This window comes from Paraburkholderia caffeinilytica, assembly GCF_003368325.1.
GTDB lineage: Bacteria > Pseudomonadota > Gammaproteobacteria > Burkholderiales > Burkholderiaceae > Paraburkholderia > Paraburkholderia caffeinilytica.
In genome coordinates this window covers 1,031,386-1,089,056 of the sequence record NZ_CP031466.1, presented here as the reverse complement: position 1 = coordinate 1,089,056, position 57,671 = coordinate 1,031,386, and the positions used below count along the sequence as shown (strand labels likewise).

General features: G+C 60.5%; 50 protein-coding genes and 4 pseudogenes (1 of these 54 running past the window's edge). 20 read left to right on the top strand and 34 right to left on the bottom strand.

Annotated elements, in window-relative coordinates:
- A protein-coding gene (locus DSC91_RS04925; RefSeq protein ID WP_115777093.1) for a porin crosses the window boundary here: on the bottom strand, positions 1-279 show its 5' portion. Its footprint begins 816 nt before the window's first position; only the first 279 of its 1,095 coding nucleotides appear in the window; it begins with the start codon at positions 277-279; the stop codon falls past the left edge of the window.
- A 466-nt stretch (positions 280-745) separates the two neighbouring features.
- On the opposite strand from DSC91_RS04925, the gene DSC91_RS04920 reads away from it, so the two are divergent.
- Positions 746-2,170: a spinster family MFS transporter gene (locus tag DSC91_RS04920; protein WP_115777092.1), complete on the top strand. Its 1,425-nt coding sequence runs from the start codon at positions 746-748 to the stop codon at positions 2,168-2,170.
- Between the two features lie 137 nt (positions 2,171-2,307).
- Here the strand turns inward: DSC91_RS04920 and DSC91_RS04915 are convergent, their stop codons facing one another.
- From DSC91_RS04915 to DSC91_RS04875, 8 genes are all read right to left on the bottom strand, one after another.
- Positions 2,308-2,781 carry a hypothetical protein gene (locus DSC91_RS04915; RefSeq protein ID WP_115777091.1) on the bottom strand — a complete coding sequence of 158 codons (474 nt, stop codon included), beginning with the start codon at positions 2,779-2,781 and terminating at the stop codon, positions 2,308-2,310.
- Positions 2,782-3,507: 726 nt separating this feature from the next.
- Positions 3,508-4,122, bottom strand: coding sequence for a hypothetical protein (locus DSC91_RS04910; RefSeq protein ID WP_115777090.1), 615 nt, complete (start codon positions 4,120-4,122; stop codon positions 3,508-3,510).
- Positions 4,119-5,276 (bottom strand): AAA family ATPase, encoded by a 1,158-nt coding sequence (locus tag DSC91_RS04905; protein ID WP_115777089.1) that lies wholly within the window; start codon positions 5,274-5,276, stop codon positions 4,119-4,121. The genes DSC91_RS04910 and DSC91_RS04905 overlap by 4 nt, the downstream gene beginning before the upstream one ends.
- 393 nt (positions 5,277-5,669) lie before the next feature.
- Complete coding sequence (locus DSC91_RS04900) at positions 5,670-6,347, bottom strand: hypothetical protein (RefSeq protein WP_115777088.1); 678 nt, start codon at positions 6,345-6,347, stop codon at positions 5,670-5,672.
- Positions 6,348-6,376: 29 nt separating this feature from the next.
- The gene (locus DSC91_RS04895) at positions 6,377-6,706 is read right to left on the bottom strand and encodes a hypothetical protein (protein ID WP_115777087.1); all 330 of its coding nucleotides are present in this window, start codon (positions 6,704-6,706) and stop codon (positions 6,377-6,379) included.
- Positions 6,707-7,155: 449 nt separating this feature from the next.
- Positions 7,156-8,283, bottom strand: coding sequence for an aminotransferase class V-fold PLP-dependent enzyme (locus DSC91_RS04885; protein WP_115777085.1), 1,128 nt, complete (start codon positions 8,281-8,283; stop codon positions 7,156-7,158).
- Between the two features lie 119 nt (positions 8,284-8,402).
- Entirely contained in the window at positions 8,403-9,629 is a 1,227-nt protein-coding gene (locus tag DSC91_RS04880; protein ID WP_115777084.1) for a hypothetical protein, read from the bottom strand.
- A gap of 210 nt (positions 9,630-9,839) precedes the next feature.
- Positions 9,840-10,724, bottom strand: a complete 885-nt coding sequence (locus DSC91_RS04875) for a LysR family transcriptional regulator (protein ID WP_115777083.1) — start codon at positions 10,722-10,724, stop codon at positions 9,840-9,842.
- Positions 10,725-10,851: 127 nt separating this feature from the next.
- Between DSC91_RS04875 and argC the strand changes: the two genes are divergently transcribed.
- Positions 10,852-11,781 carry an N-acetyl-gamma-glutamyl-phosphate reductase gene (gene argC / locus DSC91_RS04870; protein WP_115777082.1) on the top strand — a complete coding sequence of 310 codons (930 nt, stop codon included), beginning with the start codon at positions 10,852-10,854 and terminating at the stop codon, positions 11,779-11,781.
- A gap of 343 nt (positions 11,782-12,124) precedes the next feature.
- Entirely contained in the window at positions 12,125-12,781 is a 657-nt protein-coding gene (locus DSC91_RS04865) for an aspartate/glutamate racemase family protein (RefSeq protein ID WP_115777081.1), read from the top strand.
- Positions 12,782-13,034: 253 nt separating this feature from the next.
- On the opposite strand, the gene DSC91_RS37360 is transcribed toward DSC91_RS04865, so the two are convergent.
- Together DSC91_RS37360 and DSC91_RS04855 are read right to left on the bottom strand one after the other, a co-directional pair.
- Positions 13,035-13,364, bottom strand: a complete 330-nt coding sequence (locus DSC91_RS37360) for a hypothetical protein (RefSeq protein ID WP_162831339.1) — start codon at positions 13,362-13,364, stop codon at positions 13,035-13,037.
- Between the two features lie 455 nt (positions 13,365-13,819).
- Positions 13,820-14,740: a proline dehydrogenase family protein gene (locus DSC91_RS04855; protein WP_115777079.1), complete on the bottom strand. Its 921-nt coding sequence runs from the start codon at positions 14,738-14,740 to the stop codon at positions 13,820-13,822.
- A gap of 333 nt (positions 14,741-15,073) precedes the next feature.
- On the opposite strand from DSC91_RS04855, the pseudogene DSC91_RS04850 reads away from it, so the two are divergent.
- A pseudogene (locus DSC91_RS04850) lies at positions 15,074-15,598 on the top strand (LysE family translocator); the annotation flags it as partial.
- On the opposite strand, the gene DSC91_RS37355 reads toward DSC91_RS04850, so the two are convergent.
- Positions 15,532-15,954: a hypothetical protein gene (locus DSC91_RS37355; RefSeq protein ID WP_162831338.1), complete on the bottom strand. Its 423-nt coding sequence runs from the start codon at positions 15,952-15,954 to the stop codon at positions 15,532-15,534. The pseudogene DSC91_RS04850 and the gene DSC91_RS37355 overlap by 67 nt on opposite strands.
- A gap of 18 nt (positions 15,955-15,972) precedes the next feature.
- Here DSC91_RS37355 and DSC91_RS04845 point away from each other — a divergent pair, with 18 nt between their 5' ends.
- The 4 genes and pseudogenes from DSC91_RS04845 (at position 15,973) to DSC91_RS04825 (ending at position 21,809) form a co-directional block, all read left to right on the top strand.
- A complete protein-coding gene (locus DSC91_RS04845) occupies positions 15,973-18,483 on the top strand; it encodes an autotransporter outer membrane beta-barrel domain-containing protein (protein WP_229758239.1) in 2,511 nt (836 codons plus the stop codon).
- Positions 18,484-18,595: 112 nt separating this feature from the next.
- Positions 18,596-18,964, top strand: a pseudogene (locus tag DSC91_RS04840) (LysE family translocator); the annotation flags it as partial.
- A gap of 2,173 nt (positions 18,965-21,137) precedes the next feature.
- Positions 21,138-21,500: a type II toxin-antitoxin system RelE/ParE family toxin gene (locus DSC91_RS04830; protein WP_115777076.1), complete on the top strand. Its 363-nt coding sequence runs from the start codon at positions 21,138-21,140 to the stop codon at positions 21,498-21,500.
- Positions 21,501-21,521: 21 nt separating this feature from the next.
- Positions 21,522-21,809 (top strand): XRE family transcriptional regulator, encoded by a 288-nt coding sequence (locus tag DSC91_RS04825; RefSeq protein ID WP_115777075.1) that lies wholly within the window; start codon positions 21,522-21,524, stop codon positions 21,807-21,809.
- 298 nt (positions 21,810-22,107) lie between these two features.
- Here the strand turns inward: DSC91_RS04825 and DSC91_RS04820 are convergent, their stop codons facing one another.
- Both DSC91_RS04820 and DSC91_RS04815 read right to left on the bottom strand, forming a co-directional pair.
- Positions 22,108-23,799 carry a CPBP family intramembrane glutamic endopeptidase gene (locus DSC91_RS04820; protein WP_244218021.1) on the bottom strand — a complete coding sequence of 564 codons (1,692 nt, stop codon included), beginning with the start codon at positions 23,797-23,799 and terminating at the stop codon, positions 22,108-22,110.
- Between the two features lie 347 nt (positions 23,800-24,146).
- Positions 24,147-24,560, bottom strand: a complete 414-nt coding sequence (locus tag DSC91_RS04815; protein WP_175171828.1) for a hypothetical protein — start codon at positions 24,558-24,560, stop codon at positions 24,147-24,149.
- A gap of 625 nt (positions 24,561-25,185) precedes the next feature.
- Between DSC91_RS04815 and DSC91_RS04810 the strand changes: the two genes are divergently transcribed.
- Entirely contained in the window at positions 25,186-25,479 is a 294-nt protein-coding gene (locus tag DSC91_RS04810; protein ID WP_229758241.1) for a methyltransferase family protein, read from the top strand.
- A gap of 223 nt (positions 25,480-25,702) precedes the next feature.
- Here DSC91_RS04810 and DSC91_RS38485 read toward each other — a convergent pair whose 3' ends face one another.
- Genes DSC91_RS38485 through DSC91_RS04800 form a run of 3 tightly spaced genes read right to left on the bottom strand, consistent with a single transcriptional unit; the run spans position 25,703 to position 26,696 of the window.
- The gene (locus tag DSC91_RS38485) at positions 25,703-25,912 is read right to left on the bottom strand and encodes a lipocalin-like domain-containing protein (protein ID WP_254597360.1); all 210 of its coding nucleotides are present in this window, start codon (positions 25,910-25,912) and stop codon (positions 25,703-25,705) included.
- 28 nt (positions 25,913-25,940) lie between these two features.
- A complete protein-coding gene (locus tag DSC91_RS38480; RefSeq protein ID WP_254597359.1) occupies positions 25,941-26,132 on the bottom strand; it encodes a lipocalin-like domain-containing protein in 192 nt (63 codons plus the stop codon).
- A gap of 30 nt (positions 26,133-26,162) precedes the next feature.
- Entirely contained in the window at positions 26,163-26,696 is a 534-nt protein-coding gene (locus tag DSC91_RS04800; protein ID WP_229758251.1) for a DUF2867 domain-containing protein, read from the bottom strand.
- A 392-nt stretch (positions 26,697-27,088) separates the two neighbouring features.
- On the opposite strand from DSC91_RS04800, the gene DSC91_RS04795 reads away from it, so the two are divergent.
- Positions 27,089-27,529, top strand: a complete 441-nt coding sequence (locus DSC91_RS04795) for a hypothetical protein (protein WP_115777072.1) — start codon at positions 27,089-27,091, stop codon at positions 27,527-27,529.
- Between the two features lie 185 nt (positions 27,530-27,714).
- On the opposite strand, the gene DSC91_RS04790 is transcribed toward DSC91_RS04795, so the two are convergent.
- Complete coding sequence (locus DSC91_RS04790; RefSeq protein ID WP_115779694.1) at positions 27,715-28,671, bottom strand: LysR family transcriptional regulator; 957 nt, start codon at positions 28,669-28,671, stop codon at positions 27,715-27,717.
- A 169-nt stretch (positions 28,672-28,840) separates the two neighbouring features.
- On the opposite strand from DSC91_RS04790, the gene DSC91_RS04785 reads away from it, so the two are divergent.
- The 3 genes from DSC91_RS04785 to DSC91_RS04775 all read left to right on the top strand — a co-directional run bounded on the left by DSC91_RS04785 (position 28,841) and on the right by DSC91_RS04775 (position 30,645).
- The gene (locus tag DSC91_RS04785; RefSeq protein WP_115777071.1) at positions 28,841-29,395 is read left to right on the top strand and encodes a flavodoxin family protein; all 555 of its coding nucleotides are present in this window, start codon (positions 28,841-28,843) and stop codon (positions 29,393-29,395) included.
- 111 nt (positions 29,396-29,506) lie between these two features.
- Positions 29,507-29,806: a superoxide dismutase gene (locus DSC91_RS04780; protein WP_115777070.1), complete on the top strand. Its 300-nt coding sequence runs from the start codon at positions 29,507-29,509 to the stop codon at positions 29,804-29,806.
- A 290-nt stretch (positions 29,807-30,096) separates the two neighbouring features.
- Positions 30,097-30,645: a hypothetical protein gene (locus DSC91_RS04775; RefSeq protein WP_373291864.1), complete on the top strand. Its 549-nt coding sequence runs from the start codon at positions 30,097-30,099 to the stop codon at positions 30,643-30,645.
- A gap of 67 nt (positions 30,646-30,712) precedes the next feature.
- On the opposite strand, the gene DSC91_RS04770 is transcribed toward DSC91_RS04775, so the two are convergent.
- A complete protein-coding gene (locus tag DSC91_RS04770) occupies positions 30,713-31,423 on the bottom strand; it encodes an SH3 domain-containing protein (protein WP_229758242.1) in 711 nt (236 codons plus the stop codon).
- Between the two features lie 750 nt (positions 31,424-32,173).
- Here DSC91_RS04770 and DSC91_RS04765 point away from each other — a divergent pair.
- The 4 genes from DSC91_RS04765 to pstS all read left to right on the top strand — a co-directional run bounded on the left by DSC91_RS04765 (position 32,174) and on the right by pstS (position 36,510).
- On the top strand, positions 32,174-33,844 hold the full coding sequence (locus DSC91_RS04765; RefSeq protein ID WP_115777068.1) for an MASE1 domain-containing protein: 1,671 nt from the start codon (positions 32,174-32,176) through the stop codon (positions 33,842-33,844).
- On the top strand, positions 33,825-34,490 hold the full coding sequence (locus DSC91_RS04760) for a response regulator (RefSeq protein WP_115777067.1): 666 nt from the start codon (positions 33,825-33,827) through the stop codon (positions 34,488-34,490). Before DSC91_RS04765 ends, DSC91_RS04760 begins: the two co-directional genes overlap by 20 nt.
- Before the next feature lie 225 nt (positions 34,491-34,715).
- Entirely contained in the window at positions 34,716-35,408 is a 693-nt protein-coding gene (locus tag DSC91_RS04755; RefSeq protein ID WP_115777066.1) for a CBS domain-containing protein, read from the top strand.
- A 64-nt stretch (positions 35,409-35,472) separates the two neighbouring features.
- Positions 35,473-36,510, top strand: coding sequence for a phosphate ABC transporter substrate-binding protein PstS (gene pstS / locus DSC91_RS04750; RefSeq protein ID WP_115777065.1), 1,038 nt, complete (start codon positions 35,473-35,475; stop codon positions 36,508-36,510).
- 427 nt (positions 36,511-36,937) lie between these two features.
- Here the strand turns inward: pstS and DSC91_RS04745 are convergent, their stop codons facing one another.
- The 4 genes from DSC91_RS04745 to DSC91_RS04730 form a co-directional block, all read right to left on the bottom strand.
- Entirely contained in the window at positions 36,938-37,906 is a 969-nt protein-coding gene (locus DSC91_RS04745; protein WP_115777064.1) for a dienelactone hydrolase family protein, read from the bottom strand.
- Between the two features lie 145 nt (positions 37,907-38,051).
- Positions 38,052-39,521, bottom strand: a complete 1,470-nt coding sequence (locus tag DSC91_RS04740) for an MFS transporter (RefSeq protein ID WP_115777063.1) — start codon at positions 39,519-39,521, stop codon at positions 38,052-38,054.
- A 136-nt stretch (positions 39,522-39,657) separates the two neighbouring features.
- A complete protein-coding gene (locus DSC91_RS04735; RefSeq protein WP_115777062.1) occupies positions 39,658-41,634 on the bottom strand; it encodes an aconitase family protein in 1,977 nt (658 codons plus the stop codon).
- Positions 41,635-41,740: 106 nt separating this feature from the next.
- The gene (locus DSC91_RS04730) at positions 41,741-42,646 is read right to left on the bottom strand and encodes a LysR family transcriptional regulator (protein WP_115777061.1); all 906 of its coding nucleotides are present in this window, start codon (positions 42,644-42,646) and stop codon (positions 41,741-41,743) included.
- Between the two features lie 188 nt (positions 42,647-42,834).
- Between DSC91_RS04730 and DSC91_RS38645 the strand changes: the two are divergent.
- Together DSC91_RS38645 and DSC91_RS04720 are read left to right on the top strand one after the other, a co-directional pair.
- Positions 42,835-42,888 (top strand): annotated as a pseudogene (locus DSC91_RS38645) (hypothetical protein); the annotation flags it as partial.
- A 57-nt stretch (positions 42,889-42,945) separates the two neighbouring features.
- Positions 42,946-43,152, top strand: a pseudogene (locus DSC91_RS04720) (c-type cytochrome); the annotation flags it as partial.
- A 9-nt stretch (positions 43,153-43,161) separates the two neighbouring features.
- On the opposite strand, the gene DSC91_RS04715 reads toward DSC91_RS04720, so the two are convergent.
- The 5 genes from DSC91_RS04715 to DSC91_RS04695 form a co-directional block, all read right to left on the bottom strand.
- Complete coding sequence (locus DSC91_RS04715) at positions 43,162-44,016, bottom strand: helix-turn-helix domain-containing protein (protein ID WP_115779692.1); 855 nt, start codon at positions 44,014-44,016, stop codon at positions 43,162-43,164.
- 142 nt (positions 44,017-44,158) lie between these two features.
- Positions 44,159-44,707 carry a carboxymuconolactone decarboxylase family protein gene (locus DSC91_RS04710; RefSeq protein WP_115777058.1) on the bottom strand — a complete coding sequence of 183 codons (549 nt, stop codon included), beginning with the start codon at positions 44,705-44,707 and terminating at the stop codon, positions 44,159-44,161.
- Between the two features lie 238 nt (positions 44,708-44,945).
- Positions 44,946-46,166: a porin gene (locus DSC91_RS04705; RefSeq protein ID WP_115777057.1), complete on the bottom strand. Its 1,221-nt coding sequence runs from the start codon at positions 46,164-46,166 to the stop codon at positions 44,946-44,948.
- A 79-nt stretch (positions 46,167-46,245) separates the two neighbouring features.
- On the bottom strand, positions 46,246-46,788 hold the full coding sequence (locus DSC91_RS04700; RefSeq protein ID WP_115777056.1) for a hypothetical protein: 543 nt from the start codon (positions 46,786-46,788) through the stop codon (positions 46,246-46,248).
- A gap of 86 nt (positions 46,789-46,874) precedes the next feature.
- Entirely contained in the window at positions 46,875-48,218 is a 1,344-nt protein-coding gene (locus DSC91_RS04695; protein ID WP_115777055.1) for an MFS transporter, read from the bottom strand.
- A gap of 725 nt (positions 48,219-48,943) precedes the next feature.
- On the opposite strand from DSC91_RS04695, the gene DSC91_RS04685 reads away from it, so the two are divergent.
- Positions 48,944-50,191, top strand: coding sequence for a LysR family transcriptional regulator (locus DSC91_RS04685; RefSeq protein WP_115777054.1), 1,248 nt, complete (start codon positions 48,944-48,946; stop codon positions 50,189-50,191).
- A 356-nt stretch (positions 50,192-50,547) separates the two neighbouring features.
- Here the strand turns inward: DSC91_RS04685 and DSC91_RS04680 are convergent, their stop codons facing one another.
- From DSC91_RS04680 to DSC91_RS04655, 6 genes are all read right to left on the bottom strand, one after another.
- On the bottom strand, positions 50,548-52,173 hold the full coding sequence (locus DSC91_RS04680; protein WP_115777053.1) for a methyl-accepting chemotaxis protein: 1,626 nt from the start codon (positions 52,171-52,173) through the stop codon (positions 50,548-50,550).
- 109 nt (positions 52,174-52,282) lie between these two features.
- A complete protein-coding gene (locus DSC91_RS04675; protein ID WP_115777052.1) occupies positions 52,283-53,410 on the bottom strand; it encodes a porin in 1,128 nt (375 codons plus the stop codon).
- A 424-nt stretch (positions 53,411-53,834) separates the two neighbouring features.
- On the bottom strand, positions 53,835-54,848 hold the full coding sequence (locus DSC91_RS04670; protein ID WP_115777051.1) for an ABC transporter substrate-binding protein: 1,014 nt from the start codon (positions 54,846-54,848) through the stop codon (positions 53,835-53,837).
- Between the two features lie 481 nt (positions 54,849-55,329).
- Positions 55,330-56,073: an acetoacetyl-CoA reductase gene (phbB, locus tag DSC91_RS04665; protein WP_115777050.1), complete on the bottom strand. Its 744-nt coding sequence runs from the start codon at positions 56,071-56,073 to the stop codon at positions 55,330-55,332.
- A 152-nt stretch (positions 56,074-56,225) separates the two neighbouring features.
- Positions 56,226-56,801, bottom strand: coding sequence for a phasin family protein (locus tag DSC91_RS04660; RefSeq protein ID WP_115777049.1), 576 nt, complete (start codon positions 56,799-56,801; stop codon positions 56,226-56,228).
- Positions 56,802-56,911: 110 nt separating this feature from the next.
- Positions 56,912-57,109, bottom strand: a complete 198-nt coding sequence (locus DSC91_RS04655) for a hypothetical protein (RefSeq protein ID WP_115777048.1) — start codon at positions 57,107-57,109, stop codon at positions 56,912-56,914.
- Positions 57,110-57,671: the final 562 nt, after the last annotated feature.

Genomic DNA, 57,671 nt, shown 5'->3' with positions numbered 1-57,671 from the left:
GAACAGCGCGCCGTTGTTGCCGAGCGTGCCGTTAGTCGAGTTGAAGCCGTTTTCGAGCTTGAAGATCGCACGATAGCCGCCCCCAATATCCTCACTGCCCTTCAAGCCGAATTGCGACGCGAAGATATCGCCGCTGCCCATCCGCACCACGTGTTTAGGGCCGAAATTCGCGTATTCGATCGACGTGTCGATCCGTCCGTACAAAGTCACGCTCGATTGCGCAAGCGCGGGCGCCGCTGCGAGGCTCAGCAGCGTCACGCACCACATCCGTTTGCTCATTCCATTAGTCCCGGCGAGAGTCTGGTTCAATCTGCCGCGCGGATTTGCCGTCGCGACGCTCGTGTTCCCCGCTGTTCCCAAAGCCTTTCGTTCGATGCAGCGGAAAACGAGGCGAGTCTAGGAACACCAATTTCGAGCGTCGATGAATGCACACATATAACACTTATAGACAGCGCGAATGACGTGCGCCACGCGCCGCACGGCGGCCTCTCGCGCCTTATGGGACACGCCTTTGCGGCCGCCCCCTGGGGAAAGCTTTAGTGACCTAGGGGAAGGTCGCCATCCATGCGCAGGCCTTGCGTATATGTTTCGGAAATTTGTTTACATACGCTGCATTTCCGGACCCCGTATGGCGAATCTGTCTCATACGGTGCCGGCCTCAAGCGCCGTGCTGTGTTGTCCAACTTCATCGCGATCTCATCGCAACTTTTTCGCTTTTTCGAATACCTGGTACAGGAGAATCGGCATGGCCGTATCAATGAGCAGCAACCCTGCGAGCAGGCGCTATACGTACGAGTGGTACGTGGTCCTGATCTGCATGCTCGCGTATGTGTTTTCCTTTGTCGACCGGCAGGTTCTCGCGCTGATGATCGAGCCGATCAAGAAGGATCTGCATCTGACCGATACGCAGTTCAGCCTGCTGCAAGGCTTCGCGTTTTCGCTCTTCTATGCGGTGATGGGCATGCCGCTCGCCTATCTCGCCGACCGCTTCGCCCGCCCTCGCATCATCGCGACGGGCATTGCGTTATGGAGTTTCGCCACCGCGGCCTGCGGCATCAGTCAGAACTTCATTCATATGTTCCTCTCCCGCATGAGTGTCGGCGTGGGCGAAGCCGCGCTGTCGCCTGGAACGTATTCGATGTTGAGCGACTACTTTCCGAAGGAAAAACTGGGGCGCGCGGTGGGCGTGTATTCGCTGGGTTCATTCATCGGCGGCGGCATGGCATTCCTGATTGGCGGATACGTGATCCATTTGCTCAAGCAGATGACGACGATCAGTGTGCCGCTTCTCGGCGACGTGCGTTCGTGGCAGCTCACGTTCTTTATCGTCGGATTGCCGGGCTTTCTCGTCGCGTTGCTGTTTATCCTCACCGTGCGCGATCCGGCGCGCCGAGGACTCGTGCGGGATGGCGCCGGTCACGCCAAGCGCGTGTCGATGGGCGATTCGCTGCGCTTCATCGGTACGCATGGCAAGACGTTCGCCTGCCATTACCTCGGCTTCTCGTTCTATGCGATGACGCTGTTCTGCCTGATGAGCTGGACACCTGCGTTCTATATCCGCCACTTCGGGCTCACGCCTGCTGAAGCGGGCTACACGCTCGGCACGATTCTGCTGGTGGCGAATACCGTTGGCGTGTTCTGCGGAGGGTGGCTCAACGACTGGCTCATGAAGAAGGGCCGCACGGACGGGCCGATGCTCGCGGGGTTCATCGGCGCGGTTGGGATGCTGGTGCCGGCGGTTGCTTTTACACAGGTCGATAGTCTGAACGGGTCGCTTGCGCTGCTGGTTGTGGCGATGTTCTTTGCGTCGTTTCCGATGCCCACTTCGACTGCGGCGATGCAGACGCTTGCGCCGAATCAAATGCGTGCGCAGATTTCAGCGGTGTTTCTGCTGGTGTCCAATCTCATCGCGCTTGGCATCGGCACGACGCTCGTCGCGTTGCTGACCGACAAGGTGTTCGGTTCGCCGAAAGCGGTTGGCGACTCGATGTCGGTTGTTAATCTTGTTGCCACGCTGCTGGCTGCTGGGTTGTTGTGGTTGGGGTGCAAGCAGTTCCGGCTGAGTCTTGCGCGTGAGCAAGGGCAGATGGGGTTGACGGTGGCTAAGGGAGATCATGGAGTCGACGACGCCGCTCATGCCGGCGACGCTGCGCCGCTCGTGGGACAGTAAGCCTATTCCTGCTTCTGTCTTAACCCGTGTCTTTGCACTATCTGCTGAGGGTGATGGTGATGGGAAAGCCGCCCGCTTTCGGGCGGTTGAGCCTTGGACGGCAGTCGATCAACCGAAGCCGTCCGCCTTCTCGATGGTTAATGTTGCACGGGAGAGGGTTGTTGGTCCGCGTCTTCTTCCTCGCTCGTCGCGGGTTCGGCTGATACTCGTTTGTGCTGGGCTGGCTCTGTGGCTGCGGGTGTTTCCGTCGTCGCTATTTGTGAGGCCTCTGCAAGAAGGCGCGCGGCACGATTCGCGGTGATGCGGCTTTGAGGGATGCCCTTCGCATCGAGCGCGATCACCTGGTATAACTCACGGTCACATTCGAGCTCCCGATGATATTGCTCTGCGGTGTCGACGAGCAGTTCGAGCATGGTTTGCTGACGTCGTCTTTCGTCGCTCGTGATGGCAGGATTCCTACACATTGAGGACGCAAGCGTGATCAATGTGTTGAGTTGGCTCAAGTGCCGGTTGCACAGGTCGAAGGTCTGCAATGCAAGTTTTTCGTACTGGAGCGCGTCGACTGGCGGGCGTGAAGCGGGTTGAGATTGTTTTGTAGATTTGTTGCTCATGGTGCGACCTCCCTGGTACTTCCTGGATCGCCCGACACTCGCTTGCTTGGATGGCGGGTGAGCGGGCACATGGCGGGTTTGGAAGACCGGGATACAAACAAACCGGCGAGCCTTGCGGCTCCCCCACCACAGCCCGCCCATTGGAATATAGACGTGCAGAGGTAGACGCACGACCCGCGTGAGCGGGTGTGCGGTTTGTATCTTCAGGCTTCCACACCTGGCCGCCGGGTGTTTCCCGATGGCTTGGTGATTATAAGTCAATGCAACCGCGTAGCGTTCAACCAGGCGGGCTAAGTGTTTGCGTTTGGCCGATTGGATAAAGTTTCGGCAGGCATCGGCGGCGCTTGGCGGGTTGTCGTGAATTCGGAGGAGGCAGAGGACGCGGGTGGTTGGTCTCTGCGTTGACAGTCAGTGCACAGGCGTATCTGGGCTTCGCCGGTGTCCGAACTTGGTGGTTCATGACGGTTCATCGGTCTTAGCGGACGCCGGGCTTCCATCTGATCGCAACCGGCCGATGACTGCTCTCCGAGAACGCGGAGGATTGAAGTCGCCCCGGAGCGGTCTGTTGTTCCGTGGTTGAAAACGTCCGCTAAGCAACCTCAAACGAATGCTCGTAGCCAAGACTGGCTTTTCCGCCAGGCCGCTCCCGTTCAACCGATAGCCATCCGCGCCCGGCTCCATGTTCCGTGACTACATACTCGCGGCCCTAGGCCGTCGTTTAACGACTCACCTTTCTGCAACATCCTGCAGTAGAGCGGCGACTCTTGGAATTGCCCGGGCTAAACTTGGCGCTCGATCGACGGCCCGACCGACATTCCAGTGGTTTTTCACGAACTCTGTCATGTGAATGTTGTAGCCTAGGCCAACCGGCGATGTAGCCCCTTTCCCAGGCAGCATCTCGTCACGCAACTCTCTCCGTTTGCTCTTCTTGACGAGGGCGAGTAGCGCTTGTTTTGGGTCGGGCTCCATCTCTGGGTTCCCTGGAAACAAGTCTTTGCTAACTACGGCAAATTTTGAGAACCCGATATGGTCCGCAAGGACCCATGCCTCGGCCTCCTTCACGGCCAGTCGCATAGAAAGTCTTTGGCTGACATCCCGAGGAAGCCACGAATTGCGCTGCGTCACCACGCATGGTGCTTGGTCCGCATCGGCGATCATTAACACAGGCATCACATTTCTTGCGACATTGTTCATCGCCAGAATTTTTTGCTTGAAGGGGCCCGCTCCTCCGGCGACGATTCTCTGCTGGATGTCTGCGGCTATGCCACTATGTGCAATCAGGGCGTCAGCGATGGCACAGCACAATTCGTCCTCGCCTACGACGAAAACGGTCCCGGTCATGCGAACAACCCAAGCTGATCGATTCCTTGCGGATGTGTCTTGGGCAACAAAATTTCCGCAGGAGACAGTCCCGATGACATCAACTGAAGTTCGGTTTCGTTTGCCACTCGCGCGACGGTGCCGTCACTCGCCGGTTCGAGCAAAAGAATTGCCCTGCCGTCTAAGGGGTTGCGCAACAGTGCCTCACTGTGGGTCGTGATAATCACTTGCCGCCCAAACGCCTTTTGTTTTCGTAGCACGCGATCGATCATCAACGGGATATGAGCCACGATCGCGTCATTCAGGGAAAGCTCCGGCTCTTCCAATAGCAGCAGCGAATTGCTCTCTTGTAGCATCCAAAGAAGCCCGAGTAGCCGCAACGTACCATCCGAGAACTGATCCTCACGCTGCCATGCACCGTGGGTGCGCCAATGTTGGTAAGACGCCATCAAGTGCGGCAGACCGGTGACTTTGTCTTGTTCGAACTTGAGTTGATTGAATTGCGGTACCGCCCTCTCCAGAGACTGTTGTATCCGACGCAGACGTGCATCACGCGTTTTTTGTGGCGTCTTGGCAATGCGCTGCAACAGACCCTGCCCGAATGGGTCGCCCTCCACTATGCGCGCGCCAATCTCGGTATGCTTGAGCAGTTGTGGCACCAAATGAAGATAAGTGGTTTCACGGAAAAAATCGGCGACGTCCCGGAAACCACTATTTGAATTGATTTGCTCGATAGCCGTCTGGGTTAGTCGTAGTGAGTCCCCTTTATCTTTATTATCTGGGCGATCAAGAACTGGGGTCGTCCGGCCCTCGCGCTTCACAATTTCTCGCGTAATCAGGATGCGATGCAGGCCCTTTCCCTCGGGTTTGAACGCGAGCGTGTATTCCCATACAGGATCCGAGTCTGCATCCTCCGAAATAGCTACGTGTATTTCAACTTCGTTGTCTGTCCGCGCTTGCAAGCACCGCAACTTCGTCAAGCCGCCCCGGTCCTCGATAGCTTTTTGCAGCCCACCGCCCGCGGGTTTACAGATATCTCGAAGAAAACGAAAGACATCGAGCAGATTTGATTTTCCAGAGGCGTTGGCACCGATTACATATGTACGACTTCTCAGAGGCACGTCAAGATGCTTGAAATTGCGCCAGTTTTTTAGTCTTAGTCGGGTGATCAGCATGTGCGACCTGTTCAATGATTTCTGCTGAGCCAAAACAGCGAATGGTCCTGTGCCCTCGGTCGGTTGAGAGCCGCCGCGGTAAGTATAGCGCGGCACCCGGCAACTCAGAAAAGCCTCGTCGGCTTCTTGGCGTCACCTGCGACACTCCTGCCGCTTGCGCAGTCTTTAGTGTGTCGCATCGACCGGTTGAATCCGCACCTCGTAAGCGGATGCTGGCAAACAGCTTGCAAAGGACCGTTCATGCCCGTACCGCGCCCCTCACCCGAGCGCTGGGATCGCCTAGGGCGCGCGTTTCATGCAAAAAGTATGAGACGACCTAGGGCGGTTCTTCGACGCCGAGTGGTTTCAACGGCCTGCTTCGAGTCCGAACGGCCATTGTCTGCTACGCGGGTTCTAGCGAGGCGCCACCACCACACGTAGTGTGCCAGGCTCAGGACGGTTCGGGCCGTTAATGTGCGTCGCAACCCTGCCAATGCCGCGCTCAATCGCATACGTCAGGGTTGTAAACGGCGTGTGCACCCAAGCTTGGCTATTTGCGCGAAGTAGCTCCGCGTCCGCTTCCGCCGGCGACTGAATCGCGGCCACGACCGTCAGTCCAGCGGGCTGGCCGTCAACGTTCATTGCGGCAGGTTGGTTGTTCCTACCGTCGAAGATCGGGGAAGGTGGCGTGACTTGCCAGCCCGCATCTTCTAAGAGGTGCCAAACCTGCTGTGCGACGTCGAAACACTCGGGGTCGTTTCGTAGATAGACAATCTGAACGCTGCCCACGGTTTCGCCCCGGAGCGCCTCTAGAAAAGCGGCACGATTGAACTGCCGCGGTCCGACCTGTGCACGGAGCTGCTCCAACTTGAGCACCGCAGTTGCAGCCGACTCATTTGATTTTGCCGCCAATGCGTTCGCTGAAGCGATACGCTCATCCGATTCCCGCTGAGTGACGGCGGCTACTTCTCTGCTAACGATTGCCCCGAGGAGCCCCGAGATTGCAGCCACGGCGCCACAAATGGCGGCGATCCATATCAACCAAACAGATGCTGCGTCCCAGAACTCCGGCGGCTTCCCCCATACTTGCATTTGACTAGTCTCTTCGCGCTCGACAATTGTTAGAGATCGCCTTCGTCAATCTGAACGACGAACGGGGTAGCAACATCGACGGGACCATTCGGATCGTAGCGCCGGCGAAGATGCCCGACTATCTCGCGTATCCGGGCCTCGATTCTCGCCTGCTCTACGCCATTACTTGAGTCGTATCGGTCGATCGCTTCCGTATCTACGACGACGACGAATGGAGCGTTGCGTCGCGGCGCGTCATCAGGCCCAACGACTACCCAGTTAACGACGACGTGGTTCGGACGACTGCCCTCCTGGAATTCAACATCATCCGGAAATTCGCCTTGAAGGATGGCCTCGATCCATTCGGACTCGCGGGACATATTAACCTCCGTGTATGCATTTCGAGGATCGTAGCATGGCGGCCAGACTGCCCCAAACAGCAATAAAACCAAGACGCGCCTGTAAGAATATTGGAAGAGACCAACGATCTACATAGCTTAGCGGCATCAACTGACCGTAGGTCGCCGAACCCGGAAGTACGCGGCGGCTCCCGACTCGTTTTACCGGCCCATGACGGGCCGGTCGCGATCCGACTGCGAGGTGCGGGACTAAGGTGGCTGCTGGCCTGCCTTACGGGCCCGGGTAATTCCGGCGGCTTCAAAATCGCAGTCCCCCTCCCCGCCTGCCCTCCTCTTGAGGAGTTTGTTCTGACGCAGCAGGCCACCGGCTATCGTGGCACCAGTCTGCATGCGATTCCCGACCGTTTCAGTGTAGAGTCGTTGATGCAATTCGATGCGCGCAGACATCCCCCTCAAAAACAAAAACCACCCTAAAGAACACTATCCAGCGCCTTCGCAAGCCTACCCACCGCACCTTCAACATCATGCAGCTTATCCAAGCCGAATAACCCAATACGGAAGGTTTTAAAATCCTCAGGCTCGTCGCATTGAAGCGGAACACCAGGCGCGATCTGCAAGCCGGCATCAGCGAACTTCTTACCGGACCGTATTCCGTCATCATCCGTGTAACTGACAACAACCCCCGGCGCCTCAAAACCCTCCGCCGCCACGCTTTTAAAACCCTTCTCCACAAGAAGTGACCGAACACGCTTGCCGAGTTCAAGCTGCTCTACTCTCACCTTATCGAAGCCGTATGCCTCGGTCTCCTTCATGACGTCACGCAACGTCGCGAGACCGTCCGTGGGCATCGTTGCGTGGTACGCGAACCCACCGTTCTCGTAGGCTTCCATGATCTGCAGCCATTTGCGAAGATCACAAGCAAAACTGGTGCTGGTTGTTGCGTCGATTCTTTCGCGGGCAAGCGGGCTAAGCATGACCAGCCCGCAGCACGGTGACGCGCTCCATCCCTTTTGCGGCGCGCTGATCAGAACGTCAACGCCGCTCGCCTTCATGTCGACCCACACCGTGCCGGAGGCAATGCAATCCAGTACAAACATGCCGTCGACGGCATGCACAGCGTCGGCCACCGCGCGCAAATAAGCGTCCGGCAGCATGATCCCGGATGCGGTTTCGACATGCGGCGCAAAGACCAGATCCGGCTTGTGTTCCCTGATCGCAGCGACCACGTCTTCGATCGGCGGCGGTGCATAGGCAGCCTGTCTCCCTTGTTCGACCGGGCGCGCCTTCAGCACGATCGATTCAGACGGAATGCCGCCCATGTCGAAAATCTGCGACCAGCGGAAACTGAACCAGCCATTCCGGATGACAAGACACTTCTTGCCCGTCGCGAACTGCCGGGCAACCGCTTCCATGCCAAACGTCCCGCTGCCCGGCACGACAACGGCCGACTTCGCGTTGTAGACCTTCTTCAGAGAACCGGAAATATCACGCATGACTCCTTGAAAGAGCTGCGACATATGATTGATTGATCGGTCGGTGTAGACGACTGAATATTCGAGCAGTCCCTCGCGGTCGACATCGGGAAGTAAGCCAGGCATGTTTGTCTCCGGTTTTGGACGAATATAAGGATCGCAAACACATTCTAACGAAAGCCGCCTGTAACGGCCCGTTGCATACGCGAGTCAGCGCGCCCAGTGGTCCATGCGAGTGACTGCGCCTACTCCCATCCCTGATATCCGGCAGGCTGCCCCGGATTGCCGTAACCGGCGGGGTACGGCCGCCGCAGTTCAGGCGGCGTGTACATCTCGTTGTATGCCGGATAGGCAGGCGGGCGGCCCACCATGATGACCTGCTGCGCCGCCGCTTGAGCGGGCGGCCGAGGGACATAGGCGGACTGCGCGTCAACCGGTTGGTACCGAGCGGGCGGATACGGAGCCGGCGCGTATTGGTTAGCCTGAACAGTTCGAGGCGGCGGCGCGTAGTCCCGCCTGGCGTACCCGCCTGACTCCTGAAACTCTGTTGACGTCTGGTTATAGGCCGGCGCCGCTGCGTATTGCTGAGGCTGCCGGGATTGTTGGGGCCACTGATTCTGATATTGCCGAGCTTGCCGATTGTAAGCCGCTTGAGTCCCCTGCTCCGCCGCGTATTGCGGCTCCTCATCGGCCTGCCGATATTGCGGCGCCGCCCGCTGAGCGTTCTGCAAATCGCGCCTCGGCGTCACTTGCGCTTCGTCATCATGCGGCAATGCCGTCACGGCTTGCGTCGGGATCAGTATGGGAGGCTCGGACTCGGTGGCAAACAGCTTCGGCGGCGTAGTCCGAGCAGGAACCTGCTTCAGAGGCACGGGCTGCGTTTCAGCCCGCTTAGGCGGTGTAACCCGCAGTGAAGCCTGCTTCAACGACGCGACGACCACCGGTGCAGAAACCCGCCTCGGCGGCGCAGACGCGACTTGCGCCGGGCCGTGCTTCAGCGGCACAGGGGCGGCCTGCACGACGACCTGCCTCACCGGCGCGGCTCGCGCAGCGGCATCCCGCTTCGGCGATGCGACCGGCGCGGTTACGTGCTTCGGCGGCGCGGCTTGCGCTACAACCCGCCTTGGGGGTGCCACCCGCTCGGCAACCGGCTTCGGCGAGGCGGGCATGGCCGGCGCGGCAGGCTGCTTTTGCCGATGCTTCACCTCGTCGCCCAACGTCGCATAGGATTTCGAGTCTTCCCTGGCGCGCGCGTTATAGCCGATGAAATACGCATAACGCAGGTCTGCCAGGCGCGCCTGAATGTCGGCGTCGGAGGAGACGCGTTTTTCGCCGGGGTCGAGAGAGGCGTCGACGGTCGAGTCTTCGAAGGCCGAGGCTGCAGCATCAGCGGCACGGGCGGATTCGGGATGCAGCGCGCCCACCGAAGACACAAGCGCAGCGGCTACCGCAACGAGCACTTTTTTTTCCATACCTTCACCTCGGAATTCCGTGCGACAGACCGCGTGGGATTCTCCAATCTCAGGACCGGAACTTCACTCGCGCTTACGGGTTATCGACTATTTCTAGCACGTCCTTAAGGGCCCAGGGTAGTGTTTCCGGGTATAACCCAGGCGAAAGCCTGGATGCCGAACAACCATGGCAATTCAGCGAGCACGAACCGAGGCGGCAAACGGCAACGCCTAAGCCAATCGGAAATCCCACAACACATCGAGTACGTGTTGGGTGGAACGCTCGACGTACCCCGCACGATGAGCAACGCCAAGGCGACGCCACAACGCAGGGCGCAGCGGACGCATGGCAATGCGCTCGTCGGGCAATGGCGTCGTGGCCTCATGAGGCAGCAGTGCCGCGCCGTAACCTGCCGCGACCAGACTCTTGATCGCGTCGTTGTAGTTGAGCTGAATGCGCGGTGCAGGATGGTGACCGCCAGTCGCAAACCACTCCGCGGTCAGACGCGAGAGACGCGTGGTGGTGTCATTGAGAATGAGCGGCTGAGCAGCGAGCCACTCCGGCGTGACACGAGCCGGACACCGCCAATGTGCCGGCACGAAGGCCATGACGGGGTCGCGACGCCAGGGCTTGATGACGAGTCCAGCTACCGGGGACTGAGGCAGCGCGACCAGCCCGACATCCAGCGTTCCATCGGCCAGCCGGGTTAGCGTTTCATGCGAAGTGAGAACCGCAACCTGAATGTCGATAGCGGGATGGTGCTGGCGCAGCACCTCGAGCGCTTGCGGCAACAGGTGCGCGATCGCACCGGTCGATGCCCCGAGCCGCACGCGCCCGGCGAGCCCTTGCACCTGGCGATGAACGTCGTCCAACGCCTGCTCCGCGTCAGCCAGCAGGCGACGCGCGCGCTCTACCAGCAACTCGCCTATCGCCGACGGCCGGACGTGTCCGCGCTTCCGTGACAGGAGTGGAGCCCCAATGCGCTCTTCCAGTTCAGCGATGTGCAGGCTGACCGTTGGCGGCGCCAGGTGCAGCGCACGCGCCGCGTCGGCGAATGAGCCACGGTCGGCAATAGCGACCAGGGTGCGCAAGCGGTCCAGGCTGATCTCTCGCATGTCGGTGTCCAGATTCAGAAAAGCTGAATGTTAGCGTTGTGAAATTCAACTTTTGTTATTCTAGCCGTGCGCGGAAGATAGGGGCTCGCTTTACTTGTCATGACCCTGTCACTGGAGTATTTCGCGCATGAGCTCTCCTGTTGTTTTCATCGACGGCGACCAAGGCACCACCGGGTTGCAAATCCATGAACGGCTTCGCGACCGAAGCGACCTGAAGCTATTTACGCTTCCCGCCGCGGAACGCAAGGATCCGAAGCGTCGCGCCGAGGCCATCAACGCCTGCGACATCGCCATCCTCTGTCTACCCGATAACGCCGCGCGAGAGGCGGTGGATACCATCGTCAATCCTGCAGTCAGGGTTATCGACGCAAGTTCCGCCCACCGCACGCAGCCAGACTGGACATACGGTTTTCCGGAGATGGCTCCGGGACAGGCGGAACGTATCGCAAACGCACGTCGGGTCACCAATCCTGGTTGCTATCCGACCGGTGCGATTGGCGTGCTGCGTCCCCTGCTCCAGGCCGGGCTGATACCAGACAGCTATCCGATCAGCATTCACGCGGTGTCCGGCTACTCGGGACGCGGACGTGCCGGCGTGGAGGAACATGAGCGGCAAGGTGCCGTCAACGCGCCTGCCTATCAGGTCTATGGACTGGAACTCGCGCATAAGCACACCCCGGAGATCCAGCAGCACGCCGGGCTCGCGCAACGGCCCATCTTCGTGCCTGCGTATGGTGCGTTTCGCCAGGGCATCGTGCTGACCGTGCCCTTGGCGTTGCGGCTACTGGCGCCCGATGTGGATGGCGCCGCGTTGCACGCATGCCTCGCGCGGCACTATGCCGGGGCGGCTCACGTTCATGTCTTGCCGCTACAGGAGTCGTGCGTCTTGAAGCAGCTGGATCCTCAAGTGCTGAACGGTACGAACGACATGCGCTTGAGCGTATTTCCCAACATGACGCACGGGCACGTGCTGCTATCCGCGGTTTTCGATAATCTCGGCAAGGGTGCATCCGGCGCTGCGGTTCAGAATTTGGACTTGATGCTCGCGCGGGAATAGTGGTCGATTGATTGGGCTAAAGTTTGGCCGCGCGTGTGTGCCGATGATTGTTGTGAATCTGGTCGTGAGCGTCGGATGTTTCATCCTGGGCGCGTGCTGCCTCGTGAAAAGGCTGCACACGAACCTGAGCGGACTCTGGCATATACCAGAAGCGGCCATTGATACTCTCTTTGTCTGCGAGTGATGGAGACCATTTGTGGAGGGAGGTATCAAACATACCGGTAGAACAGGTTGCCTTGTTAGACGGCGCCGGCGTTGAAACAATGCCTGTGCTTCACCGGTCTCCATCACAGGCACGGAAGCGAAGAAACCGACGCGAGCAATCTAACGAAGGAGACAGCTAATGCGTATATCGTTTTTGCACACGGTCGATGGGAACAAACGCGTATTTGACGACGCGGCCAAAACGCTTGGCTTGCGGGTCGACAACCTCCGCCATGAAGTCCGGTCCGATCTTCGTGAGGCTGTCCAGGATGCGGGGACGTTTTCGGCCGCCTTGAAGGAGGAGACAAAGCGTTGTCTTCTGGCTTTGGCGGCCCACGCGGATGCCGTCATCCTGACTTGCGCTACGCTTGGGCCGGCTGTCGAAGAACTTGAAAGCACGCCAGTTCCCATTGTGAGAGCAGATGTCGCGTTGGCCGCTGCGGCTGGCAAAGTTGGGGGCAAAATCACCGTGTTGTGTGCGGTCGAGGCTGCCGTCGAGCCGACCAGAAAACTTTTCGAACGGCACGCGAGCGACACCGTTAGGTCAGTGGACGTCACCCATATTGCGCGGGTGTGGGCGCTTTTCAAAAGTGACAACATCGACGAATGCTTCGCTGCCATCGCGGCATCGGCGAATGAAGCATATGAAGCAGGCGCAACCGTTGTTGCATACGCTCATCCCTGGATGGCGCCAGCGGTGAACCTCGCGCGCAACGGAAGCCAGCCGCTTGATAGCGCCCATGCGGCGTTGCGCAACGTGATGCAGCGAATCGGCGGCCCCTCTCTCTGCATCTGACATTCGACCGTGGTGCCAGATTGCCGACGATCTTCATCCCAATGTCGAACGTCTGAAACTGGCCGTACCCGTGCCTATGCCGACCGGCTCAGGTCGTTTAGGTTTGTTCGACGCCTGCCCTTGTCAGCTGCCGCGTGAGCGCACGACGACGCGTGCGGGCAGGCGTTGGACAAGCCTAAACGCACACGGCCGACTGCCGTCCGCCATTCAGAACCATGCAGCCGCTCCGATAGGGATAGTCGATTGCCGCAGGTCAGGTCGAGATTTGATTGGAAAGCAGCGCTGCTGAATCCTCAAACCACCGGAGGAACATATGGATAGCCTCAGTGACGGCGGGCATCGACGCATGTAAAGACAGAACCCCGTCGGTGTCGCGTGGCCGAATAAGTACTTTTACCGGTTCTGCCGGCGGGCAAAAAATGAATGACTTGCCCGCGCGGTCGAACTGTTCTCCCCAGTTTGTCAAGAAATTGAAAATCCCATATTTTTCCCAATCGCGCTCACACTCCACAACGGTCCGACCGTCATCTTCAAGCATTTGATCGCCTCGAGCCCCGTACAGCAACCCATCCAGACGATCCATTAGATGTTCATCAGTTAGGCCGTCCAGATCACTTAGCCAAAGATTCGGAAGTGCCGCCGCAAGCTGCTTGAAACCCAGATATGCCGGATACAAAGAACATCGAGGATCGGAGAAATCGCCTATCGGAGTGTGTGTGCACCACACCCGCATCCTCCCGTAGACTGCGGATGGGAGTACCAGACCGGGTTCAATCATGGCCTCTATCGCAAACTCAGATTTCACACCGAATAACATCGATCACTCACTGTCCGTGGTCCTAATGCAGTAGCGTCATAATGAATTGCAGTGATTGTCGACGATTCAGGCACCGGTGTCGAACGACCGGGGTTGGCCGACCTGAGCCGGATGACGACCGGCTCAGATCGAACCGCCGCCGGCCGGATTTCTCGAAAGCAGCCATTCAAGCCGGAACCAACGATCAGGTCGGTCCCGATCCAAGGGGCCTGCTGTAACTGCTAGCGAGCCCAAGCGCTACGTATCATCGCCGCCAGGATATATCCGACGATTCGTGGATTCTCCCTGATTCGCCGGGTGCTGTAACCATACCAGTCATGACCGTACGGCACATAGACGCGGACATCAAATCCTTGTGCAAGCAAAGCATCACGCTGCGGCTCGCACACGCCTAGCAACATCTGAAACTCGAAACGTGAGCGGTCAATCCGTTCGCATTGCAGCCAATTGGTCAGTACATCGATTAATTGTTCGTCGTGCGTTGCAATGCCCACGAACGATCCCGCCTGTATTGCGCTCGAAACGTGCCGAACGAAGTGCGCGTTGATCGCTGCCCGATCCCTCGATGCACCGTCCACAAGATGCTCGTTTGCTTCTGCATAAATTCCCTTGCAGATGCGCATGCGGCTCTTACGTGCCTGCAATGGGACGATGTCACCGTTCGTGCGCGTCAAATACGCTTGCAGTGCGATCCCGACTGGATATCCGTCGGCTTCGAGCTTCAGGAACGCGTCGAGCGTTTTCCGGGTGCAACGGATGTCTTCCATGTCGATGCACGCACTGATTCCGTGCAATGCCGCGGCTCGCAGAATCACCGAGACTCGCGCCATGCACGCGTCTTCGTCGAGATGCAACCCCAGCGCGGTCAATTTTATCGACAGCTCGGTGGGCTCATTTTGCTCGCCGAGCGCCTGGACGAGATTGAGATAATCGCGAGTCATCGACTCTGCCTGATCGGACGACGACGCGGTCTCGCCCAACACATCGACGGTTGTTCGGAAGCCTGCTGCGTGGAGCGAGTGGATGCGCATGCGCGCATCGCAAAGCGTTTCGCCGGCGATATAGCGGCGGGAAATCTTACGGATCAGCGAACGGGGAACAAGCGGGATGGCGTGAGCCGCCATCGTATTGAGAATACGCATGTTGTGGTCTCATGAAAATGCAGTCGCACGAATCTGGATGCGATAAGTCGATTCGAGCGACATCACCGGGCTGTTATTCAGAACAGATCCGGGACGAATGCCAAGCCGGATGCAATCAATGCATCGACACAGGCTTTCAGTGCGTTTTCGAAGGAGGCCAGGCAGCTGCGTACATTATTCGAGTGGAGTCTTTAGCAGTTCACTACGGGGGGCGGCAAAACCTGCTTTCGTTATGTCAGTCAGGCATCGCGAATCCTAGCACGAACGAACGGTGGTCATGAGCCGATGCGAGTTGTGTCAGGATTGTGACTATCAACAATTGGTGCACTCCCCCGGATTGCCGGCTTTGCATCGCTTGCCGGAATTCAGGCGGGAACCTACTGCCACGCAATGGCGGCAGCGTTTGGCCTGTCCCAGCTGTTTCTCGCTGTTCCCATTGCTTACGATGTAGTCCGGTTCGCTGGCGCGACCTACCTGCTCTATCTTGCGTGGAAGACCTTTCGCGCGTCCCCAATCCCGACTACACCGGCAGGAAGCGAAGCTCGTTTTCCCGTTCGAAAGATTTTCAGGCAGGGCCTGCTAACCAATCTTCTCAATCCGAAGATGGCGTTGTTCGTCCTTGCACTGTTCCCACAATTTGTGCGTCCGCAGGATGGAGCAGTGGCCGTTCAGATCTTGACGCTCGCAACGGTGCTTAACCTCATCGGACTGGTCGTCAACGGTGTTGTCATACTTTCCGCAAGTCAACTTAGCCGGCGGTGGGCTAGCCAACGCCGTCAGTCGCGGGTCCCTCAATATCTGCTTGCGTCAGTTTTCGCCGGATTGGCAGCGAGACTTGCTGTCGAGAGCAGCAATTGAACATTGGAATGAAAAGCGTGCTTTGTTGCGACACCAGACATTAATAGACGACGATCCAGCCCGATCAGTTGAATATCCCAAGTTGGCCGGGATGGCGACCGGCTCAGTTCGGTAGAGTCGAGATGCGGTGCGGTAGCAGTAGGTTGGATTTGTCTATTGCCGCCTCTTTCGTCTAGCGGTGCCCGATTAACAATTGATCGCCAGAGGCAGACAGAAGTCGGAGTGGCGCGCAACTTTTTCAAAAAAGATGTGCTTTTTAATAAAAACTGTTGCGCACGGTCAAGCTCACCTATAAAAAGTCGAGCAAGCTCCCGACGTGCCAACACGGCTGCGCCGCGAAAAAAAAGACCGATCAAGAACGGGGAATGTCAAGCATGAAGAAGTCTGCAAATCCTGGGTCCAACCAGAAAGCCTTGACGCTCGCCGTGGCCGCGGCACTGGCCGCGATGGCGCCAGCAGCAGCAACGGCCGATACGATCATCAGCACGCCGGTCGTCGGGCGCACGGGATGGACCTCGGGTAACTTCACGGTGACGAACACCGGGAGCGTCAGCAGCACGAATGACATATCGATATCGGCAGGCGGCACGCTTGGCACGCTGACCAACAGCGGCACCATCAGCGCCCCGGGAGGACTCGGCCTCATGATGAACGGCGGCAGTATCGCCGCGATAACCAACAACAGCAGCGGCACGATCAGCGGGGGCACCACCGCGATTTTCCTCAGCTTCGGCACCATTGGTTCGCTGACTAACAGCGGCACGATCAGCGCCACCGGCATAGGCGTCCTCAACGGCGACCCCCTTGCCGCGCTCACAAACAATGCGGGCGGCACCATCAGCGGGGGTGCCTCCGGCATCAACAACTTCGGCACCATCACGGCGCTGACAAACAATGCCGGCGGCACCATCAGCGGGACCACAGGCATCCTCAACACCAGCGGCACGATCAGCACGTTGACCAACAGCGGCCTGATCACCGGCAACACGTTCGCGCTTTTCAACGACGCTTCCAGCACCCTCGGCCCGATCACGAACTCAGGAACGATCGCGGGCAATATCGAGAACGACGCTAGTCAGGATCTGACGATCAACGGCGGCTCGGGGGCGGTATTCGGCACCCTGACCGGCTTTGGCGGCACGACCGGCACGATTACCAACACAGCCTCGAACGTGGTGTTCGGCTCGGGCAACGTGCTTCTCAACGATGCGATCAATGTCGGCTCGAACACGGTCAGCAACGTGGGCGCGACGCTGGCGGTGAACGCGCCGATGACGATCACGGGCAACTACAGCCAGGGGCAGGCAGCCACGCTCCTGATCGGGGTGTCCTCCGGGGCGAGCGCCACTGGCAATCCTACCGACACGGGCTATGGGCGGCTGGTGGTCCAAGGCAACGCGACGATTGCCTCGGGTTCGTCCGTGACGCTCCAGGGCACCGGCGGAGGGTACGGCTTCGCGGCGGGCCAGCGCTTTGTGGTGGTGGATGCCACGGGCACGGGCACCTATAACGCCGGCGCGCTCAAGTATTCGATTACGGGCTACACCGCCACGGTGACGGGCAGCACGGTGGCCGCGAGCGGCCATACCGACCTGGTGGTGACTATCGATAGCGCGCAGCAGAATTCGTCGTCGGGCTCGTCAGGCACCGGCTCGACGAACCCGGGTTCTTCGACGGGCTCGTCAGGTACCGGTACGACGAACCCGGGTTCGTCGGCCCCTTCACCACTGACGGAGGCGTCGCTTGCAACCGCACCGAACGCGGCCGCCTCCCTGCACGGCCTGCTCAGCTACACCGGCGTCACGCAACCGCAGTTGCTGAACCTGTACAACGCCACACTCGCAGCGCTGAGCCAGGACTCGGGCGCGAGCGCAAACCGCGTCGGCCAGCAGCTCAGTCCGGTCAAACCCGCCTCGACCAGCCAGGCGGCATCAGCCTCCACCTTCGATGTGCTGCGTATCGTGGCCGCGCATACGAACAGCCTGCGGCTTGCGCAATCGGGCGGCGGCGAAACGGGCGTCGCCACGGGCGAGGCCGCGCCACAATGGAGCGCGTGGGGCCAGGTATTCGGCGGCCATGCGAGCCAGGGCGCACAGGATGGCGTTGACGGCTACAGCGCCAACTACGGCGGCCTGCTGCTCGGCGTGGACAAGGCGCTCAGTGAGCGTTGGCGTGCGGGGGGCGTGTTCGCCTACAGCAACACGCTCATCGATCAATCGGGCGATACGGCAGGCGACTCCACACGCGTGAACGCGTACGGCCTGATCGGCTATGCGAGCTACACGCATGAACCGTGGTACGTGAACCTGTCGGCGGGTGCAGTGCTACAGCGCTACGACACGACGCGCGTAGTCGACTTCACGGGCTTCTCGGGCGTGGCCAGTGGCCGCTTCGACGGCGAACAGTACGTGGTGCGCGCGGAGGCGGGTTACCCTCTCGCGTTGCGAGGTATGACGCTCACGCCGCTGGCCAGCCTGGCGTATAGCTTCCTGCATCAGGGCAGCTATACGGAAAGCGGCGGCAATGGCGCGGCGCTGTCGGTGGGGACGGCGAACACGTCGTCGGTCAGGAGTGGTTTGGGCTTCAGGCTCGAGCGTGGCTTCGCGACCTCGTACGGCGAGATCGTGCCGGATATCCAGGCGCAATGGATTCACGAGTACGACCGAGCGCGGGTGACAGCCGCAGCCAGCTTCGCGGCCGATACGACTGGACAGACGGCGTTCACGACGGTGGGGCCGACCCCGGTGGCGGATCTGGCCGACGTGTCGCTGGGGGTGACGCTGCTGCGCTCAAACAATCTGACGGTGTCGGCGCGGTATGAGGTGCAGGCAGCACCGCGGTTTGTTTCGCAGACGGGGATTTTGCGGTTACGGCAGTTCTTCTGATCGGGTGGGGTCGTCGGCCTCGAACCCGTCTTATCCGTCCTGGGGCCGGCGGACAGCGAGTACGTCAACGCACTGTCCGTACCCGACGGTTTCCCGGTGATACAGATCCTTGTGGAAGACCTTTCGCGCGTCCCCAATCCCGACTACACCGGCAGGAAGCGAAGCCCGTTTTCCTGTTCGAAAGATTTTCAGGCAGGGCCTGCTAACCAATCTGCTCAATCCGAAGATGGCGTTGTTCGTCCTTGCACTGTTCCCGCAATTTGTGCGTCCGCAAGATGGAGCGGTGGCCGTTCAGATCTTGACGCTCGCGACGGTGCTTAACTTCATCGGACTGGTCGTCAACGGTGTCGTCATACTTTCAGCAAGTCAACTTAGCCGGCGGTGGGCTCGCCGACGCCGTCAGTCGCGGATCCCTCAATATCTGCTTGCGTCAGTTTTCGCCGGATTGGCAGCGAGACTTGCTGTCGCGAGCCGCAATTGAAAAAAGTCTGCCGACCAAACACCATTCATGTGAAGAAGCCGGGGTGATTTAGCAGCACGTTCTAGCGTTTGCTACATCACGCAAAGGTCGTTGTTATCCGGTTGCAAACCCTGAAGCGGACTCACGCTGCGTACCTCATCAAATGCTGCCAAGCGTCTGTTGGATTGTGATCCATGGCGATGCCATGTCCACGATCTCACAGTTCAATTTGGGGTTCGGCCTAACGGGCACAGCGAATGCTTCACCAGCATCGTGTCGTCGCCAACTATTGAGTCGTCGTGGAAAAGCACGCCGCATGGTGACTCCCGCCATCCGTCCGGATCGGCCAGGAAGATGGCGAGCGTTTTCATAGCTCAAAGGCTTACGATAGAAAATCTGGTACACCGCTCCCATTGCCGTGGCGGAACCAGGGGTCGAGCGCGCAGAACGGTCCCGCAGCTCGTTTCGATGAGCACTCCGCGAAGGGAGGGCACATGAACGTAATGAATGGAAGGATCAGACGAAACGATCCGAAGCGTGTTGTCATGTTCAGAACGGCTGAGCTTGCGCATTCGCGTGCAGGTAGCCCGGCTTCAGTCATCAAGGCCGCACCGCCTGCGCGAGGCAAACGCCTTGCGCTTTGGGTTGCGTCGGCAAGCGCATTGGCTGTCGGTGTCATGGGTATCGTCTCGTATGGCGATCTGTTCGACCATGATCAGACGCTCGGGAACATCGGACCCACGTCGCCAGCGCAGCACACGTCCTGGTCGGGTCATGTCGTGCTGCCATCGTCACCTCCCGCTCGCGGAACCGAGGTTGCCAGTGCTGAGCGCGCCCCGCCTGTGTCTTCCGCTCCGTCCGATCACCGCGCTGGACCTACTCCTGATTCTGCTGCGCCGCAGTCGGTTACACGAGGGCCTGGTCCAGCAACCCACGCCGCCACACAGAATCGCCGCCATTCGGCGCCGCACGTGAGAGCAATCGCACGGCATGCGCCCGAGATCACTCGACCCACATTGCAAACGCAACAAGCGTCTTCGTCCGGTGATGTCGAGAGATCATCGTCACCGGTTGACCCGGGAACTGCGATTGACAGTGCTGAGCTCGCGCCGCCTGTGTCTTCCGCTTCGTTCGATCAGCGCGGTGCACCTTCTCCGAATTCTGCTTCACCGCAGTTGGCTGAAGGACAGCCTGTAAGCGGTCACGGCGGAAGCGGTTCGAACGCGGGTGGTTCGGGTGCGGGCGGTTCGGGTGCGGGCGGTTCGGGTGCGGGCGGTTCGGGTGCTGGCGGTTCGAGTGCCGGTGGTTCGGGTGCCGGTGGTTCGAGTGCCGGTGGTTCGGGTGCCGGTGGTTCGGGTGCCGGTGGTTCAGGCGCGGGCGGTTCAGGCGCAGGAGGTTCGGGTGCGGGCGGTTCGGGCGCGGGCGGTTCAGGCGCAGGCGGTTCGGGTGCTAGCGGTTCAGGCGCAGGCGGTTCGGGCGCAGGCGGTTCGGGCGCGGGCGGTTCGGGCGCAGGCGGTTCGGGTGCTGGCGGTTCGGGTGCGGGCGGTTCAGGCGCAGGCGGTCACGGCGCAGGCGGTTCGGGCGCAGGTTCAGGCGGTCACGGCGGTGGGAACGGCGGTGGAAACGGAGGTGGAAACGGAGGTGGGAACGGAGGTGGGAACGGAGGTGGGAACGGAGGTGGAAACGGCGGGTCAAGGTAATCTGCCGCCTTGTTTTCAGCCGCCCTTTCGTTCGTGCAAGAGACGAAGACCACGGCGGCTACCGGACGGGCAATCCCGATTCTATGGAACATGAAGCGTGAGGCCCCTGGCGCATGTCCATCGCCATAGCCGAAGCTCCGATGGCTGCATGCAGCCGGCCGCACCGTTCGGGGCAGTACTGAGAGGCGAATGTCAGCTGCCGCCCCGAAGCGGCCAGTTGGGCTTGCGAAAACCGGCCATTCAAATGTCACGCCCCCGGAAAGGTGTACTTGCATTGACGTACCAATTTTGGCACACTTCATTTGTCGCGTTGCTGGCGCTGCGCGACCCACGTGGGGAAACAGACCCACATTGGCCCTATGAACGAAAGAAACCCCCATCCAGTGTTGCGCAAGAGCGTTATTTGACGACTCTGCAACACCATTTACTTGATGCTTGAAAGGAGAAAGCCATGAATAGCGCCGCGTATAGATTCAAATCCGGAGAATTACAAAATGAAGCAACAACCAACCTTGGTGGTGAGGTTTTTTCGTACGGGCGGAGGGAATGAACCGGTCCGTGAATGGCTAAAGGAACTGGACGCGGCAGAGAAGAAGTTCATCGGCATCGAAATCAAAACGGTGCAGTTTGGATGGCCTATCGGGATGCCGGTTGTCCGCAAGATTCGGAAGGATTTGTGGGAAGTACGCGTGGCGCTGTATAAGCGCATCGCACGTGTCATCTTCACCGTATACGACGGTGAAATGGTTCTGCTTCATGGCTTCATCAAAAAGACGCAGACCTTGGCGAAACAGGACATTGACCTCGCCGAAGAACGTTTGAAAGAAATTCTGCAAGTACGTCCGAAACGTGAATAGTTGCTCGCAATGGAGTGCGATATGGCAAACAAACACGTCGGAAGTGACTTTGACGACTTCCTCCTCGAGGAGGCAATTCTCGAGGAAGCGACTGCCACGGCGATCAAACGCGTGATCGCATGGCAGATCGAACAAGAAATGAAAGCGCAGCACATCACAAAAACTGCGATGGCTGCCAAAATGAGAACTAGTCGTTCCGCACTTAACCGACTGCTAGACGAGACTGATGTTAGTCTCACCCTTACGACCTTGGCGAGCGCTGCTTCGGCGCTCGGCAAGCGGCTGAAATTCGAGCTTAGCAATCCCTGATTCGGACCGGACGCAATATGCGTTCCGCCGGATCGGCGGCTCGCCCCCATTTTTCTCTCGCACAACGATGTTGTGCGGGATTCCTCTCATCATCGACGAATCTCGGACGCACTGGCGTGCGAGTCCGAGCTTGCGGCAATCCACGCCGCAACAGCACAGTTGGGGTCGCGTAAAAGTCACAGTTCGGCATGATTTGGCGAGCAACTTCAGAATTCGAGCGATTGTACGTGCCTGTCCAAAGACTGCTTCCGCACGACCGCCGGCGCGCAACAAGCGTGGTGGCGACGTCCCTGACCGGCTACGCTGCGGCCACACTGTAGACAAAGATCGCGTTATTAATCGCGTGCAACAGGATTGGCATCGACAGCCCCTTCGTCTTCCTGACCAGCCAACCGGCAATCAAGCCCATGACGAACAGGTAAATAAAATTGCGTGCGTCTTCGTGCATACCGGCGAATATCGCAGCCTGCAGCACATTGGCCCAGCCGAAGCTGATATGGCGCGACAATCCTCCTAACAGGCAACCGCGGAACACCAGTTCTTCGATTACTGGCACGAACACTGATAACACCAATAGCGCAAGCGGAATGCCGCCGAGCGCGATTGCACCGTGCGCCAGGTTCACCGCCCACGAGTTCGGAGCAAAGCCGTGCGGCACGTCGTGCCGAGCCAGCAAGTGGGGGATCTGATAGATACCGTACGCGACGACAGGTACCAACATCCACGTCCACGTCCACTTCCATCTTCCACTGCCGAGCCATTCGCGCCATCCGATCAGCCGACCAACTGCCGCTAGCCCGAGCGCGCTGAAAAAGAGTGCCCACAAATGTGAAATCGCAATGCGATTCGAGGCATCGATGCGCACTACGCCGCTGCCGGCCGGCGACAGCGCCGCCGTGCCCATGCGAAAGATTGTGACGAGATAGAGCGCCATGGAAAAGACGCCCAGCCCCCACCATGCGTGCCGCAAACCTATTCGCGCGAAGAGTGGTGTGGACGCTTTTCCGACGCGTTGCCGGACCGTACCACGGTAATGCACCGGGAAGAGCAACAGGCCTGGCGATGCAAGATAGAGCGCGAGCATACCGAACAGGCCGGCCGCGAGTGGGAGCAAATCGGCGCGGGCGGCGATAGCCGGATTGAGGTCAAGCAGATGCGCGTACGCATACGCGAACGGCGTGGCCTTACCGGTCTTCTGGTACTGGTCGCGAATAATATCCGCAGCTATCTTCGCGTCACCCACGTCGAATGCAACATCAAGGCGAAGCTGCTGGTTTTGCGGAGACTCGAATTTATGCGACGCGGCGTCAGCGGTCAGAGCCGCTTCCGCGGCTGCCGAATCGCCGCCACGCTGTAATACACGCGCGGTCGTATAGGCGTCGATCTTGAGTCCTGCGCGTTGGGCGCGATGAAACTCGTCGCTCGCTTCCGTGCCAGGCAGCACTTCGACAGCCGTATTGATGCGTACGGCTTCCTGCCATGGTGTCCTGGCGACGGGTGCCGCCGCCAGCAGCTTTCTGGCATCGCGTGCGCGACCGGTTCTCGCCAGGTACCGTATCGCGTCGATCAGGCGGTCATTGGCCGGATCGAGCTGCACCGCGAGAACCGCCTCTTGCCCGGCCAGGGTGTCGTTTTTCGTGGTCGCGTAACCGCGTGACAACGCGGCATGAAGGCGCGCGCGCTGCGCTGTGCTCCAGCCAGTCGACTTGGCGACGAGCGGCTCGCCATACGCGACCGCATCTGCGCCGAACCGATGTTCGAGCAGATAAAGTGCCGCTTCGGGATCGGTCGCAAACTCCTTGCCGAGCGCGGTGCGACAAACTTCCAGGTCCTTCCCGGCGACCTCGCCCCAGCTCAGATCCTCCGACCACGCGAAGCGCTCGATGAATTTGCATTGCGCGAGAAGAAGCGACACATCGCCGGGGCTTTTGCTCTGGGCCTGACGATAAAGGTCGAGCACCCGCTGGTAGCTGTTCTTTTCCTGTTCCACGACGAATTCGGCGGCCTGCTCCGGCGCGCGGATTTTGTCGGGCGACAGGCGGCCCGCGTCGGCTGCAACGGCATGGCCCGTCAGTAGTGCGCTGCCTGCGATAAGGAGGCAAGATTTAAGGGTTCTAGCGAGCATGGAGGCAGATGGCAGACTGAGCCAATGAGATTGCGGACCCTTTGCGCAGCTGACGTACGCGCTTTGGGTTGCCGAAGCACGCCGACGGCGTATATTCATAGGCATGCTTACCTCTCTGGGACACAGTATTGTTGTTCGCGCCGCAACCAATGGCGCTTGTGGCGCAGACCGCGCCATCAGAAGCGCCGAGTGCCCGGACGATGCCACGCCGGTTACTTGGCGACAACGCCGGCCAGATGCCCAATCCCATCTGCCGTCTGTACACCCACGTTCCTCGCGACAACACCCAGTCCACCCAACACCGTGACGCCTGTGTCGGCCACCTCGAACTCGGTTCCGGCGACCGTGACCGTCCCCTTTATGTGGTCGCTGCCGGCGAGTGCGCCGAAGAGTATCCGAGCCGCAACGGGGCGTGTCTCGAATTCGCTTACGTGAAGTGCGACCGGAGCGCCCGACGCCGTAACCGGAATACCTATCTTCGTCATCTCGGCATGGAAGGCCCCGAGAAGTTCCGTTTTCGCTTCAGAAGAAATGTCGAACGATCCCGTATCGATCTGCAATTCGCTCACACCGCCTGTAAGTGCGGCGCTTACAGCGTGCCCCCGGTCGGCGGGTAGAGTAGTCATAGTTGGCGCTCCGGCACACGCGGCAAGGAGAAGGACGCAGATCGCTGAGAGCGGGATAAAACGCATTTTTGTGTTTCCGGATTTATTGTTAAGAAGTTGATGACCGGCAGTCCCCGGTCAAGGCCTGAGCCACGCGGAGCATTCGAATTTTCAGGCAACACGAGTTTCAGTATTACCATTGGCCTGATGATTGAATATCGGCTGTGGGAGATGACTTCTTTAGCGTTCTCGTATTACTCGGCATCAGTCTGCAATACAAGGAGATGCGCTCCCCGTACGCAACATCGATTGTCGACCCGTCATTATCAATACCAACCCTGCAACGATTTCCCTTCACTGTAGTTGGGCAATTTGACGCGAATTGTCGCCAATCTGGTTGGTAACGTCGAGCGTCTGAAACTGGCCGAACCCAGTCCCACGGCGCACTTAAGAAATCGCCCCCGCTTGCGAGCCGCCGCGACCAGCCCCCCCTTGAAGCGATCGAGCGGCTATCGGCCTATCATAGGCAACCGCCCCCTGGTCACCCTGCTCAGGCGGAAGAGCCGAGCGCCGATCCACGATCTTCCGCCGGAAAAGACGCGGTCTGAATTCTGCTCGCAGGATATTTCGCGAAAGGACTTTGATCATGGACGACATCTCTCCGCAAATCTTCATCGATGCCGTAAGCGGATATCAGAAGACCGCTGCAGTGAAAGCCGCCATAGCGCTCGATCTGTTCACCGCGATCGAGAATGAAAATGGCGAGCTTTCGCGCATAACGAGCCGAGTGCAGGCCTCCGAGCGCGGTGTGCGCATGCTGTGCGATTACCTGACCGTGCACGGGTTTCTGCATCGTGGCGACCGACTGGCAAGCGGTACTGGAGGTCGCGAAGGAACATGCTGCGGCGGCCGGTGTCGGCGCGCACCATCACACGAGTAAGCGTAGCTCCGCTGCCCGCTTCGCCGGAAAGTCTCATTACATTCGAATAGCACGCTGCCTGGCTCTGCGCGACGCACAGGCGGCGCTGTCTGTGCCGCCGCTCACGGCGGCTTGCGGGGCAACCCTGTTTTCATTTGGTCAGCCAAAGGTGGCCGCGTGAATGCCGGACTCATCGTCATGTTGACGACCTGGAAACTAGCACTGCAAACTCAACGTCGCGAAATTACTCGCGTCTAAAGCTGAGAATAGCCCTTCCTATTGGATTTCCCGGCACTAACGGATTCGGCATCCAGGCCGTGCTGACCTCGAGCATGTCTCCATCAAGCTTGTAGAATCGTTCCTGCTCACTGCCGTTCCAGGCTTCATTCCAGGATGCATCAATCTTTGTGATGAACCTATTCTTGTCTATCCGATACCGGCCTGTATAGGCCATCGCAGTGCGGAAGAGTGCCACCACCTTCTCATCTGTGGTCCCTGGCTCCCGCGCCTCTGCGGTAGGTAACCAGCACCATCATTCGCCCATCAGAGCCAAAGACAAGGTACCCATTCGGGTCGGCGCCCCAAGGTTGAATGCGCGCGTTTGAATCCTGAAGCTCAGTAGTAAAAGAAATCAACCGCCAGCAACCGTGGAGTTCAGTGTCGCGCTCAGTCATATTTCCTCCCGTAGCACTGCCAAAGCAAGCTTAAATCCTCATTGCTCGTACTGCCCGTTCCAGATTTGCCCGCACAATCACGCGATGAAACGGCGCAATCGTCGCAAGATAGATTCGCCCCAGTCTGTTATGGCAATGCACCACCGTACCCGCGAGCAGCTCTCGTCCATTTGACGCATCGGCGCGAAGTTGGATGGTGGCGCGGAAGTCGAGATGCCGGTCATCCGCGCCCACTACCAACTCCGTCGCGCTCTTTGACAGCAGCGGCAAAAAACCGATAACCGGCCCGTGCGCCGCTGCGGCAAGACCGACAGCGCGAGACGATTTGACGCCGACTGTCACCATCACAACATCGCGGACACGCGTGAGCGCACGAATCCACCACGCCTGCCGTTCGAACGCGGCGCGTGCCAACACCTCCAGATCATCGCTGGCCTCCGCCGGCAGTCGAATTGCGAAGGCATCCAAAAGGTCCGCGCCGACATAAAGCGGCGCTAGCACGCTGTTGCCAGGCATGGGCACGGCGCGCGCTTTGGTCAAGGTGGTGTTCCGGGGTTGGTTCATGGTGTTCACAGTCTAGTCGTGTCAGCGGCTCATCGATGCAGGCGACCATCGCCAAATCCTGCTCGCGGTCACACACACCACACTGTCAGCCAGGACGGCATCGAGCCGCTGCGGGACGGTCTTCACTAGACGAAGGATCATGCGTCAGGTACGCCGTGGTCGGTGGCGATATCACGATCAATACGTTGCTGCGAGTATGCCCGAAAGCGGATGGCCACGGCAGGCTGCCGGTGGCCGACCGCAACCCGACACCAATGGCGCCGAAAGCGTTTCACTAAAAAACCATCGGTTCATTTTGTTACACCTCTTACCGAGGTCCGGCATGGCGAGTTACAAAAACCTTTCGGAGGACGGTTATACTCGGCGCCGTCCCAAAAACTAAAGACCCTTTTATGTCGAAGAAAATCCTCCAGATTGTTGTCATTGCAGCGCTCACCACTGCAGCGTCGCTACCGGCGGTGGCCGGCGATATGAACAATGCCCTTGGCGGCGCGCTCGGCGGCGTAGCCGGCGCTGCCCTGGGTGGCGCAGTAGGCGGCAGCACGGGTTCTGTCATTGGCGGTGCAGTCGGCGGCGGCGCCGGCGGCGCGATCACGTCGAACCGCCGGGAACGCACGGGCGCCATCATCGGTGGCGCGCTCGGGGGCGGTGCCGGAACAGCGGCAGGCAATGCGATGGGCGGCCGCACGGGCGGCCTCGTCGGCGCGGCCGTGGGCGGCGGCGCGGGCTCAGCGCTTGGCGGTAACATATCGCGGTCCAATTCGTACGCAGACGACTATTCCCGCGGCTACCGACCGGACAAGCGCCATCACAAACGTCGTCACCATGACTGAACGTTGAGCAAAAAACGACGTGGTTCAATCAAAGGTTAAGCTCGAAACGGCGAATACCTTTCGCGGCGTTGCACAGGCGATGCTCATGTGAGCCAGAACCCGCGTTTGATGAACCACGCCAGCCTCTTCAATCGCCATAACGGCGCAAGACTGCGACCGCAGCGACAGAACGGGCCGGCCCCACATCATGCGACGTAAGCGTCCAACGCCTCCAGGGGTACGTGCAGATCCTTGTCTTTCGCGAACGATTCAAGCAGGTGATCCAACGTTGCGCGCACGCGCGGGGCCATCAATGCGCGGTGCGGGTACTGCATGACCATCTCGTAGTTCCCAGGCTCGTGATAGCGACGAAGCACGACCTTTAACGCGCCGGAACACAGGTGTTTCCAGGCGAGATGGACGCCGACCTGCGCAATGCCGACGCTATCGCATGCAGCCTGAACCACCGATTCCGGTGCGGACAACGTCAACACCGCCGCGTCTGCGGGATCGAATGTGGTCGTACTGCCGTCCTCCATCTTGAAGCTCCATGGAGCAACTTGTCCCCCCAGAAACCGCCGTGCGATAACCCTGTGTGCTCGCAGCTCACGGGGAGTCTGTGGCACGCCGTGGTGCACAAGGTATTCGGGAGATGCGACCAGCACCAGGTTCAAACGAAATACGAGGCGCGATACCAGGGCGGAATCCGGAATATTGCCGCCTCTGATCCCGATATCGTAGCCATCACGGACGAGGTCGACCACTCGGTCATCGAAATCGACGGCGACAGACAACGAAGGGTAACGAGACAGCAGCGCGGGCAGCACGGGCATCAATTGCTCGCGCCCGAAGGCCCAGCTCGTCGATATACGGACGCGCCCGCTCGGCACTACACGTTGTGCTGCAACGGTATCGATAGCTGAATCGAGCGCATCAAGTGCGACGCGGGCCTGGCGCAGAAACGCGCCTCCCTCCTCAGTGAGATTAAGCGTGCGAGTTGTCCGGTTCATCAGCCGCACACCCAGAGCTTTCTCGAGGCTGGCGACATTCTTGCTGACTGCCGCCGAGGTAATGCCGAGTACGCGTCCCGCTGCCGCAAAACTGCCTGCGTCTGCTGCCTGAACAAAGGAAAGAATCGCGCGAACGCGTTGCGATAAGTCCACGCCGTCCTCCATGAGTTATGCGCGTACGGTGCGCTCGAAATGCTCTCGAGCAAAATCCCATTATCAACCTTTGGTTGAGAGTAGTTCAACCCGTCCGTAACTTCTGGTTGTGGGTGACGCGACGCAAAATGCGACGTATCGATAAACACACCGCAAAGGAAGGAATGTCATGTTGGTAACCATCGTCTACGACAGTGGCTACGGCCATACGGAAAAGCAGGCACAAGCCGTCGCCGAAGGCATTCGTCGCGTGCCGGGTGCCGAAGCCCGATTGTTCGCAGTCGCCGATGACGAAATTCCTTGGGAGAGTCTGGCCGCCAGCGACGCCATCGTCTTCGGTTCGCCCACATACAACGGCACGATCAGCGCCCGCCTCAAGAAGTTCATGGAGGACTCGACACGTCCGGCCTGGATACCGCAAACGTGGCGCAACAAGATCGCTGCCGGCTTCACCAACTCCGGCGCCCAACACGGCGACAAGCTGAACTCGCTGGTGACCATGGCGCTGTTCGCGGCCCAGCACGGCATGATTTGGGTCGGGCTCGATCTGTTCGCCGGACGTGCGGCGGATGAGCCCAACCGCATCGGTGGATGGTTGGGCGCAATGGCACAGTCCGACGATGTATCCCCCGAGCTCTCTCCCATAGCCAGTGATCTGCAAACCGCCGTCCATCTTGGGCAGCGCGTGGCCGAAGTGGCAAGCCAGTTCAAAACCGGCGTCTGACTGGCACGCCATGATCGTTTCCACGATATGAGGCGATGCGCCCGCTCGCGCTTCAGCGTGTTCCCCCATGCGATCCGCTCGCCGCGCATCATCACAACAAGGAGCATCACCATGAAACTGCTGTGTCTCGACATCCCCCTGCCCGGCGCCAGCCAGGAGAGTTATCAACCTCATCTGGCGGAAGAAACCCGTCACGGCTGGCAGCTCTACAAGAGCGGCATTGTGCGCGACATCTATTTCCGTCAGGACCGTCCGGGTGTCGCGATCATTGTCGAGTGCGACTCGGTGGAAGAAGCGAGGCAAGCCCTGTGTGAGTTCCCGCTCGCCAAGGTCGGGCTCATTGATTGGGACGTCATTCAGCTTGGGCCTTTCCTCGGCTGGGAAATGCTCTTTGATTCCGCTCGCGCATGAGCCAGAACTAGACCGGCGCGCCACAGAAGCGGTCAATCAGTTGAAGGCGCGGAACTGGCAGACGCCCTATTAAAATAAACCGCCGCACGATCTTCAGTTCGCCCCTTATCTGATATCACCAGATCTGTCGCGCGAAGATGTTTTCACAAGAAAATAGCATCGCACCGATTGCATATAGCAGTCTCGCGCCACTTTCGACCTGGCACTCATCGCCGGTTTCCAAAGCCCTCAAATCTTTTCCGGTGCGCCGTGTCCAACTCTCATGCATCGCATCGCGCACGAGGTTCGGCATGACACGGCGCACATCGAAGATCGGCGGTCCTCTTGAACGTCGTCTGGACATGCGGCGTTTCACGCTTGCTTTCGCGTTGACACTTGCCTTGAGCGCCTGCGTTCAACCATGGGACCGCTTCAAGGCCGGCGAGCCGGAATCCGCCGTGACTGCCTCGCTAGGCCAGCCGAAAGAAACCTATGACCTTCCGAATGGCGGCAAGCGTCTGATGTGGCCGACGCAACCGATGGGCGAAACCACCGTCGCCGCGGATATCGATGCGAACGGCAAAGTCGTCGACGTCCGCCAAGTGCTGCAGCCCTTGGAGTTCTATCGCGCGGAGCCGGGAAAATGGACCCGCGCGGACGTGCTCGTCAATTTCGGCCGGCCCGAAGAAACGATGTACCTGTCGCTCGTCAAGCGCGAAGTCTGGACCTACCGGTACCTGGAAGACAACACGTGGTACCAGCTCTTTCACTTCTATTTCGACGACGCCGGCGTGTTGCGCTCGACGCAAAAGAGCCCGGACCCGCTTCACGATCGCTCCGACGAAAATCAGCCGAATTGAGCGACGTCGGCAGCAGGCGCGTTGCTACACGATCGCGAAACGGCGGCGGGCGAAAAGCGCTCAATCGCTAATGGTTATCCGTCGGATGATTGCGGTCTTCATTGCCACCGCGCGCCGCGCCGCCGTGCTCACCGGACGGGCCGCCCGGGCGCACGGTAGCCTGTCCCTGAGGCCCGCCCATCATGTGCCCGGGCGGCTGCGCAGGCCCGTGCGAATATCCCGGCTGCGGCTGCGGCTGCGTCGGTCCATGAGCGTACCCCGCCTGGGGTTCCGGCTGCGGGCCGCCGTGCATGACCGGCCTTGGGTTCATAGCCGGACCGCCCGCCGACGGCTGACCACCATGCGGCGGCGGACCGCCCCGCATCGGAGGCGGATGATTCGCCCACCGGTCCCGGTCGTGATACCAAGGCCGGCCGCGATAGTAGTGATCCCAGTAGGTGCCGAACGAGAACGTCACGATCGGCAGCCCGATCTGCCCGCCGTAAGTCATGATCGGCACCTCGTCACCCTGGTACGGATAGTCGAGATATTCGCCGTAGACCCAACCGCGCAGTCCGGGCGCGCCGACGTCGCACCAGCTGTAATCGGCAACGCAGCCGTATACCGTAAGCTGCGCGCTCGGCGGCACCTCCGCGACCACCGGATACTCCCCGGACGGCCCCGCATAAACGTCAACGGGCTGATTCGTATACGCCAGCGATTGAGCGAACGCCGCGCCGGACAGCGCCATCAGGCAAACGCCTCCCGCGATGGCTCGAATGAGGATTTTCTTTTGCACGATTCCTCCCACGGAAAGAACGGCCTGTGCATGAAGCGCGCTATTCGTTTCGTCCCGGCCAGAACGGCGCTTCGATAGCAAGGCCACATTGTTTTGACAAGCCTGGTGGCGTTTGAATTGCACCCGACTGTCTGTGCAATTACGGTTTGTCAGCGTTCTTACCGTTTAGCAATTTTCGTGCTTTGGCGTTCGTGTGTTGAACTGAGGAAAGGGCTAGCCACTGGAGGCGGCACGGCTCGGGCAGATTCGCTGGCGATTTGCGGGTGGCCTGCTGCCAGGCGGTTAGCGGCGAGCGCGTGCTATCGACCCGCATCAGCCGCTCGGGTTGACGCGACACAAGCGGTTGCTTCCGAGGTTCTTCAGTCGTTCGCTCATTTCGAAATCAAGGCAGTCGCAGCATCAGCGATCGACGTTCTGTCGCCCTTCGATACCTGGGGTCTCTCCACGCCACATCGGCGCGCTTACTGTAGGGTGCCAGGGACCGCTGTGTAGCGTTTGATTACCGCGGTGCGTGCCACCACAATCATGACGTCAGGATCAAACAAGCGCGCAACAGGCGCGGAGCAACGAACGGCAACAGTGTGAAACGTCAGTTGAAAGACATGTTTCTGGCGCTGTTGCAGCATCGTATCGCGTATGTCCCCATAACCTCGATCGTCGTGACACAGGGGTATCGGAGCATATCCGCCGTCCCGCAGGTGATGTCACGCCAGAGCGTATTGGTGCTCCCGCCTCAGGAAGAAGCGAACAATGGTTACCATCCGGTGCAATTCCAGATTCAGCCTTTTCCTGTGCACCGCCATTGTTGCATTGGCGTATTACGCAGGTGCAAAGATAGGGCTCGCCTATGCGGTGGTGGGCGGCGCAATCTCCCTGGTATGGCCTTCCAGTGGCATCGCTCTTGTTGCGCTGCTCGCGCGGGGTTTCGCAGTTGCCCCGGGAATTGCAATTGGCTCCTTCCTCGCCAACGTGTCGGGGGGCGTACCCGTAGCCACGGCTGCGGTGATTGGCACCGGGTCTATGGTTGCAGCCTTGACGGCAGCCATATTATTGAAACGCGCGACCCGATTCCAGATCACCCTCGACCGCATCAATGACGTGCTGGCCTTCATCGGCCTGGCTGCGGTGATGAGCACGGCAGTCAGTGCGCTGGTTGGCACGACTGCCCTGCTTGCAGGAGGCCTGGTGTCGGTCACCGGGTACTTCGCAGCCTTTCTGAAATGGTGGCTCGGTGACATGATGGGGGTCCTGGTCGTGGCGCCGCCCGTGTTCAGCTTCCTCACGTATTCGATCCCTGTCCGCTCTGTGGAGCGGACTATAGAAGCGAGCGCGCTGACCATTGCGACCTTCTGGGTAAGCTACGTCATCTTCGGCTCCCCACAACTTGCCGGGCACGGCTACTATCCTGCAGCCTTGGCGATTTTCCCGTTCATTATCTGGGCGGCTCTACGTTTCGATCACCTGGGCACCGCCATCGCGACCCTGATGGTCTCGGTCGTGGCCATTTGGGGTACCACCCATGGCACAGGCCCCTTCGCTGCCGAATCTCCAGTGGACAGCCTCGTGAGATGGTGCACATTCGCTAACGTCGTCGCGGTCACCGGACTGCTGCTGGTGGCGGCACGTGCTCAGGAGCGGCGCGTCTACAGGTTGCTGCAGGCAGCCCACGTCGAACTGGAGCGACGCGTCCAGGAGCGGACCCAAGACCTGGAGAAGGCAAACAATGAACTAAAGGAGGAGATGGCGCGACGCCGTCTATTGGAAGGGGAGCTGATTCAGATCGGCGATCAGCAGCAGAGACTCATCGGCCGGGAACTGCACGACGGGCTTGGACAACACCTGACCAGCCTGGGTCTGTACTGCGCTGCCTTGAATCAGAAACTGCAGGCGCAGGGCCATCCAGCTGCCGCCGACGCCACTACCGTTGTCGGATTGGTGAAGCAGGCGTCCTTGTTGACCCGCCGGATTGCCCATGGCCTCGACCCGGTCGCGATGGAATATGGTGGCCTTGAGACCGCACTGCAGGGGCTGGCGGAAACGGCTCGCACGCTCAATGACGTGGATTGCATGCTGCGGATCGCACCAGATGTGGACCTGCTGGATCCGCTGATGCAGATCAACCTCTACCGCGCCGCACAGGAAGCAGTCAACAACGCGTTGAAATATTGCCGCGGCCACCGCATCTGGATCGAGCTGGAGCGGGCAGGCGGTCTGCAAACGCTTTCGATCAGTGACGACGGGGTAGGCATCGGCCAGGAAGACATGGGGCGTGCCTCGGGGCTGGGACTGCGCAACCTGCGTCACCGGGCAAGCCTTCTGGGCGGCTCCTGTACCGTGACCCGCAACGGTTGGGGTGGCACCACGGTCGCAATCAACTATCCGCTACCGGAGGGTCCTGGCCATGCACAGGAAACCCGCTAGCCCAGACCGTGCAATTCAAATCCTGATCGTGGATGACCATCCCATCATCCGTGACGGGATGACGCACTTGCTGAATCTGCAAGAGGATCTGCACGTCTGCTGTGCAGCTGGCAGTGCCGAAGAAGCTCTGACGGCGATGGACTGCCAGCCCGACATGGCCATTGTGGACATCAGTCTGCAATCGGACTCTGGCCTGGAGCTTGTCAGGACCTTCCGTCACCGCTACCCAAATCTGGCGATTCTCGTCCTCAGCATGCATGACGAAAGCCTGTTCGCCGAACGCGCACTAAGGGCCGGGGCCAACGGGTATCTGATGAAACTCGAAGCCACAGAGCACGTCATCAGCGCCATCCGCGAAGTGCTGGCAGGCAATATTTACGTGAGCGCCGCCATGCACGAGAAGCTGGCGCGGGCCCTTACGGTCCCCCACAAAACGGCGGAGGGCCAAATAGCAAACCTTTCAGAACGGGAGTTTGAAATCCTGCACCTGATCGGACTCGGCTTCAGCACCCGCGAAATCGCAGAGAAACTGAATCGGAGCGTGAAGACCATCGAAGCGCACCAGGCCAATATCAAAGAAAAGCTGACTATCCGTAACGGCAAGGACCTGATGCGGTTCGCAATTCAGTGGATCGAGAGCCGATAGAGCGAAGCTCGCTCACAAAATAAGGAAATCCCCGAGCCTCTTTTAGGAGAGTTGCCTAATTCATACGCATCTGGTCAGCGAATACAGTCGTCACAGTTGGCATGCCACGTCGGCAATGCCAAGGCGGCGCCTCAGCACCGGACGGTCCGCCACCGGTGCGTCTGCCGAAACCGCGCGACGGGTGCAACACGTGGGGACCCGTCGTGACACGTTGAAGGAGCGATCATGCGTGCGCTCGACATCATGACTACGTCCGTCGTTATCGCTACACCAGATATGACGATCCACGATGCTGCAAGACTGTTCGTCGACAACCGTATTAGCGGCATGCCGGTGGTCGCTGCGGACGGAAAGGTCGTCGGCATCGTCAGCCAGGGCGACCTGCTGCATCGTGTGGAAAATGGCACCGTCCACGGGAGACGCCGGTGGTGGCTCGAATTCCTGTTGTCATCGCCCCGCGGTCAGGCTGCGAGGTACGTGAAGGAGCACGGTCACGCGGTCGAAGACGTGATGTGCGAACAGGTGATATCGATTTCGGAGGACATGCCGCTCGATCAGATTGCAGACCTCATGGAGCGCCGGCACCTCAAACGCGTGCCAGTGCTCAAAGACGGGAAGCTGGTCGGAATCGTGAGCCGTTCGAACCTGATTCGCGCCCTGGCGAGCGCAGCGCCAGCCGTTGACTCAGCTTCGCACGACGATGTGAGCCTGCGCGAAGCGATCGTCCTGGAAATGCACGGGAAACGCTGGGGATTGCCGAAACAGGGCGTGCTCGTCAAGGACGGCGTCGCGCATCTATGGGGCGTGATTGAATCCGAGGAGGAAAAACGGGCGATCCGGATCGCGGCCGAAGGCGTGCCCGGCGTCAAGCGCGTGGAGTACCACCTGGAGTTTCCGAGCGTGATTCCGACGCTGTAGTCCGCATGCGGCGAACAGCTTCGGACCAGGGTAGTTCCCCGCGACGAACCAACCGGAGACGTTCATGAGAACAGTGCGCACAGTAATGGCCGGTCTGCTTTGCAGTCTATTTGCAGCCGCAGCCTATTCCGGCGACATTACCGGAGCGGGCAGCACGTTCGCCGCGCCCCTCTACACCAGGTGGGCCACCGATTATCAAAAGTCGGGCGGAAGCAAGGTGATCTATCACGGTTCGGGTTCGTCCGATGGACTCAAGCAGGTCATCGCCGACGAGGTCGACTTTGCCGGATCGGATGCACCGCTCACCGACGATGAATTGGCTAAAAATGGGTTAAGGCAATTCCCGACGGCCATCGGCGGCGTGGTGCCGGTCGTGGACCTCCCGGGTATCAAGGCGGGCGAACTCACGCTGACTGGGCAGGTACTCGCCGAGATATTTCTCGGCAAGATTCTGTACTGGGACGACCCCGCGATAGCGCGATTGAACCCGAAAATCAGGATGCCCAACACGCCTATCGCCGTCGTGCGTCGACAGGACGGCTCAGGCACGACCCTCATCTGGACGCGTTATCTTGCACAAGTCAGCCCGGAATGGAAGCGCAAGGTCGGCGAAGGCGCCAGCGTGCACTGGCCACTCGGCATTGGCGGCAAAGGAAACGAGGGCGTTGCCACATACGTCGGGTACCTGCCAGGCGCCATTGGCTATGTCGCGTGGGACTTCACGAAACAGAACCATCTAACGTACACGGCCATGATCAATGCCGCGGGCTACGCCGTTCAGCCGGGTCTCGAAACGTTCAAGGCAGCGGTGGCCAGCGCCGACTGGTCCGGTTCGCTCTATCACTTGCCGACCAACCAACCGGACAGGAATGCATGGCCGGTGATGGGCGCTACCTACGTGTTACTTCATGAGACACCCGACAAGCCAGGGCACGACGAAGCAACGTTGAAGTTCTTTGATTGGGCATTCAGGCACGGGGGAGAGACCGTCAATGCCCTGGACTATGTTCCGCTTCCGGAGGCGGTCCTGACGAAAATCCGCTCGCAATGGCCCGCAAACACGGGTGAATACATAGTGAGCAAGCGACTCGTGGGCCAATGATTAGAACGACTCCGCCACGTTTGCGAACCTGGACTATCCATGTTGCGAGGGCCTGGCGCGGCGCGCGCCTGGATATACGACTTCGAATGAAGCAGGCAAAGGTCGCCACATATCCGCCGCTTGACAGTCGGCCCTCTGAATGTCTATTACTTAGGCTCAACCGCCGCTCGAATGTCCAGGCGCAGACGACGGCGAACGGCCAAAAATGACCGGCAGTACGCGTTCACCCAACCCGCCGTAAAGCTGCGGTTGAAGACTCCACCGTGCGCTCTGTCAGCGCTCATCGAACTGGTGCTATCACCCAGTTGCAGTCATTCATACGCACGCCAGGAGTGTCCGCTCCAGCCCCAGGGGCGACCCTATCCTGCTTCTCCAGCACTCGTGCAATACCTGGCGCTGCGCGCTCCAACGCTGGTGAATGTGCACACTACTTTTTGGCCCATACAACATCGCCGTCCACCGAATAGACGCGGCATTCCTCGTGGCCGTTTGCACACTGCACCAGAGCCGCGTTGATCGAATCGATCCCGGACGCCTGCCCCCACGCGCCATCGCGTGCGATCGCAAATGCCCGCGGCCGTGTCGCGGCTAGATAACGTGTATAGGCCTGCCGCGCGTCCTTCTGGAAGTCGCCATAGTCCACCAGTTGCGCATGACCGCCCGCGGCCGTGAAGTGGGCATACATGCCTTTCCACGTCGCGCTGGAGAAAGTCTGGTCGTTGTCGCCGTACAACCAGATCGATGGCAAGCGCGTGCGCGAGCCGAGTTCACCGGCAGCCGTAATCAGGCTTTCGTCGGGCTTGCTGCAATCAGCCTCTTTCACGCCACCCGCGAAATTGAGCAGTCCCTTCACGTCCGCAGGATTCTGCGCACCGAATACGAGCGTATTCCAGCCCCCCATGCTCTTGCCCGCGACGACGATCTGCCTGGCGTCAATGCCGGGGATTTTTTTCACATAATCGAGCACCTTGCGAATGTCCTTGGCGGCATCGTTGCCAATGGCCAGTACGTCGCAACCGTGCGGCGTGAGATGGCCCCAGGAATGGGCGTAGCCGCGCAGCATCGGCATGGCGACGGCATAGCCTCGCGAGAGAAAGTACCACGGTATGAATTGATCGCCCACGCGCGGCGCGTTCAGCGGATCGTGCGACGCACCATGATTGATGAGCGCGAGCGGAAAGGAACCACCGCCCGCAGAGTGTGCAGGCATATACACCGTCACTTCCAGTGTGACTAGCGGCGACGATTGAACGGGCACGCGAACAATTTTCTCGTTAAGCGGCGCCTCCGGTTCGACTGCACTGCGGGCTGCCGACCATGCGACCTGAGGCAGCGTGGCAAGCAAAACGAATGCACTCCAAAGAAAGGAAAGCGAAAACTTCAGGTGTAGCGGCATCTATTCTTTTTTCGTTCGGGAATTCGCTGCGAGTTGCCCTTACGACAACGCGTCGGTACGTTGCGATCAACGGCACATCACACAAAGAACTTTAAAAATTGACCGTGCATGCCCTTGATCTGCGCTCCCCTCGCCTCACGCTCGATTATCTGGAAATCCTCTCCAACTCAAGCCCCTTCGTCCGCGGCCCCATCAACCCAATCGCCAGCATCACGATCAGCATCGCACCGGCGATAAACACAAACACGCCAGTGGTACCGAAGTGCTTCAACACCGCCGCAATCAAAAACGCCGTGAATATCGCCGAGAAGCGACTCCACGAATAAACAAAGCCCACCGCCCGTGCCCGAATGCTAGTCGGGAAAAGCTCAGTCTGATACGCATGGTAGCTATACGAAATGATATTGCCCGCGAGCGTCAAACACACGCCGAGACTCACCAGCAACACCGCGCCGGACGCCTGGCTGAACCACAGCCCGCACACGATATTCACGGCCGCCATCGCCACAATCACCGTCTTGCGCTCGAAGCGGTCGCCGATAAAGAGGCCAATCACCGGACCGATCGGCGCAGCCAGCGCAATCACGCTCGAGTACATCAGGCTCGTGGTGATCGTAATACCCTGCTTGATCAGCAGTGTCGGCACCCAGTTCGCAAAGCCGTAGAAGCCGACCGTCTGGAAGATATTGAAGATCGTCATCATCAGCGTGCGGCTGCGGTACGGCGGCACCCACATATCGCGGAAGCTGCCACGCGGCGCGACCGGCACCGGCAGCGCGGGCGGCGGCAACTCACGGCCGTATTCGCTACGCACTTTCGCTTCGAGCGCGCTCATCACGCGATCGGCTTCGGCGAGACGCCCTTGTTGCGCAAGCCAACGCGGGCTTTCCGGCAACGCGCGCCGGATCCACCACACGAACAGCGCACCGTGCGCGCCGATCAACACCACCCAGCGCCAGCCATCGAGGCCGAACAGCGTGCGCGGCACCAGCAGATAGGACAGAAACGCAACCACCGGCACCGCCATAAAACCAACCGCCTGTTCGCATGCGAAAGCACGGCCGCGAATCTGCTTGGGCACCAGCTCGGAGATATACGTGCCGATCGTCACCAGCTCGACGCCGATGCCGATCCCCGCCACGAAGCGCCAGAAGTTCAGACCCGTCGCGGTATCCTGAAACGCCATCACGACGTTGGCCGCCGTGTACCACAGCAGCGAATACGTGAACACGGCGCGGCGCCCGAAGCGATCCGCGAGAAAGCCGCACGCGATCGTGCCGATGAACAGCCCGCTAAACAATGCAGCGATGAAACTCGCGACGCCGGTCGAGCCGAACAGACCATGCGTCGTCGCGGTGAGCAAACCACTTTTGACGAGGCCAGGCGCGACATAGCCCGAGTACAGCAGGTCGTACAGTTCGAAGAAGAAGCCGAGGCTCAGCAGCACCACCAGCTTCCAGATGGAGCGCGTGGCGGGCAGCCGGTCGAGGCGCGCGGAGATATTGCCGGCGTCGAGCGTAGTGGACGCCACGGACGCCGGAGCAGTGGCGCTTGCGGAAGATGCCGCGCCGCCGTCGCGACGCGCGACGGACCCGGCGTGATCGGGGGATGCCATAGTGTTTGTCTCCTGGTGATGCGAGTCATGCAGGCGACGCACGAGGATGCTCGCCCAGGCCGGTCTTGTGCCGGCCTTTCGTATTTTCGCGTGTCACGCGCACCACGATGCCGGGCCGTAAGGTCCGGCCAGCATTTTAGCTGCGGGTGCGCTTCAATTGTTCGAAGGTCGTGATTTTCCCGGCCAGCGCGCTGGCCGCGACGGTGTACGGACTCGCGAGCCACACATTGCCCGGCCCTGAGCGGCCGGGAAAATTGCGGTTGATCGCGCTGATCGTCACCTCGCTCGCATCCGCCGACTGCCCCGGTCCGCAATTCGCACACGACCCGCAGCCCGGCATCACGAGCGTCACGCCCGCGCGCTCGAAAACCGGCAAATAACCCTGGCTCTCGCAATAGGCGCGCACCGCCATCGTGCCGAATTGCAGGAAGAGACGCGTGCCCTCGGGCACACGCATGCCCTGCTCCACGCCCCAGCGCAAGACCTCGTGATAGAAGTCGAAATCTTCGCGCTTGCCCGCCGTACACGAGCCGCCATACGCGATATCGATCGCGACGTCCTGTTCCAGTTGCGGCGCCGGCACGCCGTTGCCCGGGTCGCCTGGACGCGCGAGCATCGGTTCGATCGCGCTGGCGTCGATGCGGATCGTGTCGCGATAGACAGCGCCTGCATCGCTTTTCATCCAGTTTTCAAGGGTGAAATCGACGCCGCGCCGTTCCTTCAGAAACGCGACCGTGCGTTCGTCCGGTTCCACGATGCCCGTGAAGCCGCCCAACTCCGCGACCATGTTGGTCAGCGTGGCGCGCTCGTCGATCGACATCGCGCGCACCGCCGCGCCGCCGTATTCGAACACGAGGCCGATTGCGCCGCCCGAGCGAATCGCGTCCATGCGCAGCAGATGCAGCACGACGTCCTTCGCCGTGACGCCGTCGCGCAACGTGCCGTCGATTTCGACGCGCAAGGTCTCCGGCACCTTGCAGCGCACGTAGCCCGTCACCCAGCTATTGGCGATGTCCGTTGCGCCCGCGCCGAATGCGAGGCAGCCGAGCGCGCCCGAATGCGGCGTGTGCGAATCGGTACCGCACGCAACCTGCCCCGGTAACGCGTACTGCTCGGCCATCAACGCATGACAGATGCCCTCGGAACCCGGCGCGTTATCGAGCGCGCCTTGCGAACGCACCGGATAGTCGCGCGAGAACGAGGTATGCCCTTCCATCAAATTGGCAACGCCCGGCAGCAATCCGTCGCGAACGTGTGGAATGCTTTGCGAAGCGAGCACCAGGTGGTCCTGAAACGCGATGATGTGATCCGGCGCATGCAGCGGCGCGGGCTTGCCGAACGCGCGATGCATCAGATGCGCGCACATGCCGGTGAAGTAGTCGTGGCTGAAGCGCCAGTCGGCTGCGATGAACACGCCGTCGCCGCGGCGCGCGCTTTCAATGCCGGGATGAAGATGACGCTCGATGATCTTCTCGACCAGCGTCTTCGGCTCCGTGGAACTTACTGCGTCCGCCACATTCGACGCGTTAGCCGCGTTGGCCACCTCCCGCACGCGCGGCGCGGGCCAGTCCGCGAACTTGCTGTATGCCAGCAACCCGCCGCTGCGAATGATCTGCTGCGTGAGCGCATCGCGTCCCTTGAGAAACGCGTCGATCGGCACCGCCTCGCCCGCCATCAAACGATCGAGCACGGAGAAATCAGTCGTGGTGAGAATGCCGATGTTGTCGCAGTTCTGCTGATAGATGCGCTCGAAACTCTCGGCGACAATCAAGCGAATGCCCGCCGACAACTCCGCCAACGGACTCGATTCGCGCGACGACCCCTTGCCGTAGCGCTTGCCCGCCACCGTCACCTGGAAGCCGCCGTCCTTGACCGCATGGCGGCCGATCGGCAGGCGCTCGCCCGCCTTGAAGCCGACGTACGGATACTGGCCGAGGCGTTCGTCATAGGTGAGCATGACGGTGACCGGGGTGATTTCGTCGGTGGAGACGTCATCGCGCAGCGCACCGGCGGTGGCGCGCGTGAAATTGTCGCCGGCGAGTTGCGCCTCGATCACCGCGGGGTCCTGGGACAGGAACAGCACGCGGCCGTCCAGACGAATCGTGTCGCTCATAAGCATTCTCCTTGCGCTCACTATACGGCGCGCGCAAGCGATGCCGAAGTGCCAGTGCGGCAACGCAGCCGTCTTGTTTGGAGAATGATGCGATGCGTCCCGCGCGCTAGGGCTTACTGCCGAGGAACCCCACCAGCGCCGCCGCGCTGGCGCTCAACTGATCGCGCGACTTGAAGATCATGATGAGATGCCGCACCGCCCAGGCGTCGCTCAAGGACAGCAAGCGCACGTCGAGCGCGTTCACATAGAGCAGGCCCACCTGCTCGGGCACGATTGCGATACCGAGGCCGGCGTGGACCATCCGGCACAGCGCATCGAGGCTGCTGACGCGGATCCTCACGTCGAGCTGCCGCCCCGCGCTGGCCGCCGCTTGCTGCGCGAGAAGCTTCGTCAGCGCGCTCTCGCTGCGCAGGCCGACGAAGCTGTCGTCGAGTAATTCGTTGAACGCCACCCGTGCAGCGGAAGCCAGACGATGGCCGCCCGGCACCAGCACCGCCAGGCGGTCTTCCCGATACGGCACCTGTTCGAACGTTTCACTCCCCGCTACGGGATTGCAGATGCCAAAGTCCGCTCCGTGTTCGTCGACGATACGCAACACGTCCGCGCTGTTCTCCTCCTCCAGTTCGATCGACACCTCCGGAAACACGCGCCCGAAAGCCGCAACGTCCTCCGGCAAGAATTGCACGATCGACGAGAGATTCGCCACCACCCGCACCCGCCCCTTTGCCCCCGACGAAAAACGCGACAACTCGGCACTCATTTGTTCGATGTTGCCGATGATCGCCAGCGCATGGCGCAGCACGGTCTCGCCGACCGGCGTCACCGTAATGCCGCGCGACTGGCGCTGAATCACCGGTAAGCCGATCAACGCCTCGATCTCGGCAATGCGCCGGCTCACCGCGGACGACGCGATGAACTCGCGCTCGGCCGCGCGCGCGATGTTCTGCTCCTGGCAGACGGCGACGAACAGGCGCAACGAGGTGAGGTCGAGTTTCTTGAGGAGGTTTTCCATGGTGTCGCTTGACGGTGAATCCCTCGATTGTGACGTGCCTGGCGTGATTCGCAAAAGCCCCGCCCGGAAGTGTCTCACGTGCCGGCGAGCAACGCAGGACGTGGCGCCGGGCAGGCGCTGCCTCCGCGAACCCGGTCTGCGGCGTCGACTACAAGCCACATTTCTTCGACGCGAAGGAATAGGCGCTCATCCACGCGGCGGTCGATCGCCTGATCCCATCGGACAGCGAAGGCCCGGGCGCGATCGAAGCCGGTGTGCCCGAATTCATCGACCGGCAGCACGCTCGACGGCACGAAGACGGTACGAAGACGGCGCCGTCTTCGTTCACGATGCCCGCCTTCGGCTGGCGCCTGAACGATCAGGAAGTCGCCGACGTCACGAACTTCGTGCGCAACAGCTGGGGCAATACCGGTTCGACGGTCAGCGCGACGGATGTCGCCAAGGTCCGCAAGACCGTCGCGGTGCATGCGCCCGGGATGCCGTCTGGTGCGGCATTGAGCCTCTAACACGATGAGTCAGCGCGGCTGGACCGCGCCGATCATCTCAAGATGTCGCGCTTCGGTCTCGTCGTCCGCCGGGAACATGCATTCGATACGCAGTTCTTGAGCGGCCACGGCTTGTGGCGTGCCCACGGTTGCAACCATTGAAAAGTAATTCAGGACCTCGCCGTCCTTGACGAAGCCGATCGGTATCACCGGCATCGCCGCAGCAGCCGTCCCGGCTTCGTCGGCGCGCCGGGAAGACTTCAAATCCGATTGCACCTCCGGATAGGCACGCAGCGCGGCCAGCAACTCGTGCGTCCGATCATCGACCACGCGACCGACCGATTCCCGATAGACACGCTGAATCAGGCTATTCGCCACCGTTTGCCAATCGGCAATGAACGGACGCATCCCATCCGGATCGAAAATCAGATGCAGCATGTTGCGCGGCTCCTTGCGCGCGGCCATATCGATGAAGCAATTGAAAAAACGCGGTGCGGATTCGTTGGTCATCAGCACGTTCCAGTAGCGATCCATGACGAGCGCCGGAAACGGCTCGTGCTGGCGCAACATGCGTCCGAGCGCTTTCGTGACGCTGTGCATGTCCTGTGCGTTCCAGGCGCCGTCGGCATACATCGGCGCATAGCCGGCTGCCAATAGCAACGTGTTGCGCTCGCGCAGAGGAATATCGAGCGTCTGGGCGATATCCATCAGCATCTGCCGGCTCGGCACGCTGCGTCCGCTTTCGATAAAACTGATATGACGCTGCGAGACACCCGCGTTGAACGACAAGTCCAACTGACTGATGCCGCGCATGTCTCTCCAGTGACGCAACAACGCGCCGAGTTCGTTCGGTGGCGTCTTCCTTTCGGGATTCGCAGGATTCATTGGCCTCTGGTCCGCAAGTCGATTCAGATCGCGTTCAGTGACGGATGGCGCCGGCGCATCGTGGAGGTCCGGCGCCATCCGGTCGTTCGAACTGCGCTGCTCAGCATACTCCCAGTCGCCGGGCGGCTCTTCGGGACGAAACTCATGCGGTCCAGACATACTCCTGGAAAGGTGCTTCGAGCGGAGGCCGGGTGATGTTGCCGGCGTAGTTCGTGATCGTGGACGCAGCCAGCACCGTGAGAACCTCGAGCACCTGATCCAGACGGAAGCCGGCTTCGAGAAACGGGTTCACGTCCTCGTCACCCAGGTGTCCGCGCTTCTCGATCGCTGTTTTCGTCAAGGTCGACAACGCCGCATGCTTGCGATCGGCCGGTGCGCGGCCATCGCGAATCGCTTGAACGTCGGCGGGTGAAAGGCCCTCTTTCAGCGCGAGTGCGGTGTGAAACGCAACCGCCCATGAACATGCGTTGGTCACCGCGTTAGTCAGCAATAGAGTCTGTATCTGCGCTTCGGTAAAAGTACCCGCATGAACTTTCTGGAAGATGCCGATGAAGCCGCCGATCAACACCGGCGATTCAGCCATGGCGCCCGCGATGTTGGGAATCAGGCCGAAGTTTTGCTGGAGTTGCCGAAGCACTGGCTTTGATTGCTTGGGTGCGGATTCAATCGTATGAATGTGAAACGTCGACATGGTGTGTCCCTGGTCGTCAGCGCCGCTCGGGATGAGTGGCGCGATGACCGAAGATTAGGCGTGAGCGTGCGGCTCGCCAATTACCTCGGATGTAATAGGTTTTGCGTAACCGTCACTAGGCCTTAAAGACGTTCGGCCTCCTTTTCGGCTCACACCGGTTGGCGGGCAACCGCTCGCACAAAGCAAAAGGCCGGGGTCTGAACCACGCCCCGGCCTTTCTCACCACAAACACCGCAAATCAGAACCGGTGAATAATGCCCACGCCCACCGCCAACTGACTGCCTGACGAAGACGGCGCGCTGTTATACCCGTCGCCGAGGGTCGCCGTGGCGTCGATGATGTGCCCGGCGCCGCTGGTTCCCAGCGTCTTGCCCTTCGCCTTCTGGTACGCCTCCAGCGCATACAAACCCGTGCGCTTGGACAACGCGTAATACTCGGAGAGATTGAACTGGTGGTATTGCGCACTGTCCGTAATGCCGTTCGCGCGCGTGGCACGGGTATAGCTGTACCCCGCGCCGAAGTCCCACGCAACGGCCGGCTTCCAGTGCAAGACCGCACCGCCGGTATTGAAGATCGCCGTATCGTGGAACTTCGAGCCACTGCCCGGAATGTACTGGACGTTCGAATAGGTGGCCGTGATGTCCCACGCGCTATTGAACGTGTAACCGCCGCCTACCGCGAAACGCTGTTGCGCCTGCGCGGTCTGATAGCCGTTCGTCAGCGCGGATACGCCGATCTGCGAGCCGCCGTTCGTGGTCGTCGAATCCGCGCCCCATGTGCCGCCGCCCGCGGTCGAGTTGTTGATCCGCGAGAAGCCGACCGCCAAGCCGACCGGCCCCATCGCATACTGAACCGCGGTCGACCACGTCGAGCCCTGGTTCGTGCTGCCCGCCACGCCGCCCAGCGAATACGAGCCGCTCACCTTCAGGCCATAGAGCTGCGGCGACGTGTATTCCAGCGTATTGTTCGCGCGGTAGATCGTGTCGAGGCCGTCGATATCGCCGGGATGCGCGCCGTAGTAGCCGGTGATCCAGGTCGTCGGGCTATACGGCGAGAGCAGTTGGTAATACGAAGCGTATTGGCGGCCCGCCGTGAAGGTCCCGTACGTCGGGTTGGTCACGCCGACCCACGCCTGGCGGCCGAACATCGCATTGGTGTATTGCTGGGCGCCGCTTGCCGAATTGAAGCCGGATTCGAGCTGGAAGATCGCTTTCGTGTTGCCGCCCAGGTCTTCCCCGCCCTTCAGGCCGAAGCGGCTGCCCGCCCACACGCCCGGCGTCATCTTGACGGCCGATTTGCCTCCACTGGTGGAACCGAGGCTTGTCTGATTGTTCGTGTAGGAAAGGCCGTTGTCGACGACGCCGTACAGCGTGACGCTGCTTTGTGCGAATGCCGGCACGGAAGCTGCGATCGCTGCGCCGAACAGCACAACGTCCACTCGCCTGATACTTTTAATCATTCTCCAGATCTCCAAATCATACGTGTTGTAGAAATTATCTTGTTCGGCATGCGGCTCGATGTCCCCCAGACACCTGGCGCTATTGCCCCTGCGGCTGCAGCATTCGCTTCACCGTCAAGGCCAGCGGAACGGTAAAGAAGAGATGGGACATGAAGCCGCCGATGATCACAGCCGGGTCGTAATAGTTCGGATGGCTATCGGAGGCGATCATGATGGCCACATGCATCACGATCCACGCGAAAACCGCGTAAAACAGCGCCACGAAAGTGGCTTCGTATCCGCGCCGGCGAAAGTAAGGCCAGATTGCGGCGAACAGAATGCCCCACGCCGACGCGAACACGAAGTGAATGCCCGTGCCGACGATGTAAGCCCACACGCCGATCGATTCCTGCACCTGTTTGCCGAACACGAGTCCCGTCGCGTTGCGTGGAATGCCCGCCAACGGCATCAGGTGCTGCGCGCCCACCCAGATGAGCGCTTCGTAAATCCAGATGATCACCGCGCCGATCAATCCGCCGGTCAGGCCCGCGCGGATCATCGCCGCGCGGTTTGGCCATGCCGTCGCATTCGCCGTCACGGTCTTGTTGAGTCCACTGCCGCTCACGCTGAAATCGCCGCTCATGTCTGCTCTCCTTCAACTACATCAAGTAAGGGATGCCGTGCTTCGCAACAGCCCGCGCCTTCATGCGCGGGTCGCTGCGAACCTGTTCAGGCGTCGGCCACGGGACTGGTAATGAAGCGCAGCGCGAGACGATTCATGACGATTGCCGCGGCAGCGATCAGCGCAGGCACGGCGAGCACCGCGAATACCGTTCCGAAACTGAATCCCAGCGACAGCAGCGCACCACCCACGAGCGAGCCCAGAATGCCGCCAAGCCGGCCGAACCCGAGCATCCAGCTCACGCCGGTTGCACGGGCACGTGTCGGATAGCAGGACGGTGCAAGCGCATTGAGGCCGGTCTGCGCGCCGCTCATGAAAAAGCCGGCACAGGTGACGAGAACCGGCAGCAGGTTCGACTTGAGCGTGCCCATGCCCAGCGCGAAGATGAACACGCCGCCGAGCAGATACGCCGCACCGATCACCGCATTGCGATCCATGCGGTCCATCGCGAAGCCGACCGCAACGGCGCCCACGGTGCCGCCCAACTGGAACATGCCGGTGATCGCGGCGGCACGCTCGACCGGCAAACCGGCGTCCTTGATCAAGGTCGGCAGCCAGCCAGTGAGCAGATAGATGATCAGCAGGCCCATGAAGTACGTGAGCCATAGCATCAAGGTGCTGAATGCGTAGCCGTCCGCGAACAGCATGCGCACGGGCGCCTTCGCCGCGACCACGGGTTCGGGCGCGGTGAAGCGCGCGTCATTGCCGAAGACATGTCCGCAGACGCGGCCGAGCGTTGCAGCAATGCGCTCGGTCGGCATTTTGCGCACCAGCATCAGACGCGCGGACTCAGGCAGCAGCCACAGCAGCAGGGGAATACTGAGGAGCGGCAAGATGCCGCCGAACATGAACACCGCACGCCAGCCGAAGTGCGGAATCAGCGAAGCCGCCACGAATCCGCCCGCCCCCGAACCGAAGTTGAAGCCGGTGAACATGATCGTGAGCAGCAGCGAGCGGCTGCGCGACGGTACGTACTCGGAGAGCAGCGTGGTCGAGTTCGGCATCGCGGCGCCGAGACCCAGGCCCGTCAGAAAGCGCAGTGCGACAAGTTCCACCGGTGAGTCGGCGAACGCGCAGGTCAGGCTGAAGAAGCCGAAGCACAACACGGAGGCAACCAGCACTTTCTTGCGCCCGATGCGATCGGCAATCGGCCCTGCGGCCAGCGCGCCGATCGCGAGGCCCACCATCGCGGCGCTCATCACCGGACCGAAGGCGGCCCGGCTGACATTCCAGTCATGCATGATGACGGGCGCGACAAAGCCCATCACGGCAGTGTCCAGGCCGTCCATCATGACGATCAGAAAACATAGAACGAGGACCAGCCATTGGTAGCCCGACATCTTGCGTGCGTCGATAAACGCCTTGATGTCGACCGAGTCTGCAGATTTCATGCGTGTCTCCGAAGAAAACAGTTGCCCGCCCCGGCGCTCTGTCAAAGCCGGGGTCTTCTTGGTATTGAAAAGAAAAGCCGCTAAACAGGATGCGGCGCAGAGTCGGGCCGCCTTACACGGCTTCCGGCACCCCGCGCGTTTTCAGAAACGCCTCGAGTGTTTCACCCCGCATGCCGGCGTACATGCCCAGGTTCGTAAGTCAGATCGAACGATCGTAGGCACATGCAACGTGCCGATTCCACCCATGATCCTTGCCATATCCCGTTGTCTTCCGTTGCTTCGTGCCGCGCGCCAACCCGCGCCAATCGGATGGGGCGCCGCTACCGGAGCGGCAGCCATTGCAACCATCTTGAGGTGCAACCATAAGGATCATGCAGGCTTGCCGAAAGTACGGGTAAACCACATTCGCACCGGTTAAATTGCTCGCAAGCGGCCTGGCCGCTCGTGGCGGGACCGCGGGAAAGCACGGGAAACCCCACTGGATATAGGGTTTGGGGCATCCCGGATGAACGTCTTTCGGCCTGGCCGCCTAGCCTGCCTACCCGCATTCGATAAACAAAACAGATGCCCGGGAAACCAAGTCGCAAGCCGCCTGCCAGGCGTGGTACGAGACTTGATGCATGGCTATACTTGATGGCCTCGACTGAGTAGAGACCCATGAATCAGATCACCCAGCACACGATCGCGTACGCGTCGGACCTCCGCCAGCCAGAGCGCCGCCGTCCGTGAGCAGCAAGGAACTCCTCAACCTGGCGCAATTGCGCGCATTTCGACTCGTTGCCGACATGGGCAGCGCAACGCGTGCGGCAGCGGCGCTGTTTCGGGCCCAGTCGGCGGTGACGCGGTCGGTGCAGGAACTCGAGTCGGCGCTCGGCGAGCCGCTCTTCGATCGCGGTCCCTCAGGCATGCTCCCGACACCCGTCGGCCGGGCCGTGCTGCAGCGTTGCGAGCGCATCTTCGCCGAGCTGGAAGAGCTCGCGCAGTGGTGCTCGGCGAGGCAGGCACGCCGGCGCCCAACCGCGGAAGGCGCACTGCCGGCCTATCTGCTCAACACCCGGCGGCTTCAGCTTTTCATCGCCTTGGCGCGGCATCGGCATATGCCGAGCGCGGCGAAGACCTTCGGCATCAGTCAGCCGGCCGTGAGCACCGCGATTCGCGTGCTGGAAAGCGGCTCCGGTTTGAGCCTGTTCCATCGCAGCCCGCGCGGAATCCTGCTCACCACGGAAGGCGAAACGTTTCTGCTTCACGTGCGTCGCGCTTTGAACGAATTGCGGCATGTGCCCGACGATATCGCCGCCTTGCACGGCAAGATCCAGGGGGCGGTGACGGTGGGCGCATTGCCGCTCGGGCGCACGCTGCTCCTGCCCAAGGCCATCGCGCGGATGACCACGCAGCATCCGGGCGTGCGCGTCATCACGGACGAAAGCGCCTACGAGGCGCTGGTCGCCGGTCTGCGCGCGGGCGACATCGACTTCATTCTCGGCGCGCTGCGCGATAACGACGCCAGCAGCGGTCTGAAGAACGAGCGCCTGATGTCGGAAGACATGGTGATTCTGGTGCGGCGCGACCACGCGCTCACTCGTGCGCGCGATCTGACCATCATGGATCTGCGCGACGCACAGTGGATCGTGCCGCGCAGCAATGCGCCGGCTCGCGGCCTGTTCGAAGCGCAATTCAGGCGAATGAAAGTGAAGCCGCCCATGCCCACGGTCGAGACAGCCGACCTTGCGGTGATTCGTGGGCTGCTGCTCGGCACGGACATGGTCGCGGCGCTATCGGGCCAGCAACTGCACTACGAAGTTCAATCCGGTCAACTGGCGGTGCTCGATGTGCCGTTGCACAACACCCGGCGCGACATTGGCCTGACCATGCGGGCCGTCGGCACGCCCTCACCTGCGGCGCGCGCATTGATCGACGCGATCCGGCTGTCGGTTGTCGATGTCACGCGCACAATCAGCATCGCAGCGAGTTAGTCGCTGCGTGCGTGGTCCTTCAAACTGGAGTTCGTACGGCTCATTCGGTGCGATGCGGGACATCGTCCGGGAAAGGATAGGGGGCGTAAGGCCCTGGCCATTCCGCCGCCGGCGGACCGCGTAGCGCGTCGCATCCGGCGAGACCCGCGAGCAAGCTGGACGTAAGGAGCGCGACGCAAATGGCGACGCCCATCAACCGGACTGCTGCTCGACCGTTCATCGCACACCTCCTCGCATCTGCCGCATGCCCTACTTCTTGGACTGCCAATCGGCGTGGCGGGTTGCACCGGGGCGGCATGCCGTGCCGTGAGGCATGAGGCTTTCAGTCGGACCGCATCCGGTGCGGCTGGATATCGTCATGCGCCCGCCGTCGACAACGCGGCTGTGCTCCAGCTCTGCTCGCTGGTTTCCCCGGCAGACGGCCTGTCTGTTTCACGCAGTCGGAACACCGCCACCGCATCGACGAGCGCGCGCGCCTGATCTTCCAGCGACGCCGCCGCAGCGGCGGCTTGCTCGACCAGCGCGGCGTTCTGTTGCGTCGCGTTGTCCATCTGCGTCATCGCGGCATTGATCTGATCAATACCGCGCGACTGCCCTTCGGAGGCGGCGCTGATCTCGCTGACGATGCCGGTCACGTTGCGGGCCGCCGTGACGATTTCGGCCATTGTTTCGCCCGCGCGGGTCGCCAGTTCGGCGCCGTTCCTGACCTTCGCCACCGAATCGCCGATCAGTTCCCTGATCTCCTTCGCAGCGGCCGCCGAACGTTGCGCGAGCGCGCGCACTTCGCCCGCAACCACCGCGAATCCGCGTCCCTCCTCGCCGGCGCGCGCAGCTTCGACAGCCGCATTCAAGGCGAGTATGTTGGTCTGGAACGCGATGCCCTCGATCGCGCCGATGATATCGACGATTCTCGTCGAACTCGACGACATGTCCGCGATCAGGTCGACAACCTGGCCCACCACGTCGCCGCCGCGCACCGCGATCTCCGACGCGTTTTCCGCGAGCGCGCTGGCTTGCCGCGCACTATCGGCATTTTGCCGGACCGTCGCCGTCAATTCTTCCATGCTCGATGCGGTCTGCTCCAGCGTCGCCGCCTGCAGCTCGGTTCGCGTCGACAGGTCGGCATTGCCGCTTGCGATCTCGCCCACGCCGTCCGTGATCGCCGCCGTGCCCTGGCGCACCTGACTCACGGCGGCCACGAGGCCCGCCTGCATCCGTCCGAGTGCGCTCATCAAGCGACCCATCTCGTTGACGCGCAGGGTTGCGATCTCACCTGCCAGATCGCCCGCGGCAATGCGCTCGAAATGGCGAATGGCGGCATCGATAGGCCGCACGATCGAATTCGTCAGCGCAGATCGCGCAAAGAGGCCGAGGATCATGGCGGCGGACCCGATCGCGCCGAACAGCCAGAGCAGCGTATGAAAACGCTGTTGCGCCGATGCAAAGCGCGCTTGTTGCTGCTCTGCCTGAAAATCCTCGAGTGCGAGCGCGGCGTTCCGGTAATCACTGAACAGGGTGTCGGGCGCCTGCCGCTCCGTCGTCCGGAACGACATGAAATCGTTCTGGTCGAGCGCCGCGATTTCGGGGGCCAGCGCCTGTTTCATCAATAGCTCGCGCTTCGCGCGCAGCGCGTCGGTCAGCTTCCGCTCAACCTCGTTCGAAGGCGCTTGCGCGGCATAGGCCGCCAACTCGCGATCGCTAGCCGTCTGTTCGGCATGCACTCGCGCGAGCACCGCATCCGTCGGCTTTCCCTGCGCGACCAGCGTCTCATACGCACCGAGATCGACCCGCACCTGCAGAAGCGCTTCGCTGCTGGCGCCAAGGTGTCGCAGCGCCGCCGTCTCTTCGCTGTACATCCTGTCGAGCGCCGTGTTGGCCGTTTCCAGGCCCGCGATCGACGTTGCGATCACAAGCAGCAACGCGGCGGTGTAGCCGGCGATCGTGACGGTCAGAGCGGTCCGGATCGTGGTATTTCTGAACATGGTTGTCTTCCTCAACCCGCTGGGCAGAAAAAAAGCGGCGAGCGGAAAAGTCCGCCGCCGCTAGTAGGAGCACATCGATGAATGATTCAGCGCGCTTCCGATTACCGGATCAGAAGCGGGTGCGCACGCCCGTGGTCAGTTCGAGCTGGTTGGTCGCGCCGAAGGTGGAGCCGACGGTGTAGCCGCCATGCAGCCTCATGTAGTCGCCGGCCAGATACACTTCAGTACGCTTGGACAGGTGATAGAACGCCGACCAGTACAGCGTTTCCTTGTAACCGTTGTGGAGGCCCGAGGTCGGATCGAACGCGCCGATGTTGGCGTTCGGGATATCGCCGTCGCCGTTGTAAGCGACGTTCTTCACGCGCATCTGCTGATAGCCGAGTTCGTAGTCGAACGGCCCCTTCGGCGAGACCTTGAGCGACACGGTAAAGGCATTGTCCTGACGCTGACCGAGCGCGCCCTGATTGCCCAGGTAACGGAAGTAACCCGCATTGGCGCGCAGAATACCGAACGTGTAGTTGCCGCCCACCGAGAACGACTGGTTCGTGAAGCCAACGCGATTCACGTGGCTATAGAAGCCCGACACGTTGAACGGCCCGCCGTTGTACCCGAGCGCTGCCTGGTAGTTGGAGTTGGAGCCAAAACTCGTCGAGTTGCCGAACGCGTAGCCCGCGCTGGCGAAAATGCCGTTGTCGAACAGTTTCTTCCACGCCACGCCATTGTTATAACGTGTGCCGGTCGCGCTGGCCGCGTAGAAAATCATCTGCTTGAAGTTGTTCGAATTGGTCCAGCCGCCCTCTTCCGTCGTCAGGCGCGCGGAGCCGTACGGGTCGCCATAGATCGTCGATGCGTCGCGTGCGATCGTGTTCTGGAACCCTGCGGTGATCTTGCCGAACGTGTCGTTCTCGATGCCCACCCATGCATCACGGTCGAAGATCTGGCCCGGATCTTCCATCTGGCCGTTGGCGACCACGAATTCGCTCTCGAGCCGGAAAATGATCTTCGAGCCTCCGCCGATATCTTCCGCACCCTTCAGGCCCCAGCGGCTGCCGCTGAACCACGGTTCGCCGTCGTTGCCCATGCCGATCACGTGATTGCCGTTCGCATCCGCGTGCGTCCGGTAGGTCGGCACGCTCAGGTCCATCAGGCCGTACAGCTGAACACTCGATTGGGCATGCGCGCCGGTCGCTGCAAAGGCGCTTGCCGTCACGGCCAAAGCCAGATACTTTTTCTTCAAGATCGTCTCCTCAGATTACAACATTAAAATTTTCGTTCTCTCCGACTGCAGTGGCTGCCGCCCAGAGATCCGGACAACGGCCCCGATCAGCCGATAAGCGCAATCCTAGTTTTCTCAATCCTTCACGTGGCTTTCCCGTATCACGTGCACAACTAAGTGAATTCACTGATATACGTGGCAAAATCGTCGTTCGCTGCGCGGTAGCGTTGCTGCCTGCGATATAGCCGGCCTTCGTCAGCGCGGCAGGCCATCCGGAGAAAACAGCGGCGTGGCATCGAGTCGAACTCGATCACCGGAGCGTCTTTGGAAACAACGTGATTCATCAGGTTTATCCATGCAAGTCGCCGGTACCGCGGAGGCGGCACCGGCATTGCAACGAAATCACACTGCAAAAGACGGGCTGCAGCAACGGTCAAGCGCCGGCTTATTTCGAACCGGTGAACTCGTTGGTGTAGGTTTTCGACAGCTCGACATGCTTGCCTTTGACCGACGGGTTGAACGCCGACAGCACTTTCAGCACGGTCTCGGGACCGTCGGCAGGCATCTTGCCGTCCTTCGTAAACATGGGCAGGGACGCTTTCAACGCGCTTACGTAAAGCGGCTTGTCTTTCTGATAGTCGTCAGGCATCTTCGCTGCAATTTCTTCCGCGCTATGCGTATGGATGAATTGCATCGTGCGGACAAACGCGTGCGCAAGCTTTGCTGCTTCCGCCTTGTGGGAATCGGCCCATGCCGCCTGGACATAGAGGCTCGACGCCGGGTAAGTGCCGCCCAACGCCGCCTTCGTGCCTTCCACGGAACGCATGTCGACGAGCACCTTCGCGTCGCCGGACTTCTGCAATGCCGAGACGGTCGGCTCGGTCGTCATGCCGGCGTCGATGCGGCCTTGTTTGATCGCCGCGATGAAGCTGGCGTCGGCGCCCACCGGCAGCATCGTGTATTCCGTGGACTGGATGCCGTGCTGTCCGGCGAGGTATTGCGTCAGGAAGCTTGTTGAAGAACCGAGGCCCGTCACGCCAAGCGTCTTGCCCTTCACGTCCGCCATCGATTTGACTGTTTCGGCCGCTTTGGTCGAGACCATTTCGACCTCGCCCGGCACTTGCCCGAACACGACGATGGCCTTGACGTCCTTGCCCTTGGTTTGCAGATCTATCGTATGGTCGTAGAAACCGACGACGGCCTGAACGGCGCCCGCCAGCAGTTCGTTTTCAGCGTCGACGCCGGCGGGCTGCGACAGAAGTTCGACATCGAGTCCTTCATCCTTGAAATAACCGAGCTGTTCGGTCAGGCGCGCCGGCAAATAGATCAGCTTCGTGATACCGCCGACCATGATCGTGATCTTCTCGCCGCCGGCGGCCGTCGCGTGTTGCGACGCAAGACTGAACAGCAGGCCGGAAGCAACGGCGATATGGCGCAGTGTGCGAAAACCAGGGGTCATCGATCGTCTCCGTTATTGTGTGGGGCGGCGGAATGCCGCCCGTCTGCATCGATGGGCCGATTCTAGGAGAGCGAATCCTTCTCTCGGCTTACACGGAGACCCAGGATCCGTACGGGATTTCCATGAGAAGCGAGCGAAAAAAAAGCCAAGGCGGTGAAACCTTGGCTTGGAGAATTCTGCTGGTCCAGACGTCCGGCAGAAACCAGAGGTGCCTACTGCGCCTTGGAACGCAGCAGCCCTCAACGTATCGCAACAACAGCCTCAACAGCCTCGCGAGCGCGCCAACTCAATGCCGGACGTTTCTCCAGTGCGGCCAGTAGTGGCGATGATCCAGGTGTCTAAGCCGCTTTCGGCGCATCTGCTCCCGGTAATAGTGAACGGCGACGAACACAGGTGCTATTGCCAGCACGAACGAACCCATCACGATTCCCACAGCTTCACTCATCGCGACCTCCATTGCTGAATTTGCGAACGACCCGCTTCACTGCAGGTGCTGGCCCCCGTTGATTGCAATGTTGGCGCCGGTCACGAAGCCCGCCTCGCGCGAACATAGATAGAGCACGAGCGCGGCGACTTCGTCAGGCTGCCCGAGCCGGCCGACCGGAATCTGCGGAATGATCTTCGTCTCGCGGATGTCCTCGGGCACCGCCATCACCATCTTCGTCGCGATATAACCGGGCGAGATCGTGTTGACGGTGACGCCTTTCTTCGCCACCTCGAGCGCCAGCGATTTCGTGAAACCGTGCATGCCGGCCTTTGCCGCCGCATAGCTGGTCTGGCCGAACCCGCCCTTGGAACCGATGATCGACGACACGTTGACGATGCGGCCCCAGCCACGCTCGACCATGCTGTCGCACACCGGCTTCGTCATGTTGAACACCGAATCGAGGTTGGTGCGGATGACCGCGTCCCAATTGACCTTGTCCAGTTTTTTGAAGCTGGCGTCGCGCGTGATGCCGGCGTTGTTGATCAGGATGTCGACCGGTCCGACCTCCGCTCTGATTTGCGCCACGCATCGTTCACACGAGTCGTAGTCGGCGACGTCGACCGTGTAGGCGCGGAATTGCCGTCCCTGCGCTTCCATTCGGGCGAGCCACTCGTTCGCACCGGTGTTGCCCGGCGAACAGGTGACCACGACTGCATACCCGGCGTCATGCAGCTTGATGCTGATCGCCTCACCCAGTCCGCCCATGCCACCCGTTACCACCGCGATCTGCTTTGCCATCGAATCGTCCTCACAAAAGCTGGCGTGATGCTCGCCTGGAGCAACACTTTCAGTCCATGAATTGGACACGGTAACCGCGGATTCCTTCTCCATCAGGAATCCTTGATATATGACAGAGAATCTCACCACGGGCATTGCTGCCCGCGCCAGCTCTACCGCTTCGCGCCCGCCGCAGCGGCAGCGGAAGCCTGCCCGCCATTGCCTCGCACGGTCTTTGACGCAGTGGCTGCGACCACATCGAGATTGCTCCCGGCAAACTGCACGGCCTGTTGCCCCGTTTTCTGCAGCGTTTCGTACAGGGTCGTGGTGGCGGCAATCGCGGACTTCCACGCTGCGATCGCGGCTTCAGAGCCCGTGGGCGCATGCTTCGCCGTTTCCTCGACGAGTGCCTGCACGCGATCGTTGTACCGCTCGTAGTGCGTCAGGGCGAGTTGCGTGACTTCAGCCTGAGTGGACGATGCGATCTCGAACACTTGCCGGCCGTATGACAGCGATTTTTCCGCGAACGGTCCGGCGAAACCGGCTTGCAGCGCGAACCATTGCGGCGGCTCTGTCGTGCCGGACGCTTTCGCCAGGTTCTCCTGCACCTCGGCCAGCGTGGCTTTGACAACCTGCAGGTTCAGCGCAGCCAGCTTTTCGACGCCTTCAAAGATCTTTCCGGCGAGGCCGAAGAACGCGTCGACGTTGGCTTTCTCGGCAGCAATCTGCTCGGGACTCAATAGAGTCATTGTGGGATTCCTCAAAAGTCTTGTCCGGTACGCAAAGCCCCGATATCGAACGGGCGTACTGCGGCGGATCGCGATGGTGAATAAATCGAAGCAGGTACCGCAGCAGATGCCTAGCGCAGCCGGGCAACCGCCTTGAGAATGGAATCGCCTTCGCTTGTGATCTGGGCGCGTGAGCGTCCTGACGCAAGGTTTTCCAGTGATATGAGTTGCCGCTCGAGCAGGGCGTCGAGCTCGGCGCGGCCCAGTTCAATCTGATCCGGCGCGTTCTTGATGAGCATTAAGGTAGCGAATTCATGGGGACTCAGCATATCGTCTCCTCGATTTAGTCTATCTGCGCGGAAGTATTAATTACCCCCTCCAGCGTCAATGCCCGGCAAATATTCCTGCCGCCTCCACAAAGCGATCGTTCGAGAAATCGCATCGGGAGACGTCATCATAACTGTTAAATCTTCAAATGCAATATGCGGGATGCGTTTTATCCAGGCCGACATTTTGTCTGCTGAATATCGTTTTGTCTGCTGAATGCTTTTTGCATCGTATGGCCATGCATGGCCACTCCCGCGACACCCCTGCCAGGCCTGCGAATGGCTGCCCTGGCATGGCCGGTGAGTGGATCCGGCCAGCGCCACCTATGCCTGCATCAACGGCTTGCTTAACGGCTTCAATGCATTTTGATTTGATTGGGTCAATTTATATTTGAATATTGTATTTATAGACCATCGATCTATGCCGGGCATCGGTGCGTATACTACGACATTGAGAAATATTTATTACAGCATACATCGGCTTTCCGAATAGTCAGCATTTCGATCAGTGCAAAGATGTCTGGCTCATTTATCGGATTGATCTCCGCAATCCGCAATACCACTA

Excerpts from the sequence above, each read along its gene's own strand:
- DSC91_RS04920 (WP_115777092.1), top strand. The coding sequence starts at position 746 with ATGGCCGTATCAATGAGCAGCAACCCTGCGAGCAGGCGCTATACGTAC.
- DSC91_RS04915 (WP_115777091.1), bottom strand. The coding sequence starts at position 2,781 with ATGAGCAACAAATCTACAAAACAATCTCAACCCGCTTCACGCCCGCCA.
- DSC91_RS04910 (WP_115777090.1), bottom strand. The coding sequence starts at position 4,122 with ATGACCGGGACCGTTTTCGTCGTAGGCGAGGACGAATTGTGCTGTGCC.
- DSC91_RS04905 (WP_115777089.1), bottom strand. The coding sequence starts at position 5,276 with ATGCTGATCACCCGACTAAGACTAAAAAACTGGCGCAATTTCAAGCAT.
- DSC91_RS04900 (WP_115777088.1), bottom strand. The coding sequence starts at position 6,347 with ATGCAAGTATGGGGGAAGCCGCCGGAGTTCTGGGACGCAGCATCTGTT.
- DSC91_RS04895 (WP_115777087.1), bottom strand. The coding sequence starts at position 6,706 with ATGTCCCGCGAGTCCGAATGGATCGAGGCCATCCTTCAAGGCGAATTT.
- DSC91_RS04885 (WP_115777085.1), bottom strand. The coding sequence starts at position 8,283 with ATGCCTGGCTTACTTCCCGATGTCGACCGCGAGGGACTGCTCGAATAT.
- DSC91_RS04880 (WP_115777084.1), bottom strand. The coding sequence starts at position 9,629 with ATGGAAAAAAAAGTGCTCGTTGCGGTAGCCGCTGCGCTTGTGTCTTCG.
- DSC91_RS04875 (WP_115777083.1), bottom strand. The coding sequence starts at position 10,724 with ATGCGAGAGATCAGCCTGGACCGCTTGCGCACCCTGGTCGCTATTGCC.
- argC (WP_115777082.1), top strand. The coding sequence starts at position 10,852 with ATGAGCTCTCCTGTTGTTTTCATCGACGGCGACCAAGGCACCACCGGG.
- DSC91_RS04865 (WP_115777081.1), top strand. The coding sequence starts at position 12,125 with ATGCGTATATCGTTTTTGCACACGGTCGATGGGAACAAACGCGTATTT.
- DSC91_RS37360 (WP_162831339.1), bottom strand. The coding sequence starts at position 13,364 with ATGGATCGTCTGGATGGGTTGCTGTACGGGGCTCGAGGCGATCAAATG.
- DSC91_RS04855 (WP_115777079.1), bottom strand. The coding sequence starts at position 14,740 with ATGCGTATTCTCAATACGATGGCGGCTCACGCCATCCCGCTTGTTCCC.
- DSC91_RS04845 (WP_229758239.1), top strand. The coding sequence starts at position 15,973 with ATGAAGAAGTCTGCAAATCCTGGGTCCAACCAGAAAGCCTTGACGCTC.
- DSC91_RS04830 (WP_115777076.1), top strand. The coding sequence starts at position 21,138 with ATGAAGCAACAACCAACCTTGGTGGTGAGGTTTTTTCGTACGGGCGGA.
- DSC91_RS04825 (WP_115777075.1), top strand. The coding sequence starts at position 21,522 with ATGGCAAACAAACACGTCGGAAGTGACTTTGACGACTTCCTCCTCGAG.
- DSC91_RS04815 (WP_175171828.1), bottom strand. The coding sequence starts at position 24,560 with ATGACTACTCTACCCGCCGACCGGGGGCACGCTGTAAGCGCCGCACTT.
- DSC91_RS04810 (WP_229758241.1), top strand. The coding sequence starts at position 25,186 with ATGGACGACATCTCTCCGCAAATCTTCATCGATGCCGTAAGCGGATAT.
- DSC91_RS38485 (WP_254597360.1), bottom strand. The coding sequence starts at position 25,912 with ATGGCCTATACAGGCCGGTATCGGATAGACAAGAATAGGTTCATCACA.
- DSC91_RS38480 (WP_254597359.1), bottom strand. The coding sequence starts at position 26,132 with ATGACTGAGCGCGACACTGAACTCCACGGTTGCTGGCGGTTGATTTCT.
- DSC91_RS04800 (WP_229758251.1), bottom strand. The coding sequence starts at position 26,696 with ATGAACCAACCCCGGAACACCACCTTGACCAAAGCGCGCGCCGTGCCC.
- DSC91_RS04795 (WP_115777072.1), top strand. The coding sequence starts at position 27,089 with ATGTCGAAGAAAATCCTCCAGATTGTTGTCATTGCAGCGCTCACCACT.
- DSC91_RS04785 (WP_115777071.1), top strand. The coding sequence starts at position 28,841 with ATGTTGGTAACCATCGTCTACGACAGTGGCTACGGCCATACGGAAAAG.
- DSC91_RS04780 (WP_115777070.1), top strand. The coding sequence starts at position 29,507 with ATGAAACTGCTGTGTCTCGACATCCCCCTGCCCGGCGCCAGCCAGGAG.
- DSC91_RS04775 (WP_373291864.1), top strand. The coding sequence starts at position 30,097 with ATGACACGGCGCACATCGAAGATCGGCGGTCCTCTTGAACGTCGTCTG.
- DSC91_RS04765 (WP_115777068.1), top strand. The coding sequence starts at position 32,174 with ATGGTTACCATCCGGTGCAATTCCAGATTCAGCCTTTTCCTGTGCACC.
- DSC91_RS04760 (WP_115777067.1), top strand. The coding sequence starts at position 33,825 with ATGCACAGGAAACCCGCTAGCCCAGACCGTGCAATTCAAATCCTGATC.
- DSC91_RS04755 (WP_115777066.1), top strand. The coding sequence starts at position 34,716 with ATGCGTGCGCTCGACATCATGACTACGTCCGTCGTTATCGCTACACCA.
- pstS (WP_115777065.1), top strand. The coding sequence starts at position 35,473 with ATGAGAACAGTGCGCACAGTAATGGCCGGTCTGCTTTGCAGTCTATTT.
- DSC91_RS04745 (WP_115777064.1), bottom strand. The coding sequence starts at position 37,906 with ATGCCGCTACACCTGAAGTTTTCGCTTTCCTTTCTTTGGAGTGCATTC.
- DSC91_RS04740 (WP_115777063.1), bottom strand. The coding sequence starts at position 39,521 with ATGGCATCCCCCGATCACGCCGGGTCCGTCGCGCGTCGCGACGGCGGC.
- DSC91_RS04735 (WP_115777062.1), bottom strand. The coding sequence starts at position 41,634 with ATGAGCGACACGATTCGTCTGGACGGCCGCGTGCTGTTCCTGTCCCAG.
- DSC91_RS04730 (WP_115777061.1), bottom strand. The coding sequence starts at position 42,646 with ATGGAAAACCTCCTCAAGAAACTCGACCTCACCTCGTTGCGCCTGTTC.
- DSC91_RS04715 (WP_115779692.1), bottom strand. The coding sequence starts at position 44,016 with ATGAATCCTGCGAATCCCGAAAGGAAGACGCCACCGAACGAACTCGGC.
- DSC91_RS04710 (WP_115777058.1), bottom strand. The coding sequence starts at position 44,707 with ATGTCGACGTTTCACATTCATACGATTGAATCCGCACCCAAGCAATCA.
- DSC91_RS04705 (WP_115777057.1), bottom strand. The coding sequence starts at position 46,166 with ATGATTAAAAGTATCAGGCGAGTGGACGTTGTGCTGTTCGGCGCAGCG.
- DSC91_RS04700 (WP_115777056.1), bottom strand. The coding sequence starts at position 46,788 with ATGAGCGGCGATTTCAGCGTGAGCGGCAGTGGACTCAACAAGACCGTG.
- DSC91_RS04695 (WP_115777055.1), bottom strand. The coding sequence starts at position 48,218 with ATGAAATCTGCAGACTCGGTCGACATCAAGGCGTTTATCGACGCACGC.
- DSC91_RS04680 (WP_115777053.1), bottom strand. The coding sequence starts at position 52,173 with ATGTTCAGAAATACCACGATCCGGACCGCTCTGACCGTCACGATCGCC.
- DSC91_RS04670 (WP_115777051.1), bottom strand. The coding sequence starts at position 54,848 with ATGACCCCTGGTTTTCGCACACTGCGCCATATCGCCGTTGCTTCCGGC.
- phbB (WP_115777050.1), bottom strand. The coding sequence starts at position 56,073 with ATGGCAAAGCAGATCGCGGTGGTAACGGGTGGCATGGGCGGACTGGGT.
- DSC91_RS04660 (WP_115777049.1), bottom strand. The coding sequence starts at position 56,801 with ATGACTCTATTGAGTCCCGAGCAGATTGCTGCCGAGAAAGCCAACGTC.
- DSC91_RS04655 (WP_115777048.1), bottom strand. The coding sequence starts at position 57,109 with ATGCTGAGTCCCCATGAATTCGCTACCTTAATGCTCATCAAGAACGCG.